The sequence below is a fragment of the Planosporangium flavigriseum genome (assembly GCF_011947225.1).
GTDB lineage: Bacteria > Actinomycetota > Actinomycetes > Mycobacteriales > Micromonosporaceae > Planosporangium > Planosporangium flavigriseum.
This window is the reverse complement of the sequence record NZ_JAATVW010000026.1, coordinates 1-52,569: the sequence shown is the minus strand read 5'-3', so window position 1 is coordinate 52,569 and position 52,569 is coordinate 1. Positions and strand designations below refer to the sequence as shown.

Genomic DNA, 52,569 nt, shown 5'->3' with positions numbered 1-52,569 from the left:
GTCCTGGTGACCGCGCGGGTGTCGGTGTCGATGACCGAGACGCTGTTGCTGTCGCTGTTGGCGACGTAGGCCTGGGCGCCGTTCGGGGTGACTGCGACGGACGTCGGGGCGTCGCCTACCGGGACCGTCCCGACGACCTTGTTGCTGACCGTGTCGATAGCCGACACGGTGTCGGTGGCGGTGTTGGCGACATAGGTGACCGGGTCGGGCGAGGCGGCCTTGGCCGGCGACCCGACGATCACGACCGTCAGCGCCGCGAGCGCTGGCAGGGTCACGAACGCCCCGATCGTGGACCGCCTCGCCCGGTTCCGCACACGCGGCGTCGGGCGACCACAGTCCACATTGCTCAACTGGCACTCAGACATTGCCATTAATACCTTCCCCCCTTAGACCTCCAGCACCTCAACACGCGACCAAAGTGATCGCAAACGGTAGAGGGGAAATTAGATGGCTTGATGCCCGGCGCGGCGCCTGCTCCAGTCATCTTTTTCGATTAGTCGGACCCGTGTTGCACGGCTGTGCTTTTAGGCAGCGCCGTTTATGGATGCACCTGATCCTGCGGCATCGTCGAGTGCGACTGATTTAAATATTTAACGAATGCGAGCTATGGCGCCAGTTCCGGCAGCGTCCGCGCCCGTTCTGCGAATGGCGCGAAACCGAACAGTTCACGAATCTCCACGGCCCGATCGAGCGCGGCTCGCGCTCCGGGATCACCCAGCGCGTCCTGGTGTGCGGTTGGTCGGTGGCGACCGGCGGGGGGAGTCGCCGCGGCGGCTAGGCGGTCTGGGCGATCGTCTGGTACATCGCCTCGATGCGCGCGGCGAGCGTGACCTCGCCGTCGGAGAGCGCGCCCTCGTCTGGCGTACACAGTTTTATCTGGGTGTGCCCATCCAAGCGGCGCACCTGCGGACGCAGTTGGAGCGCGTCGGCAACGATTTTGATGCGCTCGGCCAGGGCGGCGTGCTGCGAGTCGTCGAGCGGGAGCGTCCGCCGAAATTCCCGGCCGTCCCGGGTCCATCCAGAGAGCAGACTCAGCGCGTCGGTCAGGTAATCCTCGCGGTCACGGCTCCCTCGAGCGCGCATTATGCCACCTCTCAGCCTTCGTTGCCGGCTCGTGGCCGAATTGAGGCCTGGTTGTTGCTTTTGTGTCAGCCAGTCTCCCCGCCGCCACGTGACGTGTCCATGCCCGCAGCTGGCCGCTCCGTTGTCTTATCGGACCGGCCTCGTTTCCGAACGGACGGGTTCATCTGGCACTCTGGACATCCGTGTACAACGAACGGACCATGCCGGCGGTTGTGGTCGGCGCCGCGATCATTGCGAGCGGCCGGGTGCTGGCCTGCGCCCGCACCGATCAGCCGGAGGTGTCCGGACGTTGGGAGTTCCCCGGTGGGAAGGTCGAGCCCGGCGAGGACGACGCCACCGCACTCGCCCGGGAATGCCTCGAAGAGCTGGGCGTACGCATCGACGTGGGCGACCGCGTCGGGCCTGACGTGCCGCTGAGCGGCGGCAGGGCGGTGCTGCGCGTGTACACCGCCCGGCTGCGCGACGGCGACGAGCCCCGGCTGACCGAGCACGAAGAGATGCGGTGGCTCGCCGCCGACGAGCTGTTCGACGTGGACTGGCTGCCCGCGGACGTGCCGATCGCGCGGGCGCTGCGGCCCATCCTGGAGACGTGATGCGGCTGCCCTACCCGGAGGTCGGCGCCACCCGCGGCGACCGGTTGCCCGAGGGCTACCGGCATGTCCGACGGCACGAGAGGCTTGGCGCCGGTGTCGACGTGTTCCGGAGGGCCGTTGACGGGCTGCGCGGTTGGCACCTGCAACGGGGCGCCGGCCTGCGGGTACCCGAGCCGACGCAGGCGGTCGCGGTGGGCGTACGCGTGACGATGTCCTTGTTGTTCCTGCGCATCCCGTGTCAGGTGGTGTGGGTGGTCGACTCGGATCGCCGGTACGGGTACGGGTACGGCACGCTGCCGGGGCACCCGGAGGTCGGCGAGGAGGCGTTCGAGGTGCACCTCGACGCCGCTGACCAGGTGTGGTTGTCCATCAGGGCGTTCAGTCGGGCGGGGCGCTGGTACACCCGGCTGGCCGGCCCGCTGGGCTGGCTCGTCCAGGATCTGGCGACCAGGCGGTACGTGGCGGCACTGCGGCGTATCGCACGCGGGCCTTCCTCATGATCACGGAGACTTTTCCGTTGTCATAGGACGGAAAAGTCTCCGTGATCATGGAGGTCAGTGCTCGTCGGGCTTTGTCGGGTGCTGGTACGTGATGTCCTGGACCGCCATCGGGAACGCGACGTCGTCGCCGAAGGGGGACTGGGCACCGGCGAGTTCGCCGGTGAACTCGGTGACCGGAAGCTTGCCGTCCGGGCCGACCGGCGCCGCGTGCCCGACGGCTGCTTCCCGGTGCCAGTTCATGCTGATGTCGCCCTGGGCGCCGGCCGCCGCGGCGTGCTCCGCCGGCGACGAGGTGGTCCCCGCGTTGGGGCGGGATGCGACCGCTGTGGTGGCGTACCCCGCCGGCCGGTCGAGCTGGTCCCGGCGGAAGATCTTCGAGCCGAGCCAGGCGATCGGGTCGTAGCGGCGGTCCACCGCGCGCTCCTTCATCGGGATGATCGCGTTGTCCGTGATCTTGATGTGCTCGGGGCACACCTCGGTGCAGCACTTCGTGATGTTGCAGTACCCGATGCCTTGTTCCTCAACCGCCATGTCTTTGCGGTCGGTGCGGGCGTCGAGCGGATGCATGTCCAGCTCAGCCGCTCGGATGAAGAAACGCGGACCGGCGAACGCCGGCTTGTTCTCCTCGTGGTCCCGGATGACGTGGCAGACGTTCTGGCAGAGGAAGCACTCGATGCACTTGCGGAACTCCTGCGAGCGCTCCACATCGACCTGTTGCATCCGGTACTCGCCCGGGGCGACGCCGGCCGGCGGGGCGAACGCCGGCAGCTCGCGCGCCTTCTGGTAATTGAAGGACACGTCCGTGACCAGGTCGCGGATCACCGGGAAGGTGCGCAGCGGGGTCACGGTCACCGTCTCGGTCGGCTCGAACGTCGACATCCGCGTCATACAGCCCAGCCGCGGCTTGCCGTTGATCTCCATCGAGCAGGAGCCGCACTTGCCCGCCTTGCAGTTCCAGCGGACGGCGAGGTCAGGCGCCTGGGTGGCCTGTAGCCGGTGGATGATGTCGAGGACGACCTCACCCTCGTTGACCTCGACCTGGAAGTCCTGAAGCTGGCCACTGCTGTCGTCGCCGCGCCAGACCCGGAAATTCCGCTTCTCGCCCATTACGCATCGGCCTTTCCGGCGAGTTCGTCGAACTCCGCCAGCTCCTCATCGGTCAGGTACTTCGACAGCTCGGCCCGGTCGAACAGCTGCATAAGCTCCGGGCGCATCTTCGGCAGCGGCTTGCGCTCGAGCCGGACGTCCTCGTCCCGCAACGAACAGACCAGATTGACCCGGCGCCAGTTCGGGTCCATCTTCGGGAAGTCCTCGCGGGTGTGCCCGCCGCGCGACTCCTCCCGCTCCAGCGCGGCCTTGGCCGTGCACTCCGAGACGGCCAGCATGTTGCGCAGGTCGAGCGCGAGGTGCCAGCCGGGGTTGTACCGGCGGCCGCCGGCGACGCCGACCTTCTTGACCCGCTCCTTGAGGTCGGCCAGCCGGCCGAGCGACTCCTCCAGTTCGGACCGGCGCCGGATGATGCCGACCAGGTCGTTCATCACCTGCTGGAGTTCGCTGTGCAGGGTGTACGGGTTCTCGCCGCCCTCGCCGCGGCCCAGCGGCGCCAGGGCGGTCTCGACGGCGGCGTTGAGCGCGGCAGCGGAGACCTTCGCCCGCTTCACGGCCTCGTCGGCGTGCCGGGCCGCGTACTCGCCCGCCCGCTTGCCGAAGACCAGCAGGTCGGACAGGGAGTTGCCGCCGAGCCGGTTGGAGCCGTGCATGCCGCCGGAGACCTCGCCGGCGGCGAACAGGCCGGGTACCGCCGCGGCGGCTGTGTCCGGGTCGACCTCGACGCCGCCCATCACGTAGTGACAGGTGGGGCCGACCTCCATCGGAGAAGCGGTGATGTCGACGTCGGCCAGCTCCTTGAACTGGTGGTGCATCGACGGGAGCCGCTTGAGGATGAACTCGGGTGAACGCCGGGACGCGATGTCCAGGTAGATGCCGCCGGCGGGCGTACCCCGGCCGGCCTTGACCTCCGAGTTGATCGCGCGGGCCACCTCGTCGCGCGGCAGCAGTTCCGGCGGGCGCCGGTTGTTGTCCGGGTCGGTGTACCAGCGGTCGGCCTCCTCCTCGGTCTCCGCGTACTGCTTGCGGAAGACGTCGGGGACGTAGTCGAACATGAACCGCTTGCCCTCGGAGTTCTTGAGGACGCCGCCGTCACCCCGGACCGACTCGGTCACCAGGATGCCCTTGACCGACGGCGGCCAGACCATGCCGGTCGGGTGGAACTGCAGGAACTCCATGTTGATCAGCGTCGCGCCCGCCCGCATCGCGAGCGCGTGGCCATCGCCGGTGTACTCCCACGAGTTCGACGTGACCTTGTACGACTTGCCCACACCGCCGGTGGCCAGCACGATCGACGGCGTCTCGAACAGGACGAACTCGCCGGACTCCCGGTAGTACCCGAAACAGCCGGCGATGCGGCCGTTCTCGACGAACAGTTCGGTGATCGTGGTCTCGGCGAAGACCCGGAGCCGGGACTCGTAGTTGCCGGTGGCCGCGAAGTCCTCCTGCTGCAGCGAGACGATCTTCTGCTGCAGGGTGCGGATCAACTCCAGGCCGGTGCGGTCGCCGACGTGCGCGAGGCGCGGGTACTCGTGGCCGCCGAAGTTGCGCTGGCTGATCTTGCCGTCGGAGGTGCGGTCGAACAGCGCGCCGTAGGTCTCCAGCTCCCAGATCCGCTCCGGCGCCTCCGTGGCGTGCAGTTCGGCCATCCGGAAGTTGTTGAGGAACTTGCCGCCCCGCATGGTGTCGCGGAAGTGGACCATCCAGTTGTCGCCTGCGTTGGCGTTGCCCATCGCGGCGGCCGCGCCGCCCTCGGCCATGACGGTGTGTGCCTTACCGAACAGGGACTTGGAGATGATCGCCGTCCGCTTGCCGGCGAGCCTGGCCTCGATCGCCGCCCGCAGCCCGGCACCCCCGGCGCCGATCACGACGACGTCGTAGTTGTGTCGCTCGATGTTCGTCATCGGGTTCCCTTAGTGGAAGAAGCGCAGGTCGGAGATCCAGCCGGCCGAGACCGCCATGACGTACGCGTCGGTCAGCATCAGCGTGCCGAGCGTGATCCAGGCAAGCTGCATGTGCTTGGCGTTGAGCTTCGAGACGAAGCCCCAGGCGCGGTAACGCACCGGGTGCTTGGAGAAGTGCTTGAGGCGCCCGCCGACGATGTGCCGGCAGGAGTGGCAGGACAGCGTGTACGCCCAGAGCATCACGACGTTGCCCAGCAGGACGAGGTTGCCCAGGCCGAAGCCGAACCCGCCGCCCTTGCCGTGGAACGCGACGATCGCGTCCCAGGTGTTGATGATCGAGATCAGGATGGCCGCGTAGAAGAAGTACCGGTGGGCGTTCTGGAAGATCAGCGGGAAGCGGGTCTCCCCGGAGTAGCTCTTGTGCCCGTCCGGCACGGCGCAGGCCGGCGGCGAGGCCCAGAACGAGCGGTAGTACGCCCGGCGGTAGTAGTAGCAGGTCAGCCGGAACAGCAGCAGGAACGGCAGCGTCACCGCCGCGAACGGGATGATCGGCCAGTTGGGCAGGAAGCGGCCGAACTCGGCCGACTCCGGGACGCACCCCGTCGACACGCAGGGGGAGTAGAACGGCGTCAGGTAGTGGTAGTCGTCGACCCAGTACCACTTCTGCATGAATGCGCGCACCGTGGCGTAGGCGACCCACAGGGTCAGCAGGGACACCGTTAGTAGAGGTGCCAGCCACCATCGGTCCGTACGCAACGTCTTGGCCGCGATCGCGGCGCGTGGCCGCTGACCGGCCGGCCTTGTGGCCGTCGTCGTCATCTCTGGCTTCGCTCCCTGGGCAGGGTGAGTGATGAGTCTCGTTGCCTTCAGTCCGCAGGTATGTACCGGCTCAACCGCTGACCTGCACGACATTCAGCGACCTGATCCGGAGCTATGTGTCGATGCACACGTTACGCGTGATGTGACTGAAGACACGCGAGGAAAGAAGTCTCGCGCGTAAATGCAGCGTTATGGAAGCGGTGGCGACAGAATTGCCACACGGGTGTGCACAAGATCACTCAAACGTGGCTGATCGATGTCGAAGCCGTCAACGCATCGACCGATGTGCTTCGCGTGCGGCCGCGTCAGCCGGAGGCGCCGCCGGTGAAGTTCCACGAGCCGAGGCGTACCGCGGGAGCCACGAAGGACTCGCTGCCCCAGTCGCCGGGCTGCGCCACCAGGTGCGTACCGACGCCGAGCACCGCCCCGGGCGCCAGCGCCTGCGGGTACGCCTGGGTGAACCGGAAGTTCTTCACCGGCGTCGTGATCTCGCCGTCCTCGATCAGCCACACGCCGTTGCGGGTCAGTCCGGTGATGACCAGTGGGCGCGGATCCAGGACCCGGGTGTACCAGAAGTCCGTCACCAGGAGACCGCGGCGCACACCGGAGACCAGCGCCATCACCGACAGGTCCGCGGCCGGGCCGGCGACCTCTTCCGTCGGCATCTCCGGCCCCGGCGGGACCATCGTCATCCCCAGCGGGATCGGGCCGAAGGCCCGCGCCGCGGGGTGCGCGTTACCGGTCGACTCGGTGCCGGCCTGCGCGGCGGTACGCCGGTCGTGGGCGACGGTCCTGGTCACCCCGTTGGCGACGAACTCGACCCGGCGCTTGGGCGTCCCCTCCACGTCGAACGGCAGCCCGAGCGCCCGGGGCGTCGTCACGTCCTCCACGAACGTCACTGCCTCGTCGAACTGCCGCTCGCCGAGCTGGGCGAACGAGCGGCGCTCGAGGTACGCCTTGCCGTTGAAGCCCCACATCGCGAAGTTGCGCAGGAGGTCGACGACCGCGTCGGACTCCAGCACCACCTCGTACTGTCCCGGCGGCAGCTCGACCGGGTTCTGACTCGCGAGGGCCTTGGCCGCGGCGCGGGTGCCGAGGACGGAGCCGTCGATGTCGGCCAGCCGCACCGAGGCGAGCCGGGCGACGCCGTCCGACGTAGCGGTCCGCGCGATGCCGTCCATGGCTGCCTCGGTCATGGCGCCCGCTGCGGATTGGCCTGCTGAGTTGGCGAACGCGGCGCTGACGTAGTTGGTCCGGAAGTACCCGGCGGTGTTCAGCCCGCTCGCCGCGTCGATGAACGCGCGTACCCGCAGGGCCCGCTCATCCGGCGTGGCCGCCACCGTGGCCTCGTCGACGTTGCCCGACGTCGGCGGCGGTGACGGCGGGGTCAGCCCCGGCCAGCCGGGGTCGAGCGGGCTCAGCCGGGTCGCGGCGACGGTCCGGTCGACCAGGTCGCGCAGCCCGTCGCCGAGCTGGGTGCTGGAGCCGACGGCGGTACGCCCCTCCAGATGCAGCCGCAGCCGCACGTGGGTGACCGCGTCCGCCACGTTCTGGTGGATGTACGAGTTGGCGAACCGGGTCAGCGCCAGCTCCTGGCGCGAGACGAGCACCTCCGCCTCGGCGCCGCTGCCGGCCGCGTCACGGACCAGGTCGAGCACCCGGCTGGCGACGTCGAGCTGAGTGTCCACAGTGGTGCTCATCCTCGCACCCCCACTCGTACGTTCGTGAACCGCGCCGGCGCGGCGGGGTGTCCGGTGTGGCCGACCTGGCCCGGCTGGCCCTTGCCGCAGTTGGGCGTGCCCCAGGTGACGATCTCCGACGAGAGCATGTCCATCGACTGCCAGAACTGCGGCCCGATGCCGGTGTACGTGGGGTTGCGCAGCATCCGGCCGAGCTGGCCGTTCTTGACCTCGTACCCGACCTCGCAGCCGAACTGGAAGTTCAGCCGCTTGTCATCGATCGACCAGGAGCGGTTGATGTCCATGTACACGCCGTCCTCGGTCGCGGAGATGATCTCCTCGAGGGTGTGCGGCCCGGGCTGGAGCCCGACGTTCGTCATCCGCACCATCGGCAGCCGGGACCAGCCGTCGGCCCGGACGCTGCCGGCGTAGTCCAGGCCGGCCACTCCCGCCGAGTCCCGGCCGGCGAGCACGCCGACCCAGGTGCCGTTGCGTACGGCGTGGCGCGGCGCGGCCGGCGTACCTTCGTCGTCGTAGCCGAACGATCCCAGCGCGCCCGGGATCGTCGGGTCGATCGTGATGTTCATGAGGTCGGAGCCGTACCGCAGGCTGCCGAGCTTCGCCAGGTCCAGCCAGGAGGTGCCGGCGTACCCGGCCTCCCAGCCCAGGATGCGGTCGAGTTCGATGGCGTGCCCGACCGACTCGTGGATCTGCAGCGCCAACTGCTCGCCGCCGAGGATCAGGGTGGTCTCGCCCTGGGGGCACAGCGGCGCCGTGAGCAGCGCCCGGGCCTCCTCGGCGATGCGGGCCGCGTGCGCGCCCAGGTCGATCTCGTTGACCAGTTCCCAGCCGCGGGTGCCGTACTGGCCGCGGTAGGACGGGTACGAGCGGCGCTGGGTCTCGCTCTCGCCGACGACCGTCGCGGAGATACCCGCGCCGCACTCGCGGAGGTGCTGGTCGATGCGGTGGCCCTCGGAGGAGACGAACCACTTGCGGGTGTCCCAGATCTGGTAGATGCCCTCCGCCACGTCGGCGCCGTGCTTGCGGGACTCGGCGGTGGCGCGGCTGAGCAGGTCCCCCTTGTCGGACAGGGCGACGGTGAGCGGGTCGATCTCGCAGGTGCTGGCCCACGAGTCCACGGTCGCGGTGACGGCCACGAGGTCGACCTGGGGGCCGGGTACGCCGGTGCTCGCCTTGGCGATCGCGGTAGCGGTCGCTCCGGCCTTGCGCGCGGCGGCGGCCGTCAGGTCGGGGACGGCGAAGAATCCCCAGCTGGACCCGACCAGCGCGCGGACCCCGATGCCGGCGTCCTCGTTCTGGGTGAGCTCTTCTATCTCGCCGTTGCGGGCGTTCATCGACTCGTGGCGTCGGTGCATCACCCGCGCGTCGGCGTACCGGGCGCCGGCGGCGAGCGCCGCCTCGACCGCCGCGGTCGCTGCGTCGAAGTGGGTCATGACCCGACCCTATGCCCGATCATTCGGCGCTGTGCGCTGAAGCAAGTTCGTCGATGCGGCGCGCCAGCGCGGTGTCCTTGGCCGTCACGCCACCCTCCGAGTGCGTACTCAGCGCGAACGTCACGGTCCGCCATCGGATGTCGATGTCTGGGTGGTGGTCGGCGTCCTCCGCCGCCTCCGCCACCTCGACCACGAGGCGGATCGCGGCGGGGAAGCTGGGCGCGGTGACGGTGCGGCTGATCGCGGTGGTGTCGCCGGTCCAGCCGTCCAGTTCGCTCAGTGCGCTGGACACCTCGTCGGGGGAGAGCAGGGCTGCCATGGCCCCATCATGACGGCAGCGAGCGGCGGATGAAATCCAGCTCCAGGCGCAGCAGGCGCTCGCTCAGCCCGCCGGCCGCCAGGTGGGTCGCGCCGGTCAGCGGGATCATCGAGTGCGGTCGCCCCGCGGCCAGCATCGCCGCGGACAGCCGCAGCGTGTGCGCCGCGACCACGTTGTCGTCGACCATCCCGTGGATCAGCAGCATCGGCCGGGCGTCGTCCGCGCCGATCGGCGGCTCGGCCGCGCTCTCCAGCAGCGAGTTGTGGGCGTAGACGTCACTGCCGTCGTTCGGCAGGCCCAGGTAGCGCTCGGTGTACGCGGTGTCGTACAGCTCCCAGTCGGTGACCGGGGCGCCGGCGACCGCGCAGTGGTACACGTCCGGGCGGCGCAGGACGGCGAGCGCCGACAGGTATCCGCCGAACGACCAGCCGCGGATCGCGACCCGGGAAAGGTCCAGGTCGGTGTGCTTGTCCGCGAGGGCGGTCAGCGCGTCCACCTGGTCGGCGAGGATCACGTCGGCGAAGCGCCGGTGGATCGCCTTGTCGAAGCTGGGCGCGACGCCCGGCGTACCCCGGTTGTCGATGGCGACCACCGCGAACCCGGCGTCGGCCCACCACTGCCGCTCGATCCAGCGTGAGCGTACGGCCAGCACCTCCTGATGGCCCGGGCCGCCGTAGATGTCCACCAGCACCGGCAGCTTGCGGCCGGCGACGTGGTTGCGCGGGTACAGCACGCCCGTCGGTAACTGGCGGTCGGTGACCCGCTGCAGGACCGGGCGGGGCGTGTACGGCGGCGTCGCCGCCCTCGACGCGATCTCACCCCTCGGTTCGTCGCCCCGGTACACCCGGTACCGGGTCCCGGCGTGGTCCAGCGCGAGCGCGCCGATGACCAGCGTGTTCCCGGCGGCGTGCGCGGTGTGCCAGCCCGCGGTCGTGGTGATCTTCCGGGCGTCGAGGCCGGTGCCCGCGGGAGAGACGCGTACCCGGTAGATGTGCTGCTCGCTCGGCTCCCCGTCCTGCGCCTCGACGATCAGGTCGTTGTCGATCCGGCCGCTGACGCGCCGCACGTACAGCCCGGGCGGGGTGATGAGGCTGCCGTCGGCGAACAGGCACCGGGCGTCGTAGCCGTCGTGCGCCAGCTCCCCGCCGATCAGTACGCGGCCGTCGGGCAGGTACGCCGGAGTGCCCGGCACCGGCTCGACCCAGCGCGGGTCGGCCAGTTCGGCGTGGACCTGGGTCTCGCCGGTACGGGGATCGACCGACAGCACCAGGCCGTGCTGCTGGAGGCGGCGCAGCACCGTGATCAGCGGGCCGCCGCTCTCGCTCCAGGACACGCACACCAGGTAGGGGTAGGTTTCGCGGTCCCAGTGCACGTCGACCCAGCCACCGTCGAGGTCGAGCAGGTGCAGGCTGACGTCGGCGTTGGGGCCGCCGGCGTGCGGGTACGCCACGGTGCTCGGCGGCTGGTCGGGGTTGGCGGGGTCGTGCAGGTGCCAGCGCGGCACCCGGGACTCGTCGACGCGGGCGGCCAGCACCGCCCGGCCGTCCGGCGACCACCAGTACCCCCGAAAGCGGTGGAACTCCTCGGCCGCGATGAACTCGGCCAGCCCCCAGGTCACCCCGTCCTCGGCGGCGAGGACCTGGTCGTTGCCGCCGGCGTCGACGATGTGCAGCGCGCCGTTTGTCACGTACCCGATCCGGTCTCCCCTGGGGGCGGGACGGGGATCGACGACATCGCCGGCGGTCGGGATCTCCCGGACCTCGGACGACCGGAGGTCGGCGCGGAACAGCCGGCCGGCGAGGGTGAAGACGACCGCTGTGCCGGACGAGTCGGCGGTGTACGAGCCGATGCCGCTGGCGGACAGCCGCAACCGCTCCCGCAGCGCCCGCTCGGCCGCGGGGAGGTCCTCGTCGCCGGCCAGCAGCTGGGCCGGGTCGGCCACCAGGCGTTCCTGCCCGGTCGCCACGTCGAGGACCCACAGCTGGTCGGCCGGGTCCTCCGGGCCCGACGAACGCAGGAAGATCACGTGGGCGCCGTCGGCGGAGACGGTCACCGCCCGCGGGGCGCCATAGGAGAATCGACGGGTACGCGCTGCCAGCTCCGGATAATCCACCCGGAAATGTTGCCTCGCCGGCCGGTCGCTTGTCATGCCATTGCTGCGGGCGAGTACCCGACACCTCGGTGCGTACAGTTGCACGCGTGAGCGAAGCCCCTGAGATCACATCCGCTCGGCGGATCCTGTTCGTGCACGCACACCCCGACGACGAGACGATCGGCACCGGCGCCACGATGGCCCGCTACGCCGCGGCCGGAGCCCACGTCACGCTCGTCACCTGCACTCTTGGAGAAGAGGGCGAGATCCACGTTCCGGCGCTGTCCGGGCTCGCCGCGAACCAGGCCGACCAGCTCGGCGGGTACCGGATCGCCGAGCTCGACGCCGCGTGCGCCGCGCTCGGCGTACGCGACCACCGCTTCCTCGGCGGCGCCGGGCGGTTCCGGGACTCGGGGATGATGGGGCTGCCCACCAACGACCACCCGCGCGCGTTCTGGCGCGCCGATCTCGACTTCGCGGCCGGCTTGCTGCTCGACGTGATCCGCGAGGTGCGCCCGCAGGTGCTCGTCACGTACGACCCGAACGGCTTCTACGGCCACCCGGACCACATCCAGGCGCACCGGGTGGCGATGCGCGCGGTCGAACTGGCCGGTGAGATCGCGCCGAGCAAGGTGTACTGGACCGCCGTGCCCCGCCGAGTGATCGAGTCCGGGATGAAGGCGTTCGCCGAGTCCAGCGACAACCCGTTCGCCGGCATCGACAACGCCGACGACCTCCCGTTCGGCAGCCCCGACGAGGAGATCGCCGCCGAGGTCGACGGCCGGAAGTTCGCCGAGGCGAAGTTCGCCGCCGTACAGGCCCACGCCACCCAGATCCCGCCGACGAACTGGCTGTTCACGATGGCCGGGAGCTTCGGCGGTGACTTCATGGGGATGGAGTACTACCGGCTCGCGGTGGGGGAGAAGGGGCCCGGCAACGGCCCGTACGGCTGGGAGGACGACCTCTTCGCCGGCCTCGACGTGCCCGCCACCGCTCCCTTGTCCGCATGACCACGATGGAAAAGATGGCGTCGCCGGTGACGGCCGAGCCGGTCGGGTCGCGGGGTGCCTGGGTGCGGTGGGCCGGCATGGTGATCGTCGTCGTGCTGGCCGCCGTCTCGGCGATCTGGGAGGCGTTCCTGACCCCGCTGGCCTGGCAGTGGAGCAGTGGCGGCCAGGCGCACTTCGTCCGGCTGCCGGTGGCGCTGGTCCTGGCGGTCGTCGGCAACGCCGGGTTGGCCTGGCTCACCCACCGGGTCACCGGCAAGGTTCTCGCCGTGCTGGCCCCGTTCGCCGCGTGGGTCGTCCCGATGCTGGTCGCGGCCGGCCGTACCAGCGAAGGTGATCTCGTACTGACCAGCGACAACTGGGTCGGCCTGGCGACGATGTTCGCCGGGGCGCTGTCGTTCGCGGTCGCGGCGTACTGGCTGGTCATCCGGTCCATCCGGCGCCCAGCGTAATCACCGCAAACTCCCAGCATCTTGCGCTGGACGGTGACGACCAGGTAGGAGATCCTGCGAGACGTGGCCGCGTGGCCACCTCGGGTACGGGAGGCATCCGGTGAAGCAACGGTGGTTGCCGGTGGGCGTTCTCACCGGCGCGCTCTTCGCGACAAATGTGATCGCTCGTTGGGTGGTGCTGCTGTTCGGCGGGCGGGACGACACGTTCACGACCCGGATCGGGGTCGTCGCGCTGGTGACGGTGGCGGTCGTGATGGCGGTGGCGGCATTCTGGCGCGCCCGCCCGCAACCGATGTCGCGCGTGGTCGGAGACCTCGCGCTCGGCGCGGCCGGCGGCTGTCTGCTGTCGGTGCTGATCAGTCCGCTGCTGGTCGGCGCCACGCCGCTCCGGGACGGCGTCGACTTCTTCATCAACCAGATCGTGTACTTCCTGGTCGTCGCGGTCGGCGGCGCGACGTTCGGCATCCTGGTCGTGATGGCCCTCGGCCAGGACTACAAGTCGCAGTCCTGGAAGCGGTACGAGCAGCAGGTGCGCGCCAAGCCCCGCCGGGTGGTCCGCCGCTGATCCAGGGCCTAGGGTGCGGTCCAGGTGACGTACGCGTGGTGCGTGCTGAAGCCGAGCGGCGCGTACGCGGCGACGGCCGCCGTGTTGCGCTCCTCGACCTGGAGGTACGCCTGGCTGGCGCCGGCGTCGGCCGCCCACCGGGCTAGCGCCCCTACGATCGCCCGGCCCAGGCCCTGGCGCCGGTGCACCGGGTCGACGGTGACCAGCGAGACGCCCAGCCAGGACCCGTCCGCGACAACGCCGCGGGCGACAGCGATCGGGCTGCCGTCCTCGGCGTAGATGCCCGCGTAGCGCGCCAGCGGTACGCCGGTGAGGATGTGCCGCGCCGCGTCGGGAAACGTGCCCTTGAACCCCGCCACCGCGGCGAACCAGGCGTCCGGAGGCGTGGTGTCCAGGCGTACCGCGACCTCGGGGCGCGCCGCGGCCGCCACCTCGGCCAGCGCGGCGGTCTGGACGAGCGTCCGTGGCGCCGGAGCCCAGCCTCGGCGGGTGAGTTCGGCGGTGAGCCGGGCGCCGACCGGGTCGGGGACTGTGATCTTGGGCGGCAGGGCGCGCGCCCGATACCACGCCTCGACGGCGTCCACGGCGTCGTTCAATGTACGCCCCGGGTCGCCGATCGGCAGTGCGGAGTTGCCGCGCGCGGTCCAGCCGTCCGCGGCCCGGAGCAGCCACTCGCCGAGGTGCGCCTGTTCGGGTGCGGGCCAGCCGGCCGCCGCGATCCGTTCGAGGGACTCCGTGGCGCTCGGGCGGCGCCGGTCCGGCACCCTCTTGGCGTGCGTGACCTCGGCGCGCGGCACCCGGACGAGCCGTTCCACAGTTCGGACTGTGAGATCGGTCTCGGTGAGATCGACAAGTTCGCCCAGAACATCGGAAAACACGGGACGATCCCCCCGAAGTCCGGCCCGACGGCGCACCACGACACGGTGTCCGACATCGTATGGCCCCAGCACGTTCGACCACCTCCCGGGCGGGATACTAGGCTCGTACGCGCCGCGGCCGGGGGCCGGTGCGGTGTTCAGTTCGGAGGGGACGAGTCGTGACCTACATCATCGCCGAGCCGTGCGTCGACCTGCTCGACAAGGCGTGCATCGAGGAGTGCCCGGTCGACTGCATCTACGAGGGCAACCGGATGCTGTACATCCACCCGGACGAGTGCGTCGACTGCGGTGCCTGCGAGCCGGTCTGCCCGGTCGAGGCGATCTTCTACGAGGACGACGTGCCGGAGCAGTGGAAGGACTACACCGGCGCGAACTACGAGTTCTTCGAGGACCTCGGTTCACCCGGTGGCGCCTCCAAGGTCGGGAAGATCAACAAGGACGCCTCGTTCGTCGCCGCCCAGCCGCCGCGGGCTGCCGAGCACTGAGCCATGTCGAAGCCGACCGGGCCGGACGGTTCTCAGGACCGGTCCGGCCCTCAGCCTGCCTCGGGTAGCGCAGCGCTCTCCGCCCGGCTCCCGGACTTTCCCTGGGACCGGCTGGAGCCGGCCAAGGCACGGGCGGCCGCGCACCCCGAGGGGCTGGTCGACCTGTCCGTCGGTACGCCCGTCGACCCGGTACCACCCCAGGTGCGTGCGGCGCTCGCCGAGGCGTCCGACGCCCCCGGCTACCCGCTGACCGCCGGCAGCCCCCGACTGCGGGAGGCGATCGCGGAGTGGGTGTCCCGGTCGTGCGGGGTGTCCGGCGGGTTCGGTGTGCTGCCCACGATCGGCTCCAAGGAGCTGGTGGCCTGGCTGCCGACGCTGCTCGGCATCGGCCCCGGCGACGTCGTGATGATCCCGTCGGTGTGCTACCCGACGTACGAGGTCGGCGCCCGGATGGTCGGCGCGACCGTGGTGCGGTCGGATTCGCTGCTGGCGAGCGGTCCGGCGCGGGTGAAGCTCGTCTGGGTCAACTCGCCGTCCAACCCGACGGGCGCGGTGCTGCCCGCCGAGCATCTGCGCAAGATCGTCGACTGGGCGCGCGAGCGCGGCGCCGTGGTGGCGAGCGACGAGTGCTACCTGCCGCTGTCGTGGGAGGCCGAGCCGGTCTCGATCCTCTCGGTGTGCGACGGCGACCCGTCGGGCGTCCTCGCCGTGCACTCCCTGTCGAAGCGCTCCAACCTGGCCGGCTACCGGGCCGGCTTCGTGGCTGGCGACCCGGCTCTCGTCCGCGAGCTGCTGGCGGTGCGCAAGCACGCCGGCATGATCGTGCCCGCGCCGGTGCAGGCGGCGATGGTGGCCGCGCTGACCGACGAGTCGCACGTGGCCGAGCAGCGGGAGCGGTACGGGCGACGGCGGGAGCGGCTGCGGCAGGCGTTGACCTCGGCCGGGTTCACGATCGACCACTCGGAGGCCGGCCTCTACCTGTGGTGTACCCGCGGCGAGGACAGCTGGGCGACGGTGGACTGGCTCGCCGAGCGCGGCATCCTGGCGGCGCCCGGCGAGTTCTACGGGCCGGCCGGGTCGCGGCACGTCCGCATCGCGCTGACCGCAACGGACGAGCGGGTCGACGCGGCGGTGGCCCGGCTGGTCAGCTAGCCGGGCGCAGCGCCGTGTAGGTGACCGTGTCGCCGTCCACGGCGCATGCGGTGAGGTGACCGCCGGCCGCGCCCAGGCGGGTCAGGAAGTCGAGTTCGTCGGCGCCGAGCGCGTCCATCCGGAACCGCTCGGCCGACGGCTGCAGGTCGCGACCCATCAACTCCTGCCGCAGCCCGTGCGCCTCATCGAAGGCGGCGGTCAGGGCCGCGACGTCGTCGCGCTCGAGCGCGTCCGCGAGGTCGGCGAGAAACCTCTGCGCCAGGTGGACGCTCTTGGTGATCGCGTCCCGGTTGTGCGTGAGCATGTCGACCGTACGCGCGCTCCGCGTGCCCGCCACCCGGGTGCCGTCCCGGAAGCTGCCGGCCGCGAGGCTGAGGACGCCCTGCCGCAGCGCTGATCGGGCCACCGACCCGGCCAGGCTCCCGGCCAGCAGGTGCGGAATGTGTGACGACATCGCGACGATGTCGTCGTGGGTCTCCGGGGACAGCGGGACGACCTTCGCCTTCAACGCGGTGGTGATGAGCGCGGTGAGAACGCGGAACGGCGCCAGCGGCGCACCGGGCTGCGGGCACAGGACCCACGCGGCGTCGTCGAAGAGCGTCGGGTCGGCGGCGGTCAGTCCAGAGTGCTCACTGCCGGCCATCGGATGACCGGGTACGAACCGGTCCAGCCAACCGTTGGCCTGCGCGTACCGTGCGATCGGCGCCTTGACGCTGCCCACGTCCGTGATGACGCAGCCCGGATCGGTGTGGCCGGCGACCTCGGCGAGGTTGTCGGGCAGCGTGGACAGCGGGCCGGCGAGGACCACCACGTCCCTGCCGGCGACGGCGTCGGCGAGCCGCTCGAAGAACTCGATCCCGTGCTGCCTGGCGTACGACACCGCCTCCGGGTCGGGGTCCCACCCGGCCACGTCGATCCCGGCTTCGCGCAGCCCGAGCAGGATGGAGCCGCCGATCAGTCCCGTGCCCAGAACCGCCACCCGCAGGTCCGCCGGGCGCTTATCCACCATCTGCACTCCCTCAGCATTCGCGAGTAGGTTACGTGGCATGACCGACACCCCTACCGTGGCGGTACGCGGCGAGGCTGTTCGAGAGGTCGAGCCGGAGCTTGCCCAGCTGACGGTGACCATCGCGGCGCGCGACTCCGACCGCGAGCGGACGCTGCAGCGGCTGGCCGAGCGGGCGGAGGCGCTGCGCGGGCTGCTGGAGGAGTACGCGCCGGTGATCGAGCGGCGCGAGACCAGCCGGGTGCAGGTGCACCCCGTGCTCAGGCGGTCGGGGGAGCGGGTCAGAGCGTACGAGGGGTCGGTCTCCACCACGCTGACGTTCTCGGACTTCTCGCAGCTCGGTGACGTGGTCCTCACCCTGGCCGACTCCGACCAGACGTCGGTGTTCGGGCCCTTCTGGTCGCTGCGGCCCGACAGTCCGGTCTACGGCGAGGCGCGCCGGGCGGCGATCGAGGACGCGCTCGGCCGCGCCCGCGAGTACGCCGACGCGCTGGGCGCGCGACTGGTCCGCGTGATCGAGCTGACCGATTCGGGACTCTCCGGCGACCACGGCCCGCAGCCGGCGATGTTCGCGTTCCGCGCGGACAGCGGCGAGCGGCCGCCACTCGAACTCGATCCGGCGCGGCAGACCGTCCGCGCCGCCGTCGAGGCGCGCTTCGCGATCAGTGAGCCGACCGTCCTGGGATAAAAGCCCATATCGTGGGTAGGCGCGCTATAAGCAACACCCAGGAGGCGGCCATGACCAGGCCGAGACGGCGTCCGAGGGTGACGGTGGAAGACGTAGCCGTACCACGCTGGAACTTCATCGACGAGTTCATGGAGGCCCTCGGTCACGCGGCCGCTGACGCGGGTCCCCACGTGCCACCACCGCCTCGGCCGGCTCGCGATTGGCGGGCACTGCACCCGCCGCCACCGCCGCCCGAACCGCCGCGGCCCCGTGGGTTCATCTACATCTACCCGCGGATCGGCGAGCCCCCGCCGTGGGGCTGCGCGGCCTGCTCACCCATGGGAGAGGGCAGCGAGGACACCGCGGTGCCGGCGATCGACCCCGCCGAGGCGCGGCTGCACCCGGAGCAACTCGACGTCGCTCCGGGTGAACCGGACCTGCGCGAGGTCCAGCGCGAGCGCCGGCCCCGCCCCGCCTAGCCGAGGGTTGTTCGGTGAACAAGGGTTGGTCATGGTTGAGCGCGGCTGCCGGCGCCTGGCGGCTGTCGGCGCTGCGGAGCCGCCAGATGGACTCAACGATCAGGCCAGAACGCCAGAAGGTCACCCACTCGGCCAAGCGCGCGAACGGCGCCTGCCGAGGACGCGGTGCCGCAGTTGTAGTCGATCCTCGCGATCGTATGCGTGTTCGCGGGGTAGCCGAGGATGACCTGGTACTGGTCATGGGCCATGAGTGAACATGCGCTCATGGCCGTCCGGTCCACGTCAGCCAGGGCGTTGAGATGTTCGACCACCTGGGCTGGACGCTTGACGTCCGCAACCACCTTGCCCAAGCGGTACACGCCCGTTCGTTCGTCCGGCTGGAACGGATAGACGCATAGCAGTGCCGCGTCCGCGCCTTCGGGGACGAGCTGACCAGTGCGGCCTGGCGTGGGCCTCGGTTCCTCGACGAAAGTGTCGGGACACGTGGCGGCGCCCGATTCGCCAGCGGGCGCAGCTTCGGTGCTGGGCCGGCAGGCCGTCGCCGAACCGGCGAGCAGCGTCGCGAGCGCTGCTGCGAGCCCGAGCCCTGTCCGCGGTGCCATGTTGGACATTATTCCCCTTCGCTCTGCCCGTGCCCGGCCTTGCCGGCTTCCCGGTGCCGTGCGCTGTACATCAATCGGCATCGGGAAGCCGGCATTTCACCTATGCGGTTCGCGGGGTCGCTCCCATGGAGCCGACAATTTCATCCATGTCCTGGAAGTACAGGATGGAGCAGTTACTGGAATCCATTGCGGTGATTGTCCCCTTGGCTCGGACGCCGTCGCGGTCGAGCGAGAATACCGGGCCTCCGCTGTCGCCGGGAGTTCCGACGCATTGGCCGTTTACGTTATTTGCCCTCGCCAGGTCATGCATGGTGAAGCAGTCATTATCTGAATCGCATCCGTAGATGTTGTACTCATAGGGGTCGGTTTTGTCGCCGCAAATGACACCACTCTTCGATCCCGATGTGCACAGCAGTTCGTCTCTGACCCGGTAGTCCCAGCTGTGTACAGTCTTTGTGTAGCTGGAGTTCACCCCACCATCGAAGATCAAGACAGATCCCCGGGCGTTGATCAGGAGTATGTCCTTATCCCAGTTCTCTTGGTATACCGGCCCGATTTCTTCGAAACAGCATCCGCTCAAGTGGTTGTTGTACGCCACGTCAGGAGCGGACATGCAGTGAGCGGCGGTCAGTACGTAACTCTGGCCGCCCTTCATCACTCCAAACCCTGTCGTGCACCACGTTGATCGCAGTTGGATGTCCCGGTACACCTCGTACTGACCGCCGCCATTCCAGGGGGCGAAGTCGTCTTCGCGGCTGGAAAGGAGTTCGATCGGGCCTGCCGCCGTTTTCATGGTGACCGGTACGTCAATTCGAAGGCCGGCGAGGAGGGCGTCCGCATTTGTGCTGGACACCCCCTTCTTGGCCAGGGCTGTGCGCATGGCCGAGGCCGTCGGAGCGGGCATTTTCTCCACCACCAGGCCTGAGCCGTCTTCCGCGACGCCTATCGCCTGTATGTCGCTGTGCCCCTTCTCGACGGCGGCGGTGATCCTGTCCTGCACCCGCTGCAGTTCGGCACGGGAGTGACGCGCGTTCTTCACGGTGACCGCCGCGGTCCTCCTGGCGTCATTCACTGCGGCCGCCATAATTTCTGGGAGGGAACCTTTGAAGTACAGGCTGACTCCGTCGTCCTCGTATGCGACGCCGGCGTAGCCCGAATCCGCGGGTAACTTCCTGGCCGTTTCAAGAAGTGCTTGGGCGGCCGGAGCCAGTTTCTCTTGCTTTCGCATTTCGGACAGCAATGCCGGATTTTGATTGTCAATTCGCTGCGGATCGCTGGCTCCGCCCGGTGTTGCGCCGTCCGGGGTTGGCGCGGCAAGGGCGATGGGGGTGCCGAATGCCAGCCCAGATGTCAGTACGACAGCGAGTGCCGTGGTGGCGACCGCGAACCGGGAACGGACGCGCCTCATCACCTTCCGGCCGGGCTGGTGACCAAAATGTCCCATGCATATCCTCTTGGGCTGTGACCACATGTCGATGCGGGTCCTTTCGCCGTGGGGGTGCAGCAACATGATCACAGCCAGAGATGGCAGTCGATAGGTAGTGGTATGGGTGCTCAAGGGCGCGGAAGGATCGTGTCATGAATCGGGGGGAAAGACTTCCTTGTCGCAATACCTCGACTTTGAGCGCATCAGTTCTGCTCGTGCTCAGTTAGCGTCTTTGTCCGACTTGAGCGCGGCCACCACCCGGACGGTGGCTCAGCCGATGACAGGGTCTGCCTCGTCTATCACGACGGGGAAGTTGTAGTGGGAAGGGATCTCCCGGCGTGCCTGTTCGAGGCGCGCCTGCTCGACGCCGATGGTGACCGTGCCGCTGTCGTCGACGCTCACGCGGTTGAACTGGATGCCGTGCGCTTTCCAGTACGCCCGATCGGCCTCCACCTGGCCGAGGAATGCCTGTAGCTCAGGCGCCGAGTACGGAGCGTCGACCATCTCGACACATTCAGTGGCGAAGTCGTGGCGGATCCAGTTGTCGAAGGCGGCCGACGGCTTGCGATAGACCCGGATCCGGTTGGTCTCCTGCCGCATCCCCACGTCGGTGAACAGGTCGGCGAAGTGAGCCTCGGCGTACGTGCGGATGCGGCCGGCGAGCACGCTGAGGAACTCCTGGTTAGCCGGTTGTGGGGTGCCGGCGATGCTGTTGGCTGGCGGGGAGGTGCGCCCAGTACAGCCAGCCGTACGGACAACCCCATCGTCGGCGGGGGAGGGCGACGTCACAACGGGCCCTGCCGCTGTCGGATGGCGGGGAACGGCCAGCCGCGCGGGTAGCCCGGCGGCGAGGGCGACTCCGATGACGGCGGCGCCGGTCGCCACTGCCATGCGCTGTCGGTAGCGGCGTACCCGCGCGCCGACGGCCTCCACCCGGTCTGACGGCTGGCGCAGTGGCGGTACCGCGTTGATCAGGGCTTGGCGTAACTGCCGCTCGTTGTGGTTCATGAGCTGATCTCCCCTGTCTGAAACATCTGCAACTGGGGGTCGGTACGCATGGTTGCCAGCGCCCGCGAGGACTGCGTCTTGACAGTCGCCTCGGAGCAGTCCAGCACCGCTGCGGTCGCGGACACTGACAGGTCCTCGACGTAGCGCAGCACCACGATGGCCCGCTGCTGGCGGGAGAGCCGGGTCAAGGCTCGGTACACGCTGTCGCGGTTGGCTGTCTCGTCGGCGACATCGGCCTGGCCGGCTCGATCCGGATATGCGTCAGATGGGGTCTCCGCGCGCCAGCGCCGCCGCCACCAGGTCGCATACGTGGTGAACAACACCCGGCGTACATACGCCTCAGGGCTGCCGGTGGCGGCCACCGTGTTCCAGTGCCGCCACGCCTTGGCCAGCGCCGTTTGAAGCAGATCCTCGGCACGTCCGGCATCGCCGGTCAACAGCCATGCCGCACGCTGCAGGACTGCACTGCGCGCGGTGACGAACTCGGTGAAGCCCTCGGGTGCGGACATGCGTACCTCCCTGCTCAGTTAGACGCCCTGAGCGGGTTAGAAGGTCAACGGCAGATCCGATGAGTTTTCACGCTCGGCTGGCGACCGGACGCTGAGCAGGCGCCAGCCCAGGAATGGGGGCGCACGCAGTGTCTAGTCGTTGGCGTGCAGCGCCGCGTTCAGCTCGATCCCGCGACCGGAGCGCTCGCGCACTTCCAGCGCTCCCGTGACCGAGTTGCGCAGGAACAGCAGGTTGTTCTGCCCGGACAGCTCACGCGCCTTGACGATCTCGCCGGACGGCAGCTTCACCTTCGACCCGGCGGTGACGTAGGTGCCCGCCTCGACGACGCAGTCGTCGCCGAGGGAGATGCCGATACCGCCGTTCGCGCCGATCAGGCAGCGCTCGCCGAGCGAGATGACCTCTTTGCCGCCGCCGGAGAGGGTGCCCATGATCGAGGCGCCGCCGCCGATGTCGGTGCCGTCACCGACGACCACCCCGGCCGAGATGCGCCCCTCGACCATGGAGGAGCCGAGGGTGCCGGCGTTGAAGTTGACGAAACCCTCGTGCATGACGGTGGTGCCGCTGGCGAGGTGGGCGCCCAGCCGCACCCGGTCGGCGTCGGCGATGCGCACGCCCGACGGCGTCACGTAGTCGATCATCCGCGGGAACTTGTCGATGCCGTACACCGCGAGCCGCTCACCGCGCCCCCGCAGCGCCCACCGCAGCTCGTCGACCCGGTCGGCCGGGCACGGGCCGGCCGAGGTCCACGCGACGTTGGCGAGCAGCCCGAAGATCCCGTCGAGGTTGGCCTGGTGGGGCCGGATCAGGCGGTGGGAGAGCAGGTGCAGGCGAAGGTACGCGTCGTAGGTGTCCTTCGGCGGATCGGCCAGCGAGCCGATCATGGTGAGCACGGCGGCCGTACGCAGCCCGGGGATCGGGCCGGTCTCGGCGATCGACGAGTCGAACAGTTCCGCCACCGGCAGCGGCACACCGGCCTTGGCGTCGACGTCCGGGGTACCGAACCCGAGCTTGCCGGCCGGGTACCAGGTGTCGAGCACCTGCCCCTCGGCGGTGATGGTGGCCAGTCCCAGCCCCCAGGCGGGCGAATCACTGCTCACGGCGTCTCCCCGGTTCGCTCGCTCGAGCGCCGGCTCACGACGCCGACGCTGCGCTACCTCACGGCGTGTCACGCTATCGCTTCGTGCCGAACCCGCGAGCGCTAGGGTCGGTTCGTGCTGAGCCCTGAGATTCTGGCGGACCCCGTCGAATTGACGCGTGTCCTGGTGGATGTCGAGTCCGTCTCCGGCGACGAGGCGGAACTCGCCGACCAGGTGGAGACCGCGCTTCGCCGCGCGGCGCACCTGAGCGTGGAGCGTCACGGCAACGTCGTGCTCGCCAGTACCCATACCGACCGGCCCCAGCGGGTCATCCTCGCCGGCCACCTCGACACCGTCCCGATCGCGGACAACCTGCCCTCGACGGTCGAAGGTGACGTGATCCACGGCTGCGGTACCGCCGACATGAAGTCAGGCGTCGCGCTCGCCCTGAACCTGGCCGCGACGGTGGCCCGCCCGCGCTACGACGTGACCTACCTCTTCTACGACTGCGAGGAGGTGGAGGCGGAGCGCAACGGCCTCAACCGGCTGGCCAAGACGCACCCGGAGAAGCTGGCCGCCGACTTCGCGATCCTGCTCGAACCCACGTACGGGCTGGTCGAGGCGGGTTGCCAGGGCACCATGCGGGCCGTGGTCACCGCGGTCGGGCGGCGCGCCCACTCGGCCCGGTCGTGGCTGGGCGTCAATGCCATCCACGCCGCCGGGGCGATCTTGAACACGCTCGAGGCGTACGAGCCGCGCACGGTGACGATCGACGGCTGCACGTACCGGGAAGGGCTCAACGCGGTGCGCATCGCCGGCGGTGTCGCGGGCAACGTGATCCCGGACGAGTGCCGGATCGAGATCAACTACCGGTTCGCCCCGGACCGCACCGAGGCCGAGGCCGCGGCGCACGTACGCGAGCTTTTCGCGGACTTCGCGGTCGAGATCACCGACTCCGCTCCGGCGGCGATGCCGGGCCTGGCAAGCGCGATCGCCAAGGAGTTTCTCGACGTGGTCGGCCAGCCCCCGCAGGCGAAGCTGGGCTGGACGGACGTGGCACGGTTCGCGGCGCTGGGCGTACCCGCGCTGAATTTCGGGCCCGGTGACCCCAACCTGGCGCACAAGCGCGACGAGCGCGTCGAGATCCCCAAGATCCGGGCCGGCGCCGAGGTGCTGAGGAGATGGCTCACCGCCTGATTCATGCCATGTGGCAGGGGACAAAGGGGCCGGATTGGTTACGGTGGGCGGATGGCGAACGGCAATGTCAACGGCAGGAGCAGGCGGACGCCTGAGCGGCACCAGGGGGCTGTCACGCTTCGTCGGGATGCCATTCCACGGAGCACAGAGGATCAGCGGCTGCTCGATTCGCGGGAACGGGCGGACTGGAAGACCCGCGACGCCTGGCGGGCGCTGCGGATCCTGAGCGAGTTCGTCGAGGGCTTCGACACGCTCGCTGAGCTGCCGCCCGCGGTCAGCGTCTTCGGGTCGGCCCGGGTCAAGCCGGGCACCCGTGACTGGGAGCTGGCCGAGCGGGTCGGGGAGGCGCTGGCGCAGGCCGGGTACGCGGTGATCACCGGCGGTGGTCCCGGCGTGATGGAGGCGGCCAACAAGGGCTGCACCGAGGCCGGGGGGATGTCCATCGGGCTGGGCATCGAGCTGCCGTTCGAGCAGGGGCTCAACGAATGGATCGAGCTCGGCATCGACTTCCGGTACTTCTTCGTCCGCAAGACCATGTTCGTCAAGTACGCCCAGGCGTTCGTCGTCCTGCCGGGCGGCTTCGGCACGCTCGACGAGCTGTTCGAGGCGCTGACCCTGGTCCAGACGAAGAAGGTCACCCGGTTCCCGGTGGTGCTGATGGGCAGCTGGTACTGGCAGGGCCTGATCGACTGGCTGCGGGACACCATGGCGGCCGAGGGCAAGATCGGGCCGGAGGATCTCAACCTCTTCTGCCTGACCGACGACCCCATCGAGGCCGTCAACCACATCGTCAACGCCGACGCCGAACTGCAGGCCGAGCAGGAGGCGGCGTTCGCGCGTGCGGCCGCAGCCCAGCAGGCCGCAGCCCAGGCCGCCCCGGTCCCCGAGGGGCCCGACGCCAACCGGCCGGCTCCTCGCTTCGAGGCGGAGGCGTAGGTGGCCGCGATCGGGGTCTTCTGCGCGTCTTCACGGGTGCTCGACCGCCGCTGGCTCGACCTGGCGTACGAGGTGGGCGCCGAGATCGGTCGCCGTGGCCACACGCTGGTGTCCGGCGGCGGACGCGTCGGCATGATGGGTACGGTCGCCGCGGGCGCCCGGTCGACCGGCGCGCACACCCTCGGGGTGATCCCGCAGTCGCTGGTTGACCTGGAGGTCGCCGACGACGATGCCGACGAGCTGCTGGTGACCGACGGGATGTCGACCCGCAAGACGTTGATGATCGACAAGTCGGACGCGTTCCTCACCCTTCCCGGCGGGCTCGGCACGCTCGACGAGCTGTTCGAGGTCTGGACCACGGCGACGCTCGCCCTGCACGCCAAGCCCGTCGTCGTGCTCGACGTCGACGGCTTCTACACCGGCCTGCTCGACTGGTTACGGGCGCTCGTGCCGTCGGGGTTCGCGCGCGCGGAGGCGCTGGACCTGCTGGTCGTCGTCGACTCGGTGCCGGCGGCGTTCGAGGCCGTCGAGAGCATCGCCGGTTGATCTGGATCGATATGTCGTACCGCTGTGCTCTGATCCTGCGGTGACCACCGCTACCGCAGCGCCCGGCCCAGCAGCTCGGGACTATCGACTCGTGCGCCCCGCCGGGGCGGGTGACGCCGGTGCGTCGCCGCTGCTCGACGACGCGCTGCAGCGGCAGGTCAGCACGCATGTCGACGGGCCGCTGCTGGTCATCGGCGGGCCCGGCACGGGCAAGACGTCGACGCTGGTGGAGGCCGTCGCGACCCGGGTGGCCGAGGGTGCCGACCCCGAAGGGCTGCTCGCCATCACCTACAACCGCCGCAGCGCCCTGCGGCTGCGCGACCGGATCGAGGCGCGGCTGAGCGTGGTGGCGGGCCGGTCGACGATGGCCGAACCCATGGTCCGCACGTTCCCGGGCTACGCGTTCGGGCTGCTGCAGCGGGCCGCGGCGCGACTGGGCGATCCGCCGCCGCGGCTACTTACCGCCGCCGAGGCCGACCTCGTGATCCGCGAGTTACTCGACGCCGAAGCGGAGCAGAACGAGTGGCCGGAGGCCCTGCGCCCGGCCCTGCGTACCCGCGCGTTCGCCAGCGAGCTGCGGGACCTGCTGCTGCGCGCGGTCGAGCGGGGGATCGGCCCGGCTGAGCTGGCCGCCCACGCCCGCGCGCTGCGCCGGCCCGACTGGTGGGCGGCTGCGCGCTTCTACCGGCAGTACCGGCAGGTGCTGGCGCTGCGCGACGCGGCCGGCCACGGCTCGGTGGGCTACGACGGCGCCGAGCTGGTGCGGGCGGCGACGGCCCTGCTGCTCGACGACCCGGAGCTGCTGGCCGCCGAGCGCCGGCGCTTCGCCTTCGTCTACGTCGACGAGTTCGCCGACACCGACCCCGCGCAGCGCGACCTGCTCGCGGCCCTCGCCGGCGGCGGCAAGCACCTCGTCGTGTTCGCCGACCCGGACTCCTCGACATTCGTGTTCCGCGGGGCCGACCCGTCCGGCGTGGCCGACTTTCCGCACCGCTTCCGCACCGCCGACGGGGCGAACGCGCCGACCGTGACGCTCAGCCGGTCCTACCGCTGCGGTGCGGAGCTGATCGCGGCGACCCGCCGGGTGGCCGTGCGGCTGCGCGGCCCGTCCCGGCACCGGGTGCTGGCGCCGAGCCCGGCCGCGGCGCCCGGCCGGGTCGAGGTCCGGGTGTTCCGCTCGCCGACGACCGAGTCGGCCTACCTGGTGCACCGGCTGCGCGAGGCGCACCTGCTGCACGGACTGTCCTGGTCGGACATGGCGGTGATCGTACGGTCGACCGCCCGCCAGCTCGCCCCGCTGCGCCGGGCGCTGCAGCAGGCCGGCATCCCCGCCATGACGGCAGCGGACGACCTGCCGCTGCAGGCGCAGGCGGCGGTGGCGCCGCTGTTGCTCCTGCTGCGCTGCGCGCTCCAACCCGACCGTCTGGACGAAGAGGCGGCGGTGGCGCTGCTGCACTCGCCGCTGGGCGGTGCCGACCCGCTCGCCGAGCGCCGGCTGCGCCAGGGGCTGCGCACGCTCGCCTTCGCCGCCGGGGACCGGCGCCCGTCCGGGGTGCTGCTCGTCGAGGCGTTACAGGACGCGGCCGTGCTGGCCGAGATCGACCGCCGCTGGGCGGCGCCGGCGAAGACTATCGCGGGGCTGATCGCCACGGCCCGAGAGACGGCGGCGCGCTCTCGCGCGACCGTCGAGGACGTGCTGTGGGCGGTGTGGCAGGCCAGCGGGCTGGCCGACCGCTGGGCCCGCACCAGCAGCGCGCAGGGGCACCGAGGAGCTGCGGCGGATCGCGATCTCGACGCGGTCGTGGCGCTGTTCGACACCGCGGCGCGCTTCGTCGACCGGTTACCCGGCGCCCGTACCGAGGCCTTCCTCGACCACGTGCTCGGCCAGGAACTACCCGGCGACGTGACCGCGCCGGCCGCCGACCGTGGGCCGGCCGTGCGGATCCTCACCGCGCACGCCGCCAAGGGCCTGGAGTGGGACTTCGTCGCGGTCGTCGGCGTACAGGAGGGTGCCTGGCCCGACCTGCGGCTGCGCGGCAGCGTCCTCGGCTCGGAGGTGCTCGTCGACCTCGCGGCCGGCCGCGAGATGAGCACCGCCGGGCGGCTCGGCGCGCTACTCGACGAGGAGCGCCGGCTGTTCTACGTCGCGGCCACCCGCGCGCGCCGGCACCTGCTCGTCACCGCCGTGGCCGCCGGGGACGCCGAGGAGCAGCCGAGCCGCTTTCTCCCGGAGCTGACCGACGAGATCCAGGCGGAGGTCGCGCCGCCGCGCGCGCTCTCGCTGCCGGCGCTCGTGGCCGAACTGCGCAGCGCGCTGACCGCGCCGGCCAGCCAGCCGGCCCGCCGCCGCGCCGCCGCCGCGCAGTTGGCCCGACTCGCGGCGGCCGGGGTGCCGGGCGCGCACCCCGACGACTGGTGGGGCCTGCCGGAGCTGTCCGACGACCGCCCGATCGTCGATACGGGCGAACCGGTGACCGTCACGCCGTCCACAGTGGAGACAGTGCAGCGGTGCAGCCTGCGCTGGTTATTGGAGCGGCACGGTGGCAAGGGCGCGGCGTCGCCGGAGCAGAGCATCGGAAACCTGGTCCACGCGGCCGCCCGGCTCGCCTCGGACGCGACCGCTGACCGGGCCGCGCTCGTCGACTACGTCGCCGGCCGTTTCGACGCCATCGAGCTGTCGGCCCGGTGGCTGGCCGAGCGGGAGCGGCAACGGGCCGAGGGCATGCTCGACAAGCTGCTCGCGTGGCTGACCGAGAACCCGCGCCGGCTGATCGCGATCGAGCGGGACTTCCTCGTCCGCCTCGACGACGACCTGCAGATCAAGGGCCGGGTCGACCGGCTGGAGTTAGACGAGTCGGGCCGCCTGGTGGTGGTCGACCTGAAGACCGGCAAGAGCACGCCGACCGAGGCCGAGGTGGCCGACCATCCGCAGTTGGCGGCGTACCAGGCCGCGATCGAGGCGGGCGCGTTCGGCGAGTCGGCCGAGGCCGGAGGAGCGGCGCTGGTCCATCTCGGCGGCGCCCGCGCCGGCGCGAAGGTGCAGGGCCAGGGCGCGCTGGCCGACGCCGAGGACCCGGGCTGGGCGCGCGAGATGGTGACCCGGACCGCCCAGGCGATGGCCGCGTCGACGTTCCACGCCGTGGCCAACAACAAGTGCCGGGTCTGCCCGGTGCGTACCTCGTGCCCGATCTCCGGCAACGGCCGGCACGTGACCGACGGAGAGGCGTCGTGACGCAGGACGCGCTGTTCGAGGTCACCAAGCCGCGGGTCTCGATCGGGCCCCGGTACACGCCGCTGGAGCTGGCCCGCCTGCTCGGCCAGCCACCGCCCACGCCGCAACAGGCGGAGGTGATCGCGGCGCCGATCGAGCCGCTGCTCGTGGTCGCCGGCGCGGGCTCGGGCAAGACCGAGACGATGGCCGCCCGGGTCGTCTGGCTCGTCGCCAACGGGCACGTACGCCCGGAGCAGATCCTCGGCCTCACCTTCACCCGCAAGGCGGCCGGCGAGCTGGCGCACCGGCTGCGGCAGCGCCTCTCGGAGCTCGTCCGCCGGCTCGGGCGCGACGAGTTCACCACCGGTGAGCCGACGGTGGCCACCTACCACTCGTACGCCGCCCGCGTCGTCTCCGAGCACGGCCTGCGCGCCGGGTACGAGCCGTCCAACCGGCTGCTCAGCGAGGCCACCTGCTGGCAGATCGCCGACGGGGTCGTCGTCTCCTACGACGGCGACATGTCGCACGTGCTGGTCGCGCCGACGACCGTCACCGAGGCGGTCCTGCGGCTGTCCGCCGACCTGTCCGAGCACCTGCGTACGCCCGCCGAGCTGGCCGCCTGGACGGGCCGGTTCTTCGCCGAGGTCGAGTCCCGGCCGGGCAAGATGCTCAAGTCGGTGCGCGAGATCCTCGACCGGCAGAAGGCGCGCCTGCAGTTGCTGCCGCTCGTGCGCGGCTACGCCGACCGCAAGCAGCTGCTCGAGGCCATGGACTTCGGTGACCAGCTCGCCCGCGCGGCGATGGTGACGACCAACCATCCCGAGGTCGCCAGGATCGAGCGGGAGCGCTACCGGGTGGTGCTCCTCGACGAGTACCAGGACACCAGCCACGCCCAGGTCGTCCTGCTGCGGGCGCTGTTCGGCGAGGGGCACCCGGTGACCGCGGTGGGGGACCCGGCGCAGTCCATCTACGGGTGGCGCGGCGCCAGCGCCGGCACGCTCGAACGGTTCCCGGCCGAGTTCGCAGGTGCCGACGGCGAGCCGGCCCGCGAGCTGACCCTGACGACCAGCTGGCGCAACCGGCCCGAGATCCTCGACGTGGCCAACGCGATGTCGCAGCCGCTCGGCCACCGGGTGGCCAAACTGACGGCCGCGCCGAAGATCGCGCCCCGGCTGTCCACCTCGACCGTCCACTGTGCGCTGCTGGAGACGTTCCAGGACGAGGCGGCCTGGATCGCCGATCGGATCGTGACCGCGTGGCGGCGCGCGGTCGGCGCCGAAGACGACGTCGAGCCGGCCGACATCGCGGTCGAGCACCGCCCCACGACGGCCGTCCTCGTGCGTACCCGCGCCCAGATCGCAGCCATCGAGGCGGCGCTGCGCGCGCGGGGCGTACCGGTAGAGGTCGTCGGCCTCGGCGGGCTGCTCGACACGCCGGAGGTGCGCGACGTGGTGAGCACCCTGCGCGTCCTCGCCGACCCGACCGAGGGCGCGGCGCTGCTGCGCCTGCTCACCGGCCCCAGGTGGCGGATCGGTCCACGGGACCTGGTGGCGCTGCACCGGCGGGCGCGGGAGTTGGCGGCCTCGCGTACCCGCGACGAGCCGCTGGTGTACTCCGAGCGCGACGACGAGGCGGCACTGGTCGAGGCGCTCGACGACCTCGGCGAGGAGGAGCGGTACTCGCCCGAGGGGTACCGCCGCTTCGCCGCGTTCGCCGCTGAGCTGCGCGGCCTGCGCCGCCGGCTCGACCAGCAGTTACCCGATCTGATCAACGACGTGGAGCGCACCATCCGGCTCGACGTCGAGGTCGCGGTGCGCTCCGGCGACGCCGGTCTGGCCCGCGGCCACCTCGATACGCTCGGCGACATCGCCGCCCGCTTCGCCAGCGAGTCGGAGGCCCCCACCCTGTCGGCCTTCCTGGCCTACCTCGCGGCGGCCGAGAGCGAGGAGCGGGGCCTGGCGCCGGGCGAGGTCGACGTCGTCGAGGGCGCGGTGCAGATCCTCACCGCGCACGCGGCGAAGGGCCTGGAGTGGGACGTCGTCTCGGTCGCCGGCCTGACCGCCGGCGTCTTTCCGGGGCGGCCCAACGGCGGCGACCACTGGCTGCACGGCCTCGGCACGCTGCCGTTCGAACTGCGCGGTGACAGTCCCGGCCTGCCGGCGCTCGACCTGTCCCGCGCGGAAGACCAGCGCGGCGTGGCCCGGGCGATCGACTCGTTCGAGACGGCGTGGGCGGAGCACGATGAGCGAGAGGAGCGGCGGCTGGCGTATGTCGCGGTGACGCGACCACGCCGGCTGTTACTCGCCAGCGGGTACTGGTGGGGCGAGGCGACCAAGCGCCCGCGCGGGCCGTCGCCGTTTCTGGTCGAGATCCGTGACCAGTGCCTGGACGGCGCTGGTGAGGTGGACCGGTGGGTCGAGCCGCCGGCAGAGGATGCGACCAACCCGATGGCGGCCAGGCTGCCCCGGGTGAGCTGGCCGGCCGACCCGCTCGGCCCCCGCCGCCAGTCCCTCGAAGAGGCCGCCGAACTGGTACGCGTGGCGCTGGAGGGTCGTGCCGCCGACGAGGGGGACGACTGGGTCTACGAGGCGCACACCTGGGCGTACGAGGTGGATCTGCTCCTCGCCGAACGTGACCGGCTCACGCCCGATCCGGAGGCCCCGGTCGACGTCACCCTGCCGCCGCACCTCAGCGTGGCGCAGCTGGTGACGCTGCGCCGTGACCCGCAACGGCTCGCCGGCGACCTGCGCCGCCCGCTGCCGCTGCGCCCGGCCCCGTACACCCGCCGCGGCACCGCCTTCCACCGTTGGCTGGACCAGCATTTCCAGTCCGACGGTCTGCTCGACCTGGACGAGCTGCCGGGGGCGGCCGACGCCGACGCGGCCGGTGATGAGCTGCTGGACCTGCTGCGCGAGCGGTTTCTGGCGAGCGAGTGGGCCGACCGTACGCCGCTCCGTACGGCGGTGCCCTTCGCCACGGTGGTCGACGGTGTGGTGGTCCGGGGCCGGATCGACGCGGTGTTCGAAAGCCAGGACGGCAGCTACGACGTGGTGCACTGGAAGACCGGCGCCCGGCTGACCGGCGCGGGTGCCGCGGCCGCCGAGGTGCAGTTGGCCGCGTACCGGCTGGGCTGGGCCGCGCTGGCCGGCGTCCCCGTCGAACGGGTACGGGCGGCGTTCTGCTACGTACGCGAAGGGGTGACGGTCGGCCCGTCGGAGCTGCTGGATGAGGCCGGTCTGGCCGCGCTCATCACGGCGCTCCCCGCGGCGGGGGACGCCGACCCGTCGAATTGATGTTGGAGATCCGACAACCGACTGGCCCCTTCCGCGCGTTTACATAGATGCTGATCTAAGGTGTGGGCGCGGGGAAGGGTGGCGATGGGGATCAATCTGGAGACCGCGGCCGGCCGGCGCTCGACGGGCGTCGGCGAACTTCTGGTCGTCGTCGGGGTCGCCGCCGCCGGAGTGCTGTGCGCCGCCGTGCTCGCGTTCGGCCCGTGGCTCGCGTCGGGCGCGGGGCAGGCCCCGGTGGTCCGGTTCAACCCGCCTCCGGTGGTGGCGGCGGGCGGCTGATCGTGAGACCCGCGGATCGGCCGGTGCGGTGGGCGGCTGCCACACTGGCAGCGAGATGACCGAGCAGCCATCGCCGTGGGCACGCCCGCCGGCCGGTTCACCAGATCCGGCCGGTGCCACCGCCTACCCGACGGCGACGCCGGCCACCACGCAATCGGCCCTGCCGCTGACAAACCCGACGGGCTACCGGGCCGGCGCCGTCACTCGCTCCGCCCCGATGACGCTCCCGCCAATCTCGGTGCCGGCCGAAAAGCCACCGGACCCGGCCGAAAAGCCACCGGACCCGGCCGTGCGCAACCGGCGGATGATGTGGTGGTTCGGCGGGACCGCCCTCGGCGTGGTCGCGATCGGCGTGGTCGTGGTGCTCGCGATGGCGATGACCGGCGGCGGATCGCCGTTCAGCAAGCGGCTCGCCGGGCCGACCGACACCCGCCCTGATCTCGCCAAGCTGTGCCCGCCGCCGTCCGAGGACGCGGGCAGCGGTGCGCCGGCCGCGCCACCGCCGCCCGGGCCGCGCACCGTCGACGCCGAGTCCGGCATCTCGTACGCGGCGTTCGGTGATCCCTGGCTGCCTTGGCACGACCTGTGGACCAAGGGGACGCTGCACGTGTCCTACCGCGTCGGCCAGTACTTCGTCACCGAGAACTACCTGGACGAGGCCGGTTTCCAGAGCGAGTACCTCGCGTCGGTCCTGTCCGGTTCGGTGCCGGCGGCCAACAACGACGCCCTGAGCCTCGACCTGGAGTGCACCGGCCGGCAGGTGGCCGCGGACGTCCGGGCCGAGTACTACCCCCAGCCCAACACCATGGACGTGCTGCGCGAGGAGCAGACCACCCTGGGTGGCCGGCCGGCGTGGGTGACGACGTTCCGGATGCACTTCCACCGGCCCGGCCTCAAGGCCACCGACGAACTCGTCGGCCTCGCGCTCGTCGATGTCGGCCGACCCCGGGCGGCCATCCTGTACGTGTCCATTCCGGGCACACATCACCAGTACGACTGGGTCGTCGACAGTGTCTTGAACTCCATACGGGCGGTGGGATGATCCCCGGCAACCCGGACGGGTTAGTGTCGCAAGGGTGTCTGCTCGTAGTGCCGCTATTCGGATACCGGCAACCAAGTACCCAGTCGAGCGCCTGACGCTGCCCAACGGCCTGCGCGTGGTGCTCGCTCCCGACCGCAGCGCCCCCGTCGTCGGGGTCGCCGTCGTCTACGACGTCGGCATCCGCTCCGAACCGGAGGGGCGCACCGGGTTCGCGCACCTGTTCGAGCACCTGATGTTCCAGGGCTCGGAGAATCTGGAGAAGTTGGCCCACTTCAGATATGTGCAGGGCTCCGGTGGGACGTTCAACGGGTCGACCCATCTGGACTACACCGACTACTTCGAGACGCTGCCGTCCAACGCGTTGGAGCGGGCGCTGTTCCTCGAAGCCGACCGGATGCGCGGGCCCCGCTTGACCGAGGAGAACCTGCGCAACCAGGTCGACGTGGTCAAGGAGGAGATCCGGGTCAACGTGCTCAACCGGCCGTACGGCGGGTTTCCCTGGCTGAAGCTGCCGCCCGTGATGTTCGAGACGTTCCCCAACGCCCACGACGGGTACGGCTCCTTCGACGACCTCGAGGCGGCGACGGTCTCCGACGCCGCGGAGTTCTTCGAGCGGTACTACGCCAACGGCAACGCGGTCCTCGCGGTCGCCGGCGACTTCGACGTCGCCGAGGCCACGAAGCTCGTCGAGGAGCACTTCGGGGACGTACCCGCACGGAAGGCGCCGGCCCGGCCGGACTTCGACGAACCGGACCTGACGGCCGAGCGGCGCGACTCGTACACCGACCGGCTGGCGCCGCTGCCCGCGTTCGCGTCCGCCTGGCGGGTGCCGGACCCGATCGACGACCTCGCCGGATACCTGCCGTACGTGGTGCTCGCCGAGGTGCTCACCGACGGCGACGCCGCACGCCTGGTCGAGCGCCTGGTGCTGCGCGATCGCAGCGTCACCAGCATCGGCGGGTACCTGGGGTTCATGGGCGAACCGTTCGCGGTACGCGACCCCACGGCGCTCCTGCTGCAGGCCCACCTCCCGCCGGGCGGTGACGTCGACAAGGTCATGACCACGATCGACGAGGAGTGCCAGCGGCTCGCCAACGACGGCCTCGCGCCGGGCGAGCTGGCGCGCACCCAGGCCCGGATGGCCACCCACCTGCTGCGCGACACCGACGCGCCGCTCGGCCGGAGCCTGCAGATGGCGGTGCTCGAACAGCAGCGCGGCGAGCCGGAACTGGTCAACGACCTGCCCAGGCTGATCGCCGAGGTGACCGAGGCGCAGATCCTGGCCGCCGCCGCGAGCCTGACCACGCAGCGTCGGGCGACCGTCGAGGTCATCCCCGGGGGAGGTAACAAGTGAGAGAGTTGCCGGCGCTCGGGCCCACCCGCCCGTTGAAGCTGCCCAAGGTCGTCGAACAGACGCTGTCCAACGGGCTGACGGTCATCGCGATCCGCCGCCCGGCCGTGCCCCTGGTCGAGGTGCGGCTGCGCCTCCCGTTCGCCCGCGCCAACCTGGCCCGCGCGGCCGTGCTGACGCAGACGCTGCTGTCCGGCACCGATGAGCTGACCGGCGTCGAGATCGCCGCCGAACTGCAGAAGGTGGGCGGCGGGCTGTCCGCGGGCGCCGACCCCGACCGGCTGCTGGTGTCGGGTAACTCGCTCGCCGCGGGGCTCGGGCGGCTGCTGGAGATCATGGCTTCGGTACTGACCGCAGCCGAGTATCCGGCCCCCGAGGTGTCCACCGAGCGCGGGCGGCTGGCCGACCGGATCCGGGTCGCGCAGAGCCAGCCCGCGCACCTCGCCCGCGAGGCGCTGCTGCGGCGCATCTACGGCAGTCACCCGTACGCGGCGCAGACCCCGACCCCGGAGCAGGTCCTCGCCGTCACGCCGGCCGTGCTGCGCAAGCTGCACGACAACCGGGTACACCCGAACGGCGCCACGCTGGTCATCGCCGGCGACATCACGCCGCAGAAGGCGATCGACGCCGCCGAGCGGGCCCTCGCCGACTGGAACGGCGACGGCAAGCACCACGAACTGCCGGCGGTGCCGGAGCTCGAACCGGGGCCGCTGACGCTGGTCGACCGGCCCGACGCGGTGCAGTCGTCGCTGCGGCTGGCGCTGCCGGCGGTTCCGCGTACCCACCCCGACCACGCGGCGCTGCAACTGGCGAACCTGGTCTTCGGCGGGTACTTCTCGTCGCGGTGGGTGGAGAACATCCGCGAGGACAAGGGCTACACGTACGGGCCGCACTCGATGATCGAGCACGCGGTCGCCGGGTCGACGCTGGTCGTCGCGGCGGAGGTGGCGACCGAGGTGACCGCCCCGGCGCTGCTGGAGACGACGTACGAGCTGGGGCGGCTGGCCAGCCTGCCACCGCGCGAGGACGAGTTGGAGCAGGCCCGCCAGTACGCGCTGGGAACGCTCCAACTGGGTATGTCGACGCAGGCCGGGCTGGCCGGGTTGGCCATCACGTACGCGGGGTTCGGGCTGCGGCTGGACTACCTGGCCGAGCACGCGGCGCGGCTGGCGAAGGTGACCGTCGACGACGTGCTCGAGGCCGCGGGGCGGTACCTGGCCCCGGCCCGGGCGGTCGGGGTCGTCCTCGGTGACGCCGAGCGGATCGAGCCGTCGCTGGCGGCGTTGACGCCCGTCACGAGGATGGGGAGCGAAGTGGCTTGAGCGTCAACGGCTTGAATGTGAACGGTTCTGGTCGGACGGACGCGCTCGAACTGCCGCCCGGCGCCCGGCCGGACGTGGGTTTCGACCGGGCGGCCCACCGGCGCACCGACGCGGAGTGGCTGGAGCGGGCCTGGGCCGACTCCCTCGTCGTGCTGGTCGACAAGGGCCGGGCGCTGATCCGCGACGAACCTCCCGGCCTCGTGTTGACCCCGGCCGGCGAGGTGGATCCGGGCGCCGAGCGCTACTTTCTGGGGGAGGACCTGCAGGGGCGGGTGTACTTCGCCGTCCAGACGCCGATCGCCGAGCCGCCACCCGGCACCCGGCAGGCCAATGTGCGGGAGGTCGGTCACGTCCTCGACGAGCCCGACGCGAGCCTGTTCATCACGGCCGTGGCGCTGGTCAACTGGCATGCGACCCACCGGTACTCGCCGCGTACGGGCAAGCCGACGACGGTCGCGCAGGGCGGCTGGACGCGGGTCACCGACGACGGCGAGACGCTGTTCCCGCGTACCGATCCGGCGGTGATCGTGCTGGTACACGACGGCGTGGCCGGTCCGGAGGGCCGCTGCCTGCTGGGGCACAACGGCGCCTGGACCGCGCCGGGGTGGGCGCGCCGGTACTCCTGCCTGGCCGGTTTCGTGGAGCCCGGCGAGCCGGCGGAGTCGACCGTGGTCCGGGAGGTCGACGAGGAGGTCGGCGTGCAGGTCCGTGACCCGCATTACATCGCCAGCCAGTCGTGGCCGTTCCCGGGCTCACTGATGTTGGGGTACCTCGCCGTCGCCGACCCGGACCAGCCGGTCCGGGTCGACGCCGACGAGATCACCGATGCGCGCTGGTTCACCCGGGCGGAGGTCGCCCGGAGCCTGGCCGGTGACGAGACGGATTTCGGCCTGCCGATGGCCTCGTCGATCGCGCACTACCTGGTGCGGACCTGGCTCAGCTGGCCGCAAGCGTAGCCAGCTGGGCCTTGACCTGCACGATCGTCGGGTTGGTCATCGTCGAGCCGTCGGCGAACTCCAGCGTGGGGACGGTCTGGTTGCCGCCGTTGACGCTCATCACGCGCTCGGCGGCGGCTTCGTCCCGCTCGATGTCGACGACCGTGTACTCGATACCTTCCCGGTCGAGCTGGGTCTTGAGCCGGTGGCAGTAGCCGCACCACGGCGTCGAGTACATAGTGATCATTACGGTCGCCTCCAAAAGCTGTGACCTTGACTCGTGCTACCGGGAGAACGTCGCACCAGCCTGAGATGATTCCTTGTTGTGGCGCAATCTTCGACAACCGCCGGTCGCGTGCTCGCCGGGCTCGATGACGAGCAACGTGCGGCGGTAACCGCCCCGGCCGGTCCGGTCTGCATCCTCGCGGGCGCGGGGACTGGCAAGACCAGAGCGATCACCCACCGCATCGCACACCGCGCGGTCACCGGGGAGGTCCGGCCCCAGCACGTGCTGGCGGTGACGTTCACCGCCCGGGCGGCGGCGGAGATGCGGGCCCGGCTGGCCCAGCTGGGCGTGCAGGGGGTGCAGGCCCGTACGTTCCACGCCGCGGCGTTGCGGCAGTTACGGTACTTCGCGCCGCGCCTGTTCTCCGGGCGCGAGCTGCCCGAGGTGATCAACAGCAAGGCGCGCCTGGTCGGTCTGGCGGCCGCGAAGGTGGGGCTGCGCGCCGACCGCACCACCGCCCGAGACCTCGCCAGCGAGATCGAGTGGGCGAAGTCGTCGATGGTCGAGCCGGGGGAGTACCCGGTGGCGGCGGCGAAGGCGAACCGGGAGACCCCGGTGGATCCGGCCCGGGTCGCCGAGGTCTTCGCGGCGTACGAGCGGGTCAAGCGCTCCAGCGGGGTGATCGACTTCGAGGACCTGCTGCGGAGCGCGGTCTGGGCGATGGAGGAGCACGCCGACGTCGGCGAGCAGATCCGCTCGCAGTACCGGCACTTCGTCGTCGACGAGTACCAGGACGTCAACCCGGTGCAGCAGCGGCTGCTGGAGGCGTGGCTGGGTGGCCGGGACGATCTGACCGTGGTCGGCGACGCCAGCCAGACGATCTACTCGTTCACCGGGGCCACCTCGTCCTACCTGGTCGACTTCCCCAAGCGGTACCGGGACGCGACCGTCGTCCGGCTCGTGCGCGACTACCGGTCGACTCCGCAGGTCGTCGGCCTCGCCAACGCCGTGATCTCGCAGGCCCGTGGTGACCTCGCCGGGCTGCGGCTGGAGCTCGTGGGCCAGCGCCCGACCGGGCCGGAGCCCGAGTTGAAGGTCTTCCCCGACGAGCCGGCGGAGGCGGCGGCGGTGGCGAAGCGCTGCGCGGAGATGATCGCCGCGGGCACGCCGGCCAGCGAGATCGCCGTGCTGTTCCGTACCAACGCCCAGTCGCAGAGCTACGAGGAGGCGCTCGCCGAGGCCGGTGTGCCGGTGGTCGTCCGCGGCGCGGAGCGGTTCTTCGAGCGCGGCGAGGTCCGAGCGGCGATGGTGGCGTTGCGGGCCGCGACCCGGACCACGCCGCCGGACGCGCCGCTGCGGGAGTCGGTGGTCGCGGCGCTTGAAGCGGTCGGCTGGCGGCCGGACGCCCCGCCGCCCGGCGGCAACGCGCGGGAGCAGTGGGAGGCGCTCGCCGCGCTGGTCAACCTAGCCGAGGAGTACGTGACCGCGGCGGCCATTCCGCTGCCGGGCGCGCAGGCGGCGCCGGCCACTCTCGACGGCTTCAACGAGGAGTTGGCGCGCCGCGCCGCGCTGCAGCACGTCCCGACGGTGGAGGGGGTGACGCTGGCGTCCCTGCACGCGGCCAAGGGCCTCGAGTGGGACGCGGTGTTCCTGGTCGGCCTCGCCGAGGGGACGCTCCCGACGACGTACGCGAAGACGCCGGAGGCGGTCGAGGAGGAGCGTCGCCTGCTGTACGTCGGCATCACCCGGGCCCGGCAGTGGCTCTGGCTGTCCTATGGCGGTTCCCGCTCACCCGGTGGCCGTCATCGCCGGCCGTGCCGGTTCCTGCCGAACCTCGACCCGGATGCCCGGCGCGGTGCGCCGACCCGCCCGAGTCAGAAATCCGACGGTACGCGGCGCCGGGTCGCCGTCGTGTCCTGCCGGGTGTGTGGCGCCACGCTCGTCAGCGGATCCGACCGCAAGCTGGGCCGCTGTTCGACGTGTCCGTCGACGATGGACGAGGAGCTGTTCGAGCGGCTGCGTGAGTGGCGCATCCGGGTCGCCGCGGAGCAGAAGGTCCCCGCGTACGTGGTGTTCACCGACGCGACGTTGACCGCGTTGGCCGAGCGGCGGCCGGAGCGGATGGAGGAGTTGGCCGGGATCGCCGGCATCGGCCCGCGCAAGCTGGGCCTGTACGGCGAGGCCGTGCTCGCGCTCATCGACGGCGCTGACATCGATGATCTTGTTCAAGAAAATCTTGGGTGACTCTTTCGGAAAATCGTTTGCGCGGCCCTCGCGGCTGGGAATAGCCTGCTGGCACGCCCTGCGAACGACGGATCATTTTGGACGCCCGCGGTAGCGGATGATGGGATTTTCCCGTCGGAAGCGACTGTGGACGGCAAGTTTTCTTGTCGGTCGCGCGGGGGCGCGTACCGATTCGCAACGAGAGCAGACAGGAGGTGGACGACGTGGAGCTGATGACCATCAATAGGCGACCGTCGGCGCTGCCTGCTGCCTGCGCTCCGGTGTCCGGTGTTCCCGGCCTGCTTCCCGCCTCCGCCGCCCACGCGACCGTGGGCCACGCGACTGTCGGCGGCGGACTGGGCGTCGGCGTGTCGTACATCCAGGTCCAGCGAGCTCAGTTCGAAGGCCGCATTGCGTCCACGTACTGGCTCATGGCCAAGGGCAAGGGCAAGGGCAGCGTCGAGGCCGTAACGGCTCTCGGCGATGTCCGCGGAGTTCCACCTCGAGGAAGGCCGGTCTAGAACCACCTAGACCACCGGCTCACCTCGAGGCCGCGGAACCCGCTAACCGGGATCCGCGGCCTCAGTCTTTTACCACGAGTAATCGAGACCACGAGCAGAAAGAGAGGTGACCGGAATGAGTCTGGCGACGGCGCCCCTCGACGTGACTGTCGAGGTGGATGCGGATCGTCTTCGCGCTTCGGCGCCCGGAGTGAAGTCGGAGCTTCCGTGCCGCACGTTCGACCCGGACATGTGGTTCTCCGACGCCCCCGCCGAGCTGGAGCTGGCCAAGTCCCTGTGCACGGATTGTCCGCTGCGCGTGGAGTGCCTGGCCGGCGCGATGGAGCGAGCCGAGCCCTGGGGTGTCTGGGGTGGCGAGATCTTCGAGCGCGGGGCGGTCGTGCCGCGCAAGCGGCCGCGTGGCCGTCCGCGTAAGGAGGATGTCGCCCGGGACGCAACGCTTCGCGTCGAGGTTGCGGCTCGCGCCGCGGCCGTCGCCGCGGGAGTGGCGGCCTGACATGACGATCCGAAAGCCTGCCAGCCGTCGACTGCGCCGGTCGCAGTCGGTCCGGCCCATTGCAGTACCGAGCACCGCACGACGGAGGAACATCACCGTGAAGATCGCAGTCGGTATACAACTCATCAACGAAGCGTTGTCAAGAGCACGAATGCGTCAGCCTCAGGAAGTGGGGACTTCTGAGGCTCACCGTTCCGCCCGCCAGATCGCGATTCGCGCGCGTCGCGAAAGTGCTCGACTGTTGGGCGAATAACTTCTAGGCAGTACGGGTACCGGCGTTCCCGCCCTCGACGGGGGGGGCGGGAACGCCGCCGTTATATAGCGGTCTTCAGCCCGCGAAGCCGGGCAGCCACTCCTCGACGGCCTCCCGGTACCGGGCCCTCGCCTCCAGTTGGCACAGCACGCCGATCGAGCCGAGCGTGACCCGGTGCACCAGCAGGTACGGCGGCGGCAGGTTGAGGTTGCGGCCAAGCTGGTACGCGGCGCTGCGCGGGTTGGCGAGCCGGGTCGCCTCCGCCCGCAGCCAGGCTCGGCTGAACCGGAACTCCTCGACCGCGATGGGTTCGAGGATCGGCACCAGGTAGTCGAGGATCGCCTGCGCGTCGACCTCGACGTCGGGCTTGACGAAACCCTCCAGCCGCAGCCCTTCCAGCACCCCTTCGGCGTCACCGTCGAGCGCGAGCCGGGACAGCCGCCCGATCTGCTCCAGCATCCCGGCGGGTACGCGGGCGACCGCGCCGAAGTCGAGCACGGCGAGCCGGCCGTCGGGAAGGATCCGGAAGTTGCCCGGGTGCGGGTCGGCGTGCAGCAGCCCACCGGTCAGGTGCGGCGCCGAGAAGTGCAGCAGCGCCATCCGCTCCCCGGCGGCGTCGCGCTCAGCCTCCGTTCCCGAGCTGATCACGTCAGCCAGGGGAGTCCCGTCGATCCACTCGGTGACCAGCACGCGCGCCGAGGAGGCGACGACCGGCGGCACGTAGATCATGTCGTCGCTGTCGTAGGCCTCCGCGAAGGTCCGCTGCGCGGACGCCTCCAGTTCGTAGTCCAGCTCCTCGACCACGCGCGCCTTCAACTCGCTGACCAGCGGTTTGACGTCGAGGCCGGGCTGGATGACCCGGAACAGGTTGGCTAGCCGGCCGAGCTGGTTGAGATCGGAGACCAGCGCCTCGCCGGCGCCCGGGTACTGCACCTTCACCGCGACGGCACGGCCGTCGGACCACACCCCGCGGTGCACCTGCCCGATGCTCGCCGCCGCGGCGGGTTTGTCGTTGAACTCGCGGAAATGCTCACGCCAGTCGGCGCCCAGGGAGGCGGCGATCGCCTTGTGGACGCTCGCGGCGGGCATGGGCGGCGCGGCTTCCTGCAACTTCGTGAGCGCGGCCCGGTAGGGCCCGGCCATCTCCTCGGGCAGCGCCGCCTCGAAGACGGACAGCGCCTGGCCGAACTTCATCGCGCCGCCCTTGAGCTGCCCGAGCACGCTGAACAGGTGCTCTGCGGTGCGCTGCTGCACCTCGGCCGAGATCACTTCAGAGGCTATGCCGGTGACTCGCTTGCCCAGGCCCAGGGCTGCTCGGCCGGCGAACCCGATCGGAAGCGACGCCAGCTTGGCCGAACGGCTGACGGCTCGGCGGGGGATGTCGGTCATCGCGTCAATTCTTACCTGGTCTCGGCAACTATCGGCGAATTCGCCGACAATCACACCGCGGATGCGCCTGCCAACTGCGCCGCCTTTCGCCGCAGCTGACGTCGATCTCGATCGTAGCCCCCCGGGTACGCGGACAGCCTCCATCCAGGTACGTCAAGATCTCGGCGACGGTGTACCCGACGCCGACCAGCGTCGTCGTGGCCGCGCAGGCCTGCGTTGGCGGTGGCTCCGTGGCCAACTGCGCCGTGAGCGCCGCCCAGGCGGGGTCGCGGTCGCGCCGGTGCAGGTCGAGGCAGGCCAGGCACGGTGAGCCGGCCGGCGGTACGAACGGGCCGATGACGATCGAGCCGTCGCGTACCGCCACCGTGAGGTGCGGCAGGCGGCGCCGGGCGTACGCCTGGGCGGCGAGCGGGGCCGGGGTGGCGTCGTGGCCGACCCGTACGACCAGCGACGCGTCCGAGGGGCCGATCGGGGTCAGGTCGACGCCAGGGGCGGCCCGGGCAACCGCTTCCCGTACCGCCTCGGCGGCGGGCCGGCCGACGTCCGCCGCCGACAACCCGCCGGGGGCCACGTCGTCGCCCGCGACCGGGCCGGGTACGCGGACCGCGAGATGGCCCACCCCGGCCGCGGCGAGGGCCGTGCTGATCGGCGCGGCCAACCGAGCCTGGCCGGTGATCAGTACGCGCGCCGCGGCGCGGCGGCGCAGCAGTTGGGCAGGGGTGCTCTCCGGTGGGGCCGCGGCGGTCCCCATGGCCGGTAGCCGGCGCATCGCGAGCGCGGCGGCCTCTCCGCTGAGCCGGCGACGCTGGGCGTTGGGAAGGCCGCGCGGCATCAGCGCGTGGGCGCCGATCAGTACGCCGGCCTGGCGTAAGGCACTGATCACCGCGGTGACCTGATCGGCGGAGACGCCCAGGGCGGCGGCGTCGGCGAAGATCGCACGTTCGGTGCGGGCCCCGTCGAGCAGGCCGAGGATGCGGGCTGAGACGGGTTGGGTGAACTCGACGATAACGGCCCGTTCGGGGTCGGTGCCGAGTTGGAGGGTGGTGCGGTCGCGCCACAGCGGGCGCAGGTGCGGCAGCAGCGTCGGTCGGTCCATGCCGCCAGACGATGGCCCTACGCGTACTTCAGCCGCGCCGGTTGTCCACAGCCGGGTGGCTGGGACAACCGGCGATCCACAGCCGGCCCGCGGTTGTTCACACGGGGCGAGCCGAGGTGTCGGCTTTCTGTCACAGGCCGGGTCAGCGACCGGTCCGACCGCTTACATCACGGTCCGGACCGGCCGTCACACCGGCCAACCGTCCGGGGGACGGACGCCGTCAGGCCTTGCCCAGGATGCGGTTCACAGTGGTACCGCAGACCGGGCAGGCGCCCTTGGCCATCTTCATGCCGGTTTTGGATACGGCGACCTCGCCCTGGAAGTCCCGCTTTTCCTTGCACTTGACGCAGTAGCCGTTGTAGGTCTCGGCCACGGTTGACCTCCTCATGGTTCCCGCCGGCACGGTTTCGCCGACGGCGTGTTCAGTCGACGCGCCGTTGCGGCGCGACAGCCGGCCCGTTGATCTTGCCGGTTCTGGGCAGACGCAGCGGTACCGCATCGACGCGATGAGCGAGTCGACCAGGTGAGTCTGCCTTGTCTGAGTCCCGTGAAAAGTGTGGTTATGCGTGACACGCCGACTAATTGTTGTCCACAACATGTGGATAACTCTGTGGGAAAGGGTGTGGGTGCCCGTGGAAAACTTGCGACGCGCCGATGGGCACGGCGCGCCTCGACGGCGAGTCGCTCCCTAGGAATCTTTCCGGCGAGATAACTCTAAACGTCCTAATCCGGGCGGGTGACAGAGAATTGACTCTTGCGCCCCATGGGCTGATGCCGGCTAGCGTGCCCACGTGGGCAGTACCCCCGGGCTGCGCCAGGCCTCTCTGCGCAAGCCCGTAGTCGAAGTGCGGCGCAGCAAGCGTCGCCGTCGCACCGTGTCCGCGTACCGGGACGGCGAGCGCGTGGTCGTACTCATCCCCGCGCAGTTCTCCCGTGCCGAAGAGCGCGAGTGGGTCGACCGGATGCTCGAGCGCCTCAACGCGCGCGAGCAGCGAAGTCGCCGTACCGATGCGGAACTGCAGGCACGGGCCGTTCGGATCGCCGCCCGCTACCTTCCGGAGTACACCGCTACGGCGCAGCCGGTGAGCGTGCGATGGGTGACCAACCAGAACGGGCGCTGGGGCTCCTGCACGCCGGTCGACCGTACGATCCGCATCTCCCACCGGGTGCAGGAGATGCCGGATTGGGTGATCGACTACGTGCTGCTGCACGAGTTGGCCCACCTCGTCGTGCCCAACCACAATGTCGAATTCTGGGATCTGGTCGCCCGGTACCCGAAGACGGAACGCGCGCGCGGCTACCTTGAGGGGGTGTCCGCCGCCGCCGGTTTCGGGATCAGTGACGAGTGACCAGTGACCAGTAGTCGAGTTGTCATCGCGTTACTGACCGAGATCGCGTGGGCGCCGCCGGGCGTCGACCTCCCCACGTGGCGACGGGCGCTGGCCGAGGACGTCGTCGACCTGCTCAGCACGCTCGCCGCGGCCGAGCCGGCGATCGCTGTCGTCCGTGCGGACCGCGACCTGGCAGCGGCCGTCGCCTGGCCGGGGATGCCGGTGTACGAGCTGGAGCGCGCCACCCCCGGCAACGCCCTACGCGCGGCTGCGGCTGACGGCTACGACATGGCTGCCGTGCTCGCCGCGGACGCGCCGGATCTGCCCGGCATGCTCATCGGCAAGCTGCTCCAGCCGCTGACCAGCCGGATCGCCGCCGTGGCTCCGGCGCACGGCGGCGGGCTAGTGGGCGTGGCGAGCCGGCTGCCGCTGCCGAAGTGGCTGCCCGAGGTGGACCTGGACGCGGCCGAGCCCGAGGAGGTTCGCGCGGCGGCGCCGCGCAGGGCGGTCGTGGCGGTCACGCCCGGCTGGCACCGGCTGCGCGGCGCCGACGATCTCGCCCGGCTCGACCCGGCCCTGGAGGGCTGGGAGAACACCCGAATGCTGCTCACTACCGGAAATCTTGGACACCTGGACCGGCTGTAACCGGCCTAGGTGTCCAAGATCGTCAAGAATCCGGGGCGTCGTCGCCCAGTTCGTTCTCCAGGTCGGTGAGGTCGAGCGACGCCCGGGCATACGCCTCGGGGTCGGTGAACGCATCCTCGTCGGGCAGCAGGTCGGGGTGGCCCCAGAGCGCGTCCCTGCCGGAGATGCCCCGGTGCTCGGTCAGCGCGGCCCACAGTGCGGTGGCCTCGCGCAGCCGGCGCGGGCGCAGCTCCAGGCCGACGAGCGCGGCGAAGGTCTGCTCGGCCGGCCCACCTGCGGCCCGCCGGCGCCGGAACGCCTCGGCGAACCGGACGACGTCGGGCAGCCGGTCGCCGGCGGCCCGTTCGACGACGTGGGTGACCCAGCCCTCGATCAGGGCGAGCGCCGTCTCCAGCCGCGCCAGCGCCGCCTTCTGCTGCGGGCTGTCCTCCGGGGAGAACACGCCTTCCAGCGCGATCTCCTGCATGCCCTCCGGGTTGGTCGGGTCGAAGCGGTTCATCGCCTCTTCGATCGCCTCCCGGTTGACCCGGATACCGGCCGCGTAGGTCTCCACCGCGGTGAGGACGTGCCCGCGCAGCCACGGGACGTGCCCGAACAGTCGCTGGTGGGCTGCCTCGCGCAGGGCCACGTACAGCCGGACCTGGTCGCCGTCGATCTCCAGGCCCTGCCCGTACTCCTCGATGTTGGCCGGGACCAGGGCGGCGGTGCCGGCCGGTCCGAGCGGAAGCCCGATGTCGCTGGCGGAGAGCACCTCGGCGGCGAGCGAGCCGAGCGCGGTGCCGAGCTGGCCACCGAACAGCGCGCCGCCCAGCGACGTCACCATCGAGGTCATCGGACCCAGCTGGCTGCGCATCTCGTCGGGGACCAGGTCGGCCATGGCGCCGACCATGCGGGCCGCGACCGGGTCGCACAGCTTCCGCCAGACGTCGAGGGTCGCGCTGATCCACTCGGAGCGCGTCCACGCGGCGGTCGCCGCGATGCCCGAGGGCAGCGCGGACTCCGGCTCCAGCCACAGGTCGGCCAGGCGGAGCGACTCGGTGACCGCGGCGCGCGTTTTCGCGTCGACGTCAGGGTCACCCACCGGGCCCTGCTCGGACGCGGGTTGTGCCGGCGCGCCGATTCCCGGCGGGAGGGTCAGCCCGAACGGCGCCTGGCCGGCGCCCATTCCGGGTGCGCCGGTGAGGTGCGCCTGGGCGATCTGGCGGGCGAGATCCCAGTTGACGGGGCCGCCGCCGGGCGTGGCGAAAAGCTGCTGCAACTGGCTCAGAAAGCGCTGCATCTGCTGCGGATCGTTGGGATCCGGCAGGTCGCCACCACCAGGCAATCCGAATCCGAACGGGGTATCTGCGGGCACGGTTCCACGGTACGCGACGCCTGCTCGCAACCATCGCGCCGCGTGCCGGATAGGCTCGCCGCCATGAGACGCCGTGGTGCCACCGTCCTGATCGGCGGTGTCCTGCTCGCCCTGCTGCTGTGGCAGGCATTTTTCTCGATTCCGGTGCCCTATGTCGCCCTGGGGCCGGGACCGACCGTGAACACGCTGGGGCAGGCGGACAAGCACGACGTCATCAGCGTCACCGGCGCTCCGGTCAGTACCTCCAAGGGGCAGCTACGCCTGACCACGGTGAGCGTCACCTCGGACCTGACGCTGTTCGAGGCGGTCAAGGGCTGGCTGCAGGACGACTACGCGGTGGTGCCGCGCGAGCTGATCTATCCGCCCAGCCGGACCGAGCAGCAGGTCGACCAGCAGAACGCGCAGGAGTTCAAGGACTCCCAGAGCAGCGCCGAGACGGCCGCGTTGGCCAAGCTCGGGTACTCGGTGCAGGTCACCGTCCGGGAGGTCAAGGCGGGCTCGCCGGCCGATGGCGTCCTCAAGGCGGGCGATGTGATCACGGCGGTGGACGGCACTCCGGTGACCGCGGCGGCGAAGCTGACCGATCTCATCCGGGCCAAGCCGGCCGGCACTCCGCGTACCTTCGCCTACACCCGCGACGGTGCGGCCGGCACGGCGACCATCACGCCTCGGACCGAAGGAGACACCCCGCGCATCGGCGTCACCGTCGAGTCCAAGCAGCCGCACCCGTTCCAGCTGAAGATCGACCTGGACAAGATCGGCGGACCATCGGCCGGCCTGATGTTCACGCTCGGCATCATCGACAAGCTCGACCCGGCCGACCTGACGGGCGGCCAGGTCATCGCGGGTACCGGGACCATCGACGACCAGGGCAAGGTCGGCCCGATCGGCGGCATACCCCAGAAGCTGGTCGCGGCCAAGCGGGACGGCGCCACGGTGTTCCTCACCCCGGCGGCGAACTGCGCGGAGGCGATGAGCAGCGCCGTTCCCGGCCTGCCGATGGCGAAGGTCGCCACCTTGGATGACGCGCTGAGCGCGCTACAGGCTGTTCGGGAGCACCGCCAGCCCGCTCTCTGCACGCGGTGAACGTCGTTTTCGTCTAGATCCGCGCAGGCCGGACGCTGATTGTGGCGCGGGTGCGTACGCTGGTGGCATTTCGTGACGCGAGCGTGCGGAGTCAACCGTGGTAATGCGTACCCCCTTGACGAGGGCGAATCGCCGGGGCCGAGTGACGGTCATCGTGCTGGCCGCGCTCTTCCTGCTGTTCACGCTGTTCGACCGCGCGATCAACGCGTGGACCGACTGGCTCTGGTTCGACGAGGTTCGCTACCGGCAGGTCTTCACCGGGGTCCTGGCAACGCGGTTGGTGCTGTTCGCGCTGTTCGGCATCGGCATGGGCGTGATCGTCGCGCTCAACCTGTACCTGGCCTACCGGCTGCGCCCGCTGCTGCGCCCACACTCGCTCGAGCAGCAGACCCTGGACCGGTACCGGCTGCTGTTGGCGCCGCGCATCGGCTCCTGGACCGGTGGCTTCGCCCTGCTGGTCGGCTTATTCGCCGGCCTGTCGGCGCAGGGCCGCTGGCAGCAGTGGATGCTGTTCGCCAACGCTCAGCGGTTCGGGGTCTCCGACCCGCAGTTCGGCCAGGACGTCGGGTTCTACGTCTTCGAGTACCCGTTCTGGCGCTACCTGCTCGGCGCTGCCTTCGCCGCCGTCGTCATCTCGGTGCTCGGCGCACTGGCGATGCACTACCTGTTCGGCGGCGTACGCCTGCAGGGCGCCGGCGACCGGATGACCGTGGCGGCCCGCGCCCACCTCACCACCCTGGTGGCGCTGTTCGTGCTTCTCAAGGCCGTCGCGTACTACCTCGACCGGCGCGGACTGCTGCTCGGGCACAACGACAGCGCCGACGTCTCCGGCGCCGGGTACACCGACATCAACGCGCTGCTGCCGGCCAAGGAGATCCTCGCCTGGATCTCGGTGGTCGTCGCGATCGCGATCCTGGTCTTCTCCAACGCGTGGATGCGCAGTCTGCTGTGGCCGGGAGTGGCCATGGGCCTGCTCGTCATCTCGGCCGTCGCGATCGGCGGCGTCTACCCGTACGCGGTGCAGTCGTTCACGGTGAAGCCGAGCCCGCTGAGCAAGGAGCCGCCGTACATCCAGCGCAGCATCGACGCCACCCGCCAGGCGTTCGGGCTCTCCGACGTCAAGGTGAGCACGTACGACGCGGCGAACACCACGCCATCCGCTAGCCTGGCCGCGGACAAGGGGACGGTGGCCAACATCCGGCTGCTCGACCCGGCGGTCGTCTCCGACACGTACACCCAGTTACAGCAGGTGCGTGGCTTCTACGACTTCGGCGACAAGCTCGACATCGACCGGTACCCGTTCCAGGGCAACACCCAGGACTACGTCGTCGGCGTACGGGAGATCAACTACGACCGGCTGACCGCGCAGCAGGGCAACTGGCAGAACCGGCACACCGTCTACACCCACGGGTACGGATTCGTGTCGGCCCCGGCCAATCAGCTGGTCTGCGGCGGGCAGCCGCTCTTCGTCTCCGGCTTCCTCAACGACGGCGGCCAGGAGAAGAAGCCGGCAGGCAGCGAGGCCTGTTCGTCGCCGACCGAGCAGATCAACACGAGCCAGCCACGCATCTACTACGGCGAGCGGATGCGCGACTACGTGGTCGTCGGCAACGTTGCCAACAGGGACGGGGAGTTCGACCGGCCGACCGCCGGGGCCGACCAGTACTTCACCTATGACGGCAAGGGCGGCGTCGCCGTCGGCTCCTACTGGCGCCGCGTGCTCTACGCGGCCAAGTACCGCGAGGCGAACTTCCTGCTGTCGAGCGTCTTCAATCAGAACTCCAAGCTGCTGTACGAGCGGACCCCGCGCGAGCGGGTGGAGAAGGTGGCGCCGTTCCTGAAACTGGACGGCGACCCGTACCCGGCCGTCGTCAACGGCCGGATCGTCTGGATCCTCGACGGTTACACCACGTCGTCGACGTATCCGTACTCGCAGCGGGTCAACCTGCGGGACGCCACCAGCGACGCCCAGACCGGTTCCGGGACGTTCGCGCAGGCCCGCGAAGAGATCAACTACCTGCGCAACTCGGTCAAGGCCACCGTGGACGCCTACGACGGCACGGTGAAGCTCTACAGCTACGACGACACCGATCCGGTCCTCAAGGCGTGGAACCAGGCCTTCGGCGGCAACCTGATCCTGCCGCGCAAAGACATCCCGGCTGAGCTGGAGAAGCACTTCCGCTACCCGGAGGACCAGTTCAAGGTGCAGCGCGACCTGCTCGCCAGGTACCACGTCACCGCGCCGGACCAGTTCTTCTCCGGGCCGAACTTCTGGCAGGTCCCCGACGACCCGTCGCCGGACACCGCGCAACGTGGGCAGAAGCAGCCGCCGTACTACCTGGTGGCCCAGTTCCCCGGGCAGGAGCAGCCCCGGTACCAGCTCACCGCGGCGATGACCCCGCGCGGCCGGCCCAACCTGGCGGCCCTGATGTCGGCGTCGCTGGTGAACGGCAAGCCGGACATCCAACTGCTGCAGCTGCCCGAGGGCACGATCACGGACGGGCCCAGCCAGGTCCAGCAGCGAATGACCAGCATGCCGGACGTGACCCGAGACCTGAACCTGTTCCGGTCGCAGAACTCCAAGCCGATCTACGGCAACCTGCTCTCGCTGCCGGTCGATGGCGGCATGCTGTACGTAGAGCCGCTCTACATCCGCAGCACGAACGACACCTCGTACCCACTGATGCGCAAGGTGCTCGTCAGCTATGGCAAGTACGTGGCGTACGAGGACACCCTGCAGGCGGGCATCGAGAGCCTGATCAGGCAGGCGACCGGTCAGGCGCCGCAGCCGACACCGCCGGCCGGGCAGCCGCCGGCTGGGCAGCCGCCGACCACGGTCACCTCGCCGCCCGCGTCCGCCGCGCTGGCCGAGGCGGCCGGCAAGATCCAGCAGGCGATCACCGACCTGCGGGCCGCGCAGCAGAGCGGTGACTTCGAGAAGTACGGGCAGGCGCTGAAGGCCCTGGAAGACGCGGTGAAGGCGTACCAGGCGCTGCAGCAGCACGGTGGGGGAGCGCCGGCCCCGGCCGGCTCGCGGCCGTCGTCCCCTCCGTCTGCGGCTCCGTCTCCGTCGGCTTCGACGAGCCCGTAGCCCCGCGCGGGGCTGCCCCTCGTGGATCTTGGGGAGGTTGGCATTGAACTCGATGTCCAACCTCCCCAAGATCCGGCAGGGAGGTTACGTCGAGGCGGCGTGATCCGGACCACCGGATGCCAGTTTGGCGATCTGGGGACAGTGCGCTAACGTTTACACAGCGACGCGGGGTGGAGCAGCTCGGTAGCTCGCTGGGCTCATAACCCAGAGGTCAGAGGTTCAAATCCTCTCCCCGCTACCAGGGAAAACGCCCCCTCAGAGATCATCTGAGGGGGCGTTTTCGCGTCTGCTGTAGCCAGATCTGTAGCCAGTAAGCCGATCGAGGCCCGGCTAAGGCGCTGCCTGTAGGACGCCTGACGAGAGCCACTGGGTCAGGGTCACTGCGATCTGTACGGCCGCTTCAGCTTCGGCCGCTGTCTGTCGGCGAGACTTCGTGCTGCCGGCGTGCCGGGACACTTGGCCCTCCCATAGCAGGGTGAGCATCGCGATCAGCTCGTCTACGCTCGCCGGTCTCCCGGAAGCATCCGGCAGGGCAAGGCTCCATCTCGGGGTCTTGGCGACCAGGTCGTTCCGCAGAACCGCGATCGCGGTGCCGAGGGTGCGCTTCCCATCGGCGTTTGGGCAGATCAATGGGCAAGCTACCGTCTCTACCGCGCGGACAGCCTCGTCATATGCCTGGTCGGGGTCGGGATCGATGCCGTAGGCGGCTAGCCATGCCTGCTTCAAGTGGTCGCTGGTCGCCGGGTCAACGTCTGAACGCTGTTGAGATCAGGTGATCGACGAGGATGGCCAGCGTCGGAGCCCTCGTGTCAGGGGCTTGCCTGGGACGACCAAAGCAGAACGTCGCGCCAGTCCTCACACGCGGCCTGACTGTAGTGGCGGACGAGTCGCCAGTCGCCATTGGCCAAGTCGAGGATCGCGTGGAGCACCCGCTCGTAGGGTGGCGTCAGGGACAGTTCCTCGGGTGAGGGCAGGAGGTGGCGGGCAGACCGTGCGTACTCGTTATCGCCTGCGGCAAGGCGTTGCTCAACCGAATCCGGGAGGGCCTTCATGGGTCGATGTTGGCAGATCTGGACCAGTGGGTCCGTTGCTCGGGCAGTTGAGGGACAAGGGGTTGCCCGCCGCCGCGACGCTAACGGGCTTGCTAACGGGACGATCAGGAACGGCCCGGATCGAGGCTGTCTGGTGGGACGCAGCGAGACCCCGCGTGTGGTCTGGGCAGGACTGATCGCACACGGTGGAACGCCGGAGACGCCGCTTGATCTCCTCATAACCCAGCGGCCAGAGGTTCAAATCCTCTCCCCGCTACCAGGGAAAGCGCCCCCTCGGAGATCATCTGAGGGGGCGGTTTCATCTTCATTGCTAACGGATTTTCTAACGACGGTCGTCTCGTCGTCGAGGAACAGTGCGGCGATGGTGCCGGCCAGCGCAGGCCGCACAGTTCCGCCCGGCGGAGGCCGGTCGTGGCAGCGAGCAGGTACAGCGGGTAGAACCGGTCGGTCGTGGCGGATGAAGGTCAGGAACGTGCGCAGCTGTGTCGGGGTCCACACGGTCGGCTTGCGACGGCGGACCCGTGGCGGCTTCACGTGCTCGGCAACATTGTCCACGGCGTAACGTCACCGGACCGCATTGGCCAGTGCGGCGTGCAGCATCACGTGGATGTTGCGGACGGTCTTCGGTTTGAGGCCGGCGGACTTGGCTGCCGGTACCTGTCCGGCCCGGAACCGCCGCAGTTCGGCACGTGCGGTATGGATCGACGCCCCGATCGCCTGTGCGACCTGTCGGGCGGTGGGTTCCTTGCCTGTCTACTGCTTGGTCTCAGGATCTGCATGACAGATCTGTCTCGGGACCTGGGTAACACATCGGGCTAGACGACTCTGCTG

At 70.5% G+C, this 52,569-nt stretch carries 46 protein-coding genes, 1 tRNA gene and 1 pseudogene; 27 read left to right on the top strand and 21 right to left on the bottom strand.

Features of this window, described 5'->3' with window-relative positions; genetic code table 11:
* Window positions 1–275 (bottom strand): annotated as a pseudogene (locus HC028_RS24665) (hypothetical protein); the annotation flags it as partial.
* 499 nt (window positions 276–774) lie between these two features.
* On the bottom strand, window positions 775–1,083 hold the full coding sequence (locus HC028_RS24660) for a 4a-hydroxytetrahydrobiopterin dehydratase (protein WP_168079801.1): 309 nt from the start codon (window positions 1,081–1,083) through the stop codon (window positions 775–777).
* 200 nt (window positions 1,084–1,283) lie between these two features.
* Here HC028_RS24660 and HC028_RS24655 point away from each other — a divergent pair, with 200 nt between their 5' ends.
* Window positions 1,284–1,676 carry a (deoxy)nucleoside triphosphate pyrophosphohydrolase gene (locus HC028_RS24655; protein WP_168079800.1) on the top strand — a complete coding sequence of 131 codons (393 nt, stop codon included), beginning with the start codon at window positions 1,284–1,286 and terminating at the stop codon, window positions 1,674–1,676.
* Window positions 1,676–2,176 (top strand): DUF1990 family protein, encoded by a 501-nt coding sequence (locus HC028_RS24650; RefSeq protein ID WP_168079808.1) that lies wholly within the window; start codon window positions 1,676–1,678, stop codon window positions 2,174–2,176. Before HC028_RS24655 ends, HC028_RS24650 begins: the two co-directional genes overlap by 1 nt.
* 54 nt (window positions 2,177–2,230) lie before the next feature.
* On the opposite strand, the gene HC028_RS24645 is transcribed toward HC028_RS24650, so the two are convergent.
* From HC028_RS24645 to HC028_RS24615, 7 genes are all read right to left on the bottom strand, one after another.
* Complete coding sequence (locus tag HC028_RS24645; protein ID WP_168079799.1) at window positions 2,231–3,283, bottom strand: succinate dehydrogenase/fumarate reductase iron-sulfur subunit; 1,053 nt, start codon at window positions 3,281–3,283, stop codon at window positions 2,231–2,233.
* Window positions 3,283–5,187 carry a fumarate reductase/succinate dehydrogenase flavoprotein subunit gene (locus HC028_RS24640; protein WP_168079798.1) on the bottom strand — a complete coding sequence of 635 codons (1,905 nt, stop codon included), beginning with the start codon at window positions 5,185–5,187 and terminating at the stop codon, window positions 3,283–3,285. The genes HC028_RS24645 and HC028_RS24640 overlap by 1 nt, the downstream gene beginning before the upstream one ends.
* Before the next feature lie 9 nt (window positions 5,188–5,196).
* On the bottom strand, window positions 5,197–6,006 hold the full coding sequence (locus HC028_RS24635; protein ID WP_168079797.1) for a hypothetical protein: 810 nt from the start codon (window positions 6,004–6,006) through the stop codon (window positions 5,197–5,199).
* A gap of 305 nt (window positions 6,007–6,311) precedes the next feature.
* Window positions 6,312–7,706 carry a TldD/PmbA family protein gene (locus HC028_RS24630; protein ID WP_168079796.1) on the bottom strand — a complete coding sequence of 465 codons (1,395 nt, stop codon included), beginning with the start codon at window positions 7,704–7,706 and terminating at the stop codon, window positions 6,312–6,314.
* Window positions 7,703–9,139 (bottom strand): TldD/PmbA family protein, encoded by a 1,437-nt coding sequence (locus HC028_RS24625; protein WP_168079795.1) that lies wholly within the window; start codon window positions 9,137–9,139, stop codon window positions 7,703–7,705. Before HC028_RS24625 ends, HC028_RS24630 begins: the two co-directional genes overlap by 4 nt.
* Before the next feature lie 19 nt (window positions 9,140–9,158).
* Window positions 9,159–9,458: a 4a-hydroxytetrahydrobiopterin dehydratase gene (locus HC028_RS24620; RefSeq protein WP_168079794.1), complete on the bottom strand. Its 300-nt coding sequence runs from the start codon at window positions 9,456–9,458 to the stop codon at window positions 9,159–9,161.
* Between the two features lie 7 nt (window positions 9,459–9,465).
* A complete protein-coding gene (locus HC028_RS24615) occupies window positions 9,466–11,571 on the bottom strand; it encodes a S9 family peptidase (protein WP_168079793.1) in 2,106 nt (701 codons plus the stop codon).
* Window positions 11,572–11,657: 86 nt separating this feature from the next.
* On the opposite strand from HC028_RS24615, the gene mshB reads away from it, so the two are divergent.
* The 3 genes from mshB to HC028_RS24600 all read left to right on the top strand — a co-directional run bounded on the left by mshB (window position 11,658) and on the right by HC028_RS24600 (window position 13,574).
* On the top strand, window positions 11,658–12,560 hold the full coding sequence (gene mshB / locus HC028_RS24610) for an N-acetyl-1-D-myo-inositol-2-amino-2-deoxy-alpha-D-glucopyranoside deacetylase (RefSeq protein WP_239075662.1): 903 nt from the start codon (window positions 11,658–11,660) through the stop codon (window positions 12,558–12,560).
* Complete coding sequence (locus tag HC028_RS24605; protein WP_168079791.1) at window positions 12,557–13,009, top strand: hypothetical protein; 453 nt, start codon at window positions 12,557–12,559, stop codon at window positions 13,007–13,009. The genes mshB and HC028_RS24605 overlap by 4 nt, the downstream gene beginning before the upstream one ends.
* Before the next feature lie 100 nt (window positions 13,010–13,109).
* Complete coding sequence (locus HC028_RS24600; RefSeq protein WP_168079790.1) at window positions 13,110–13,574, top strand: hypothetical protein; 465 nt, start codon at window positions 13,110–13,112, stop codon at window positions 13,572–13,574.
* 8 nt (window positions 13,575–13,582) lie between these two features.
* Here HC028_RS24600 and HC028_RS24595 read toward each other — a convergent pair whose 3' ends face one another.
* Window positions 13,583–14,524 carry a GNAT family N-acetyltransferase gene (locus tag HC028_RS24595; protein WP_168079789.1) on the bottom strand — a complete coding sequence of 314 codons (942 nt, stop codon included), beginning with the start codon at window positions 14,522–14,524 and terminating at the stop codon, window positions 13,583–13,585.
* Between the two features lie 86 nt (window positions 14,525–14,610).
* On the opposite strand from HC028_RS24595, the gene fdxA reads away from it, so the two are divergent.
* Window positions 14,611–14,937, top strand: a complete 327-nt coding sequence (gene fdxA, locus HC028_RS24590; RefSeq protein WP_168079788.1) for a ferredoxin — start codon at window positions 14,611–14,613, stop codon at window positions 14,935–14,937.
* A 3-nt stretch (window positions 14,938–14,940) separates the two neighbouring features.
* Complete coding sequence (gene dapC / locus HC028_RS24585; protein WP_168079787.1) at window positions 14,941–16,089, top strand: succinyldiaminopimelate transaminase; 1,149 nt, start codon at window positions 14,941–14,943, stop codon at window positions 16,087–16,089.
* Here dapC and HC028_RS24580 read toward each other — a convergent pair.
* Complete coding sequence (locus tag HC028_RS24580; protein WP_168079786.1) at window positions 16,082–17,098, bottom strand: prephenate dehydrogenase; 1,017 nt, start codon at window positions 17,096–17,098, stop codon at window positions 16,082–16,084. The genes dapC and HC028_RS24580 overlap by 8 nt on opposite strands.
* Before the next feature lie 37 nt (window positions 17,099–17,135).
* On the opposite strand from HC028_RS24580, the gene HC028_RS24575 reads away from it, so the two are divergent.
* Window positions 17,136–17,783: an SIMPL domain-containing protein gene (locus HC028_RS24575; protein ID WP_168079785.1), complete on the top strand. Its 648-nt coding sequence runs from the start codon at window positions 17,136–17,138 to the stop codon at window positions 17,781–17,783.
* Window positions 17,784–17,833: 50 nt separating this feature from the next.
* A complete protein-coding gene (locus tag HC028_RS24570; RefSeq protein ID WP_168079784.1) occupies window positions 17,834–18,241 on the top strand; it encodes a hypothetical protein in 408 nt (135 codons plus the stop codon).
* 92 nt (window positions 18,242–18,333) lie between these two features.
* Here HC028_RS24570 and HC028_RS24565 read toward each other — a convergent pair whose 3' ends face one another.
* From HC028_RS24565 to dapD, 5 genes are all read right to left on the bottom strand, one after another.
* A complete protein-coding gene (locus tag HC028_RS24565) occupies window positions 18,334–18,843 on the bottom strand; it encodes a hypothetical protein (protein WP_168079783.1) in 510 nt (169 codons plus the stop codon).
* 100 nt (window positions 18,844–18,943) lie between these two features.
* Window positions 18,944–20,353: a trypsin-like serine protease gene (locus HC028_RS24560; protein ID WP_373314004.1), complete on the bottom strand. Its 1,410-nt coding sequence runs from the start codon at window positions 20,351–20,353 to the stop codon at window positions 18,944–18,946.
* A 186-nt stretch (window positions 20,354–20,539) separates the two neighbouring features.
* A complete protein-coding gene (locus tag HC028_RS24555; protein ID WP_168079781.1) occupies window positions 20,540–21,277 on the bottom strand; it encodes a hypothetical protein in 738 nt (245 codons plus the stop codon).
* A complete protein-coding gene (locus tag HC028_RS24550) occupies window positions 21,274–21,786 on the bottom strand; it encodes a SigE family RNA polymerase sigma factor (RefSeq protein ID WP_168079780.1) in 513 nt (170 codons plus the stop codon). Before HC028_RS24550 ends, HC028_RS24555 begins: the two co-directional genes overlap by 4 nt.
* A 132-nt stretch (window positions 21,787–21,918) precedes the next feature.
* On the bottom strand, window positions 21,919–22,884 hold the full coding sequence (gene dapD, locus HC028_RS24545) for a 2,3,4,5-tetrahydropyridine-2,6-dicarboxylate N-succinyltransferase (protein WP_168079779.1): 966 nt from the start codon (window positions 22,882–22,884) through the stop codon (window positions 21,919–21,921).
* 114 nt (window positions 22,885–22,998) lie between these two features.
* Between dapD and dapE the strand changes: the two genes are divergently transcribed.
* The 10 genes from dapE (at window position 22,999) to nudC (ending at window position 36,996) form a co-directional block, all read left to right on the top strand.
* Window positions 22,999–24,060 (top strand): succinyl-diaminopimelate desuccinylase, encoded by a 1,062-nt coding sequence (gene dapE / locus HC028_RS24540; RefSeq protein WP_168079778.1) that lies wholly within the window; start codon window positions 22,999–23,001, stop codon window positions 24,058–24,060.
* 51 nt (window positions 24,061–24,111) lie between these two features.
* Window positions 24,112–24,996 carry an LOG family protein gene (locus HC028_RS24535; RefSeq protein ID WP_168079777.1) on the top strand — a complete coding sequence of 295 codons (885 nt, stop codon included), beginning with the start codon at window positions 24,112–24,114 and terminating at the stop codon, window positions 24,994–24,996.
* On the top strand, window positions 24,997–25,542 hold the full coding sequence (locus HC028_RS24530; protein WP_168079776.1) for an LOG family protein: 546 nt from the start codon (window positions 24,997–24,999) through the stop codon (window positions 25,540–25,542). It abuts the gene before it with no gap.
* A 91-nt stretch (window positions 25,543–25,633) separates the two neighbouring features.
* Window positions 25,634–28,774, top strand: coding sequence for an ATP-dependent helicase (locus HC028_RS24525; protein ID WP_168079807.1), 3,141 nt, complete (start codon window positions 25,634–25,636; stop codon window positions 28,772–28,774).
* Window positions 28,771–32,046, top strand: coding sequence for an ATP-dependent DNA helicase (locus tag HC028_RS24520; protein WP_168079775.1), 3,276 nt, complete (start codon window positions 28,771–28,773; stop codon window positions 32,044–32,046). The genes HC028_RS24525 and HC028_RS24520 overlap by 4 nt, the downstream gene beginning before the upstream one ends.
* An 84-nt stretch (window positions 32,047–32,130) precedes the next feature.
* On the top strand, window positions 32,131–32,325 hold the full coding sequence (locus HC028_RS24515) for a hypothetical protein (RefSeq protein ID WP_168079774.1): 195 nt from the start codon (window positions 32,131–32,133) through the stop codon (window positions 32,323–32,325).
* A 55-nt stretch (window positions 32,326–32,380) separates the two neighbouring features.
* Window positions 32,381–33,367: a hypothetical protein gene (locus HC028_RS24510; RefSeq protein WP_239075663.1), complete on the top strand. Its 987-nt coding sequence runs from the start codon at window positions 32,381–32,383 to the stop codon at window positions 33,365–33,367.
* A 34-nt stretch (window positions 33,368–33,401) separates the two neighbouring features.
* Window positions 33,402–34,721 carry a M16 family metallopeptidase gene (locus HC028_RS24505; RefSeq protein ID WP_168079773.1) on the top strand — a complete coding sequence of 440 codons (1,320 nt, stop codon included), beginning with the start codon at window positions 33,402–33,404 and terminating at the stop codon, window positions 34,719–34,721.
* Window positions 34,718–36,040, top strand: a complete 1,323-nt coding sequence (locus HC028_RS24500) for a M16 family metallopeptidase (protein WP_168079772.1) — start codon at window positions 34,718–34,720, stop codon at window positions 36,038–36,040. The genes HC028_RS24505 and HC028_RS24500 overlap by 4 nt, the downstream gene beginning before the upstream one ends.
* Before the next feature lie 17 nt (window positions 36,041–36,057).
* Window positions 36,058–36,996: an NAD(+) diphosphatase gene (gene nudC / locus HC028_RS24495; RefSeq protein ID WP_373314003.1), complete on the top strand. Its 939-nt coding sequence runs from the start codon at window positions 36,058–36,060 to the stop codon at window positions 36,994–36,996.
* Here nudC and HC028_RS24490 read toward each other — a convergent pair.
* A complete protein-coding gene (locus HC028_RS24490; protein ID WP_168079771.1) occupies window positions 36,977–37,222 on the bottom strand; it encodes a mycoredoxin in 246 nt (81 codons plus the stop codon). The genes nudC and HC028_RS24490 overlap by 20 nt on opposite strands.
* 78 nt (window positions 37,223–37,300) lie before the next feature.
* Between HC028_RS24490 and HC028_RS24485 the strand changes: the two genes are divergently transcribed.
* The 3 genes from HC028_RS24485 (at window position 37,301) to HC028_RS24475 (ending at window position 40,441) form a co-directional block, all read left to right on the top strand.
* On the top strand, window positions 37,301–39,445 hold the full coding sequence (locus HC028_RS24485) for an ATP-dependent DNA helicase UvrD2 (RefSeq protein ID WP_239075664.1): 2,145 nt from the start codon (window positions 37,301–37,303) through the stop codon (window positions 39,443–39,445).
* Window positions 39,446–39,648: 203 nt separating this feature from the next.
* Window positions 39,649–39,945, top strand: coding sequence for a hypothetical protein (locus HC028_RS24480; RefSeq protein WP_168079770.1), 297 nt, complete (start codon window positions 39,649–39,651; stop codon window positions 39,943–39,945).
* Between the two features lie 115 nt (window positions 39,946–40,060).
* Window positions 40,061–40,441 (top strand): WhiB family transcriptional regulator, encoded by a 381-nt coding sequence (locus tag HC028_RS24475; protein ID WP_168079769.1) that lies wholly within the window; start codon window positions 40,061–40,063, stop codon window positions 40,439–40,441.
* Between the two features lie 328 nt (window positions 40,442–40,769).
* Here HC028_RS24475 and HC028_RS24470 read toward each other — a convergent pair whose 3' ends face one another.
* The 3 genes from HC028_RS24470 to HC028_RS24460 form a co-directional block, all read right to left on the bottom strand.
* Window positions 40,770–42,083 (bottom strand): ABC1 kinase family protein, encoded by a 1,314-nt coding sequence (locus tag HC028_RS24470; RefSeq protein WP_168079768.1) that lies wholly within the window; start codon window positions 42,081–42,083, stop codon window positions 40,770–40,772.
* Window positions 42,084–42,111: 28 nt separating this feature from the next.
* Window positions 42,112–43,179, bottom strand: coding sequence for a hypothetical protein (locus tag HC028_RS24465; RefSeq protein WP_168079767.1), 1,068 nt, complete (start codon window positions 43,177–43,179; stop codon window positions 42,112–42,114).
* A gap of 220 nt (window positions 43,180–43,399) precedes the next feature.
* Entirely contained in the window at window positions 43,400–43,552 is a 153-nt protein-coding gene (locus HC028_RS24460) for a DUF5679 domain-containing protein (RefSeq protein ID WP_168079763.1), read from the bottom strand.
* A gap of 418 nt (window positions 43,553–43,970) precedes the next feature.
* Here HC028_RS24460 and HC028_RS24455 point away from each other — a divergent pair, with 418 nt between their 5' ends.
* Both HC028_RS24455 and HC028_RS24450 read left to right on the top strand, forming a co-directional pair.
* A complete protein-coding gene (locus HC028_RS24455) occupies window positions 43,971–44,528 on the top strand; it encodes a M48 metallopeptidase family protein (protein ID WP_239075666.1) in 558 nt (185 codons plus the stop codon).
* A gap of 3 nt (window positions 44,529–44,531) precedes the next feature.
* Complete coding sequence (locus tag HC028_RS24450) at window positions 44,532–45,155, top strand: glycosyltransferase family protein (RefSeq protein WP_168079766.1); 624 nt, start codon at window positions 44,532–44,534, stop codon at window positions 45,153–45,155.
* Between the two features lie 22 nt (window positions 45,156–45,177).
* Here the strand turns inward: HC028_RS24450 and HC028_RS24445 are convergent, their stop codons facing one another.
* Window positions 45,178–46,509 (bottom strand): zinc-dependent metalloprotease, encoded by a 1,332-nt coding sequence (locus HC028_RS24445; protein WP_239075667.1) that lies wholly within the window; start codon window positions 46,507–46,509, stop codon window positions 45,178–45,180.
* A gap of 63 nt (window positions 46,510–46,572) precedes the next feature.
* Between HC028_RS24445 and HC028_RS24440 the strand changes: the two genes are divergently transcribed.
* From HC028_RS24440 to HC028_RS24430, 3 genes are all read left to right on the top strand, one after another.
* Window positions 46,573–47,595: a YlbL family protein gene (locus HC028_RS24440; protein ID WP_168079765.1), complete on the top strand. Its 1,023-nt coding sequence runs from the start codon at window positions 46,573–46,575 to the stop codon at window positions 47,593–47,595.
* 103 nt (window positions 47,596–47,698) lie between these two features.
* Window positions 47,699–50,686 (top strand): UPF0182 family membrane protein, encoded by a 2,988-nt coding sequence (locus HC028_RS24435; RefSeq protein WP_168079764.1) that lies wholly within the window; start codon window positions 47,699–47,701, stop codon window positions 50,684–50,686.
* 164 nt (window positions 50,687–50,850) lie between these two features.
* Window positions 50,851–50,927: transfer RNA gene (locus tag HC028_RS24430), tRNA-Met, on the top strand.
* The last annotated feature ends 1,642 nt before the right edge of the window (window positions 50,928–52,569 follow it).

Excerpts from the sequence above, each read along its gene's own strand:
- HC028_RS24660 (WP_168079801.1), bottom strand. The coding sequence starts at position 1,083 with ATGCGCGCTCGAGGGAGCCGTGACCGCGAGGATTACCTGACCGACGCG.
- HC028_RS24655 (WP_168079800.1), top strand. The coding sequence starts at position 1,284 with ATGCCGGCGGTTGTGGTCGGCGCCGCGATCATTGCGAGCGGCCGGGTG.
- HC028_RS24650 (WP_168079808.1), top strand. The coding sequence starts at position 1,676 with ATGCGGCTGCCCTACCCGGAGGTCGGCGCCACCCGCGGCGACCGGTTG.
- HC028_RS24645 (WP_168079799.1), bottom strand. The coding sequence starts at position 3,283 with ATGGGCGAGAAGCGGAATTTCCGGGTCTGGCGCGGCGACGACAGCAGT.
- HC028_RS24640 (WP_168079798.1), bottom strand. The coding sequence starts at position 5,187 with ATGACGAACATCGAGCGACACAACTACGACGTCGTCGTGATCGGCGCC.
- HC028_RS24635 (WP_168079797.1), bottom strand. The coding sequence starts at position 6,006 with ATGACGACGACGGCCACAAGGCCGGCCGGTCAGCGGCCACGCGCCGCG.
- HC028_RS24630 (WP_168079796.1), bottom strand. The coding sequence starts at position 7,706 with ATGAGCACCACTGTGGACACTCAGCTCGACGTCGCCAGCCGGGTGCTC.
- HC028_RS24625 (WP_168079795.1), bottom strand. The coding sequence starts at position 9,139 with ATGACCCACTTCGACGCAGCGACCGCGGCGGTCGAGGCGGCGCTCGCC.
- HC028_RS24620 (WP_168079794.1), bottom strand. The coding sequence starts at position 9,458 with ATGGCAGCCCTGCTCTCCCCCGACGAGGTGTCCAGCGCACTGAGCGAA.
- HC028_RS24605 (WP_168079791.1), top strand. The coding sequence starts at position 12,557 with ATGACCACGATGGAAAAGATGGCGTCGCCGGTGACGGCCGAGCCGGTC.
- dapC (WP_168079787.1), top strand. The coding sequence starts at position 14,941 with ATGTCGAAGCCGACCGGGCCGGACGGTTCTCAGGACCGGTCCGGCCCT.
- HC028_RS24580 (WP_168079786.1), bottom strand. The coding sequence starts at position 17,098 with ATGGTGGATAAGCGCCCGGCGGACCTGCGGGTGGCGGTTCTGGGCACG.
- HC028_RS24575 (WP_168079785.1), top strand. The coding sequence starts at position 17,136 with ATGACCGACACCCCTACCGTGGCGGTACGCGGCGAGGCTGTTCGAGAG.
- HC028_RS24570 (WP_168079784.1), top strand. The coding sequence starts at position 17,834 with ATGACCAGGCCGAGACGGCGTCCGAGGGTGACGGTGGAAGACGTAGCC.
- HC028_RS24565 (WP_168079783.1), bottom strand. The coding sequence starts at position 18,843 with ATGGCACCGCGGACAGGGCTCGGGCTCGCAGCAGCGCTCGCGACGCTG.
- HC028_RS24560 (WP_373314004.1), bottom strand. The coding sequence starts at position 20,353 with ATGTTGCTGCACCCCCACGGCGAAAGGACCCGCATCGACATGTGGTCA.
- HC028_RS24555 (WP_168079781.1), bottom strand. The coding sequence starts at position 21,277 with ATGAACCACAACGAGCGGCAGTTACGCCAAGCCCTGATCAACGCGGTA.
- HC028_RS24550 (WP_168079780.1), bottom strand. The coding sequence starts at position 21,786 with ATGTCCGCACCCGAGGGCTTCACCGAGTTCGTCACCGCGCGCAGTGCA.
- HC028_RS24535 (WP_168079777.1), top strand. The coding sequence starts at position 24,112 with ATGGCGAACGGCAATGTCAACGGCAGGAGCAGGCGGACGCCTGAGCGG.
- HC028_RS24515 (WP_168079774.1), top strand. The coding sequence starts at position 32,131 with ATGGGGATCAATCTGGAGACCGCGGCCGGCCGGCGCTCGACGGGCGTC.
- HC028_RS24510 (WP_239075663.1), top strand. The coding sequence starts at position 32,381 with ATGACCGAGCAGCCATCGCCGTGGGCACGCCCGCCGGCCGGTTCACCA.
- HC028_RS24490 (WP_168079771.1), bottom strand. The coding sequence starts at position 37,222 with ATGATCACTATGTACTCGACGCCGTGGTGCGGCTACTGCCACCGGCTC.
- HC028_RS24475 (WP_168079769.1), top strand. The coding sequence starts at position 40,061 with ATGAGTCTGGCGACGGCGCCCCTCGACGTGACTGTCGAGGTGGATGCG.
- HC028_RS24470 (WP_168079768.1), bottom strand. The coding sequence starts at position 42,083 with ATGACCGACATCCCCCGCCGAGCCGTCAGCCGTTCGGCCAAGCTGGCG.
- HC028_RS24465 (WP_168079767.1), bottom strand. The coding sequence starts at position 43,179 with ATGGACCGACCGACGCTGCTGCCGCACCTGCGCCCGCTGTGGCGCGAC.
- HC028_RS24440 (WP_168079765.1), top strand. The coding sequence starts at position 46,573 with ATGAGACGCCGTGGTGCCACCGTCCTGATCGGCGGTGTCCTGCTCGCC.
- HC028_RS24435 (WP_168079764.1), top strand. The coding sequence starts at position 47,699 with ATGCGTACCCCCTTGACGAGGGCGAATCGCCGGGGCCGAGTGACGGTC.